This window comes from Pseudomonas sp. 86_A, assembly GCF_017491705.1.
In the GTDB taxonomy this organism is placed as follows: Bacteria; Pseudomonadota; Gammaproteobacteria; order Pseudomonadales; family Pseudomonadaceae; genus Aquipseudomonas; species Aquipseudomonas koreensis.
Genome location: NZ_JAFGYS010000003.1, coordinates 285,779 through 340,411 on the forward strand (window position 1 = coordinate 285,779; position 54,633 = coordinate 340,411).

Below are 54,633 nucleotides of genomic sequence, written 5' to 3' on the forward strand. Positions count from 1 at the left end.
AGGTGCAGTTCGTCAATCCCGAAGTCAACTTTGTCGATGGTGGGGCCAACAAGCAGAATTCCCAGACCGGTAAAGGCACCGACTGGCGCGCGCAACTCAGTAAATTGCTGCCGATCACCCTCGACGAGGTGCAGATTCACGACGGCAAGATCAGCTTCCGCAACTTCAGCTCCAGCCCACCGGTGAACATGAATGCCACCAAGGTTGAAGCCAGCCTCTACAACCTGACCAACGTGGTCGACAAACAGGGCAAGCGCGACGCCCGCTTCGAAGGCAAGGCCCTGCTGCTGGGGCATGCCCCCCTGGAAACCACCGCCACCTTCGACCCGCTGAGCAATTTCGAAGACTTCCAGTTCCGCCTGCGCGCCCGCGATATCGAACTCAAGAGCATGAATGACTTCGCCTCGGCCTACGGCAAGTTCGACTTCAATGCAGGCCACGGCGACGTAGTCATCGAAGCCCAGGCGAAAAAGGCCCAGGTCAGCGGCTACATCAAGCCCCTGCTGCGTGACGTCGAAGTGTTCAACTGGCAGCAGGACGTGGAAAACAAGAACAAGAGCATCTTCCGCTCGGTCTGGGAGGCCATCGTCGGCGGCTCGGAAACCGTGCTGAAGAACCAGGCGAAAAACCAGTTCGCCACCAAGGTCGAACTCAGTGGCAACGTGCATCAGCAAAATATCAACGCGTTCGAAGCGTTTTTGCAGATTTTGCGCAATGGTTTCATCCAGGCTTTCAATGCGCGGTATGAACGACCGAAGCCGGATGCGGGTTAGGTTTTTCGGTTGACGATATAGCGACCGGACTCCTCTGCAGCCAGTGTTGAATTTTGTTGCAATGAGTCCCAGCCCAGGCAGGCCAGTGCCAGTGACCGCGGGACTGGCTCGCGACCATTGCTGTAGCGACTGATGCTGCGAGCACTGACACCCAGTGCCTCGGCAGCCTGATTAAGAGACAGCCCGGTTCGTGCTCGCCAGTTAATGAAGATTCGCGTGTTTTCATCGGCTGCGTTTTGAGCCAGCGCATCCATATAAAGTGTGTCTGCACCAATCTGTATATCGGGTTCAAGCCATTCGACAGTCCAGCCGTGGTCGTCCAGAGTCGCGGTCAAAAACACCTCGGGATCGAGCAATGGCTGCAGTCCTGAATAAGCTTTGATATCCCGTCCGAGATCAAGTGTCAGTTCCTGTCCATCAATAAAGGTCAGTGCCAATCGAAAGTCTGACAGTGCCTTCACTGCTGACAGGCGAGGCCTTTTCATGGGTAACACCGTTTCCAGTCCTCCAACAGTTGCACCTGATGAGCCGCAACCCACGCCAGCGCTTCCTTGATAATCAGTGGCGGCGCCCTGCCTGTCATGACCTCAACGGTTTCAAGGCTCAGCATCACTTCCACGCCGCCACCGATAAGGTGGACATGGGGCGGTGGGTGATCTTTCTCGCGCAACTGAATGCGGTATTTGTCGCGAAATCGGTATTTAGTCGTCATGCCCGAGAGGCTATCGCCAAATCGGCGATACCTGAATACTGGCCTTGCGCCGAGACTGAGTCAACATGTGACGCCCCATTCAGAGACTGAATAAGCCGTCTACATTCACAGTCGACCGGGCTGCGCGTTATAGTCAGGGCATCCGATTTTTCGCCCCCGCCCTGCCCGTGCAGGTCGGCGTTACCGTTCGAGGATTAGCAGATGAAGTTCGAAGGCACCCAGGCCTACGTCGCCACCGATGACCTGAAGCTGGCGGTCAACGCCGCCATCACCCTGGAGCGGCCGCTGCTGGTCAAGGGCGAACCGGGCACCGGCAAGACCATGCTCGCCGAGCAACTGGCCGAATCGTTCGGCGCCAAGCTGATCACCTGGCACATCAAGTCCACCACCAAGGCCCATCAGGGGCTGTACGAGTACGATGCAGTCAGCCGTCTGCGTGACTCGCAGCTGGGCAACGAAAAAGTCCACGACGTGCGCAACTACCTGAAGAAGGGCAAGCTCTGGGAGGCTTTCGAGTCCGAAGAGCGGGTGATTCTGCTGATCGACGAAATCGACAAGGCTGACATCGAGTTCCCGAATGACCTGCTGCAAGAACTCGACAAGATGGAGTTCTACGTTTACGAGATCGACGAGACCATCAAGGCCAAGAAGCGCCCGATCATCATCATTACCTCGAACAACGAGAAAGAGCTGCCGGACGCCTTCCTGCGCCGCTGCTTCTTCCACTACATCGCTTTCCCGGACCGCACCACCCTGCAGAAAATCGTCGACGTGCACTACCCGGACATCAAGAAGGATCTGGTCAGCGAAGCGCTGGACGTGTTCTTCGACGTGCGCAAGGTGCCGGGCCTGAAGAAGAAGCCGTCGACCTCCGAACTGGTCGACTGGCTGAAGCTGTTGATGGCCGACAACATCGGCGAAGCGGTGCTGCGCGAACGCGATCCGACCAAAGCCATTCCGCCGCTGGCCGGTGCGCTGGTGAAGAACGAGCAGGACGTGCAGTTGCTTGAGCGTCTGGCGTTCATGAGCCGTCGCGGCTCTCGATAAGGGCATCGCCATGCTGCTCAACCTGTTCAATGAGATGCGTGCAGCCAAGGTGCCGGTGTCGGTGCGCGAGCTGCTCGACCTGATCAACGCGCTGAAACAGCGCGTGACCTTCGCCGACATGGACGAGTTCTACTACTTGTCGCGGGCGATTCTGGTGAAGGACGAACGGCATTTCGACAAGTTCGACCGGGCGTTCGGCGCCTACTTCAATGGCCTGGAGAAACTCGACGATCACTTGCAGGCGCTGATTCCCGAAGACTGGTTGCGCAAGGAGTTCGAGCGTTCATTGACCGATGAGGAACGCGCGCAGATCCAGTCCCTCGGCGGTCTGGACAAGCTGATCGAAGAATTCAAGAAGCGTCTGGAAGAACAGAAGGAACGCCACGCCGGCGGTAACAAATGGATCGGCACCGGCGGCACCAGCCCATTCGGTTCCGGCGGCTTCAATCCGGAAGGCATCCGGGTCGGCGACGCCGGCAAGCGTCAAGGCAAAGCGGTGAAAGTCTGGGATCAGCGCGAGTACAAGAACCTCGACGATTCGGTGGAACTGGGCACGCGCAACATTAAGGTCGCCCTGCGCCGTCTGCGCAAATTCGCCCGCCAGGGTGCGGCGGAAGAGCTGGACATCGACGGCACCATCGACCACACCGCCAAGGACGCCGGCCTGCTGAACATCCAGATGCGCCCGGAACGGCGCAACACGGTAAAGCTGTTGCTGCTGTTCGACATCGGCGGCTCGATGGACGCGCACGTGAAGATCTGCGAAGAGCTGTTCTCCGCCTGCAAGACCGAGTTCAAGCATCTCGAATACTTCTACTTCCACAATTTCATTTATGAATCGGTGTGGAAGAACAACATGCGCCGTACTTCCGAGCGTTTCTCGACTCAGGATTTGCTGCACAAGTACGGTGCCGACTACAAAGTGATCTTCATCGGCGACGCCGCGATGGCACCCTATGAAATCACCCAGGCCGGCGGCAGCGTCGAGCACTGGAACGAAGAGCCGGGTTACGTGTGGATGCAGCGCTTCATGGAGAAGTACAAGAAGCTCATCTGGATCAATCCATATCCGAAGGACACGTGGGGCTATACGTCATCGACCAATATCGTGCGCGATTTGATCGAGGATCAGATGTATCCGTTGACGTTGCGTGGGCTTGAGGAAGGGATGCGGTTTCTGTCCAAATAATCTGCTGGGTCTGTACTGACGTTATCGCGAGCAGGCTCACTCCTACATTTGGAATGCGTTCCCCCTGTAGGAGTGAGCCTGCTCGCGATGCTTCTAGCTATCTTTGAAGCGCTGCAAATACCCGATGTGCTCCCGGTGCGCGACGTCCTGCACCACCGGCCTCAACCGCACCTGCGCGCCCGGCAGACACTGCGCCAGCCGCGCCAGCGCCAACGGCGTCAACGCCCCCAACCGCGGATAGCCACCAATGGTCTGCCGATCATTGAGCAGCACGATCGGCTGCCCGTCCGGCGGCACCTGCACCGCGCCAAGCGGAATACCCTCGGAAATCATCGGCCTGCCCTGATACTGCAGCGCTTTGCCCAGCAACCGAATACCCATGCGGTCGGCGCGACTGTCCAGCGTCCAGGCACTGTTGAACACATCAAACAGGCTCTGCCCGCTGAACTGGCCGATCTGTGCGCCGAGCACCAGATCCAAAGGCGTATTCAGGCGAAAATCAGGTCGATGCTTCAGCGGCACTTCACGCACCTGCAGAACCTCACCGCGATAACTCAGCGTCGCGCCCTTGGCCAGCGGCAAACCCATGCCATCAAGACCACCAAGCTCTTCGCGCACCACCGTAGCGCTACTGCCCAGCACCTGCTGCGCGTCAAAACCGCCGGGGGCCGCCAGATATGCGCGGGCGCCGAGCAACGGTTGGGTGAACCTCAATGTTTGCCCTTTGCCCAGTTTGAAACTGCGCCACGGCGCCAGCGCCTGCCCATCGATCTGCGCGCCAAGATCGGCGCCGGCCAGCGCCAGCACGCAATCCTCCTGCGCAACCACGGCAAACCCGCCAAGGGTGATTTCGATCACCGTCACGTCCAGGTCATTGCCCAGCAGCCAGTTGGCCCAGCTCATCGAACACCAGTCCGCCGCGCCGCCCTGGGTCACGCCCAAATGGCGCACGCCGAAGCGTCCGGCGTCCTGCAACAAGCACAGCGGCGTGCTCGCCTCTATCATCAGTCGGCTCATGCCTGCGCCTCCAGCGGGGTGTCGTCGCCGCCCAGGTTGATGAACTCAGCGTGGCTCACCGCTTCGAAGCGCACGGTGTCGCCAGGCTGCATCAGGCTGTAGCCGTCGCGATGGCGGTCGAACAGTTTGGCCGGGGTGCGGCCAATCAGGTTCCAGCCACCGGGGGATACCACCGGGTAAGCGGCGGTCTGCCGTTCGGCGATGCCGACGCTACCGGCCGCGACTTTCTTGCGCGGGGTGTCCAGCCGTGGCGCTGCCAGCACTTCTTCGACCAGCCCCATGAAGGCGAACCCCGGGGCAAAGCCGAGGGCGAACACCTGATATTCACGGGCGCTGTGACGGCGGATCACCTCGTCCACCGCCAGACCGCTGCGCTGCGCCAACAGGCTCAGCTCCGGCCCGACGCTCAAGTCGTACCAGACCGGCAACACATGGCACTGACCGCCGGTGCGCGCATTCGGTGACAGGTCGATCAGCGCTTCAGCGATCAATTCCCGCGCCTGGCCCGGATTCAATAACGTCAGATCGTAATGCACCATCAACGTGGTGTAGGACGGCACCAGATCGATCAACTGTGTTCCAAACACTGCGCGCAGGCGCTCGCTGGCGGCGAGCATCCACGGCATGTTGGTTTCGGCGATTTCATCGAACAGGCGCAGCATCAGGCAGTCCAGGGCCACCATTTCAATCCGTGGATTCATGGCGCACTCTGCTGATTCAGGGCCTCGCGAATGCGCTGCACGGCGGCCACCGAACTGGCGTTGTCACCATGCACGCAGAGGGTGTTGGCCTGCAGATGCAAGGCGCTGCCGTCGCTGGCCACGAGCTCAGCGCCACGGGCGATGGTCAGGGCCTGCTCGATGATTTTTTCCGGATCGTGATGCACCGCCCCCGGCAGTTGCCGCGACACGAGTTTGCCAGCGCTGTCGTAGGCACGGTCGGCGAAGGCTTCGAACCACAGGGTGACGCCGTATTCATCACCGAGTTGCTGCGCCGCCGAGTTATCGCGGGTGGCCATCAACATCAGCGGCAAACTGCGATCGTAGGCCGCCACGGCCTGAATCACTGCGCGCAATTGCGCCGGGTTGGCCATCATGTCGTTGTACATCGCGCCGTGGGGTTTGACGTAGCTGACCCGCCCGCCCTGCGCCCGACAAATGCCGTCCAGCGCACCGATCTGATAATGCAGGATGTCTTGCAGCTCTTGCGCGGAATACGCCATGGAGCGGCGGCCGAAACCGACCAGATCCTGATAGGCCGGATGCGCGCCGATCTGCACGCCGTGGCTCAAGGCGAGGCTGACGGTCTTGCGCATGATGCCCGGGTCGCCGGCATGGAAACCGCAGGCCACATTGGCGCAATCGATGAAGGGCATGACTTCGGCGTCAAGACCCATGGTCCAGCTGCCGAAACTCTCGCCAATGTCGCAATTCAATAACAGGCGGCTCACGGTAAACACTCCTGTAGCTTCTTGTCTTTCTATCCGTAGGACAAATGCCCCGTTGGGCACTGCCCCCGCAGGTTATCAGTTACTGCGCATCCAGTTGCTTGCCACGGGTTTCCGGCAGGCTCAGCGCGGCGAGAATCACCACCCCGTAGGACACCGCCGCAAACGCGCCGATACCCACGCTCAACGGTACTTTCTGACTGAGCAAACCAATCAACAGGGGAAACAGCGCCGCCAGCGCCCGGCCGATGTTGTAGCAGAAGCCTTGGCCCGAGCCGCGAATCCGCGTCGGAAACAACTCGGTGAGAAACGCGCCCATGCCGCTGAAAATCCCCGAGGCGAAAAAGCCCAGCGGAAAGCCCAGCCACAGCATCACGCCATTACTGACCGGCAGCTGCGTATACAGCAGAACAATGGTGAACGAACCGACCGCGAACAGGATGAAGTTCTTTTTACGTCCCAGCAGGTCGGTCAGATAAGCGCTGATCACATAGCCGACGTAGGAACCGACGATCACCATCGCCAGATACCCGCCGGTGCCAAGCACACTCAAGCCGCGTTCGTTCTTGAGGAACGTCGGCAGCCACGAAGTGATTGCGTAATACCCGCCCAGCGCCCCGGTGGTCAGCAACGACGCGCGGAACGTGGTGAACAGCATGCCGGGGGCGAAGATCTCGTAGAACTTTGCCGGGTTCTGCGGGGTTTGCGCAGCCTTGGCTTCGCGATAGATCTCCGGGTCTTTCACCAGCCGACGGACAAAGATCACGAAGATCGCCGGCACGATACCGAGGATGAACAGCGCCCACCAGGCGTCTTCCGGCGGCAATGCCGAGAACAACAGCGCATACAGAATCGCCGTCAGCCCCCACCCCAGGGCCCAGCCGGATTGCACCATGCCCACCGCTTTGCCGCGGTCCTTGGCGCGAATCACTTCACCGATCAACACCGCGCCGGCGGTCCATTCGCCGCCGAAGCCGAAGCCCATCAGGGTGCGGGCGATCAACAGCTGTTCGTAGTTCTGGGCGAAGCCGCAGAGGAAAGTGAAGAAGGCGAACCACAGCACCGTCAGTTGCAGGGTGCGCACGCGGCCGATGCGGTCGGAAAGAATTCCCGCCACCCAGCCGCCAATGGCCGAAGCAATCAGGGTGCTGGTGTGAATCAGCCCGGCCTGCCCGGTCGTGATGCCCCACATGGCAATCAGGGTCGGCACCACGAAGCTGAGCATCTGCGTGTCCATGCCGTCCAGGCCATAGCCGATCTTGCAGCTCCAGAAGGTGCGACGCTCTTGCTGATTGATGTTGCGATACCAGTCGAACGGCCCCGGACGCGCCGTTGCCGTGGATGCTTCTAGGGTGTCGGGAGCACTCATGGCTTATCTCCGCAGGTTTTTTATTGGTCTTGTTCGTAGCCCCGACGACGCCTATCGTGGGAACCGGATGCGCCGATTTTTGGGCGCACCGCCCTGCTGCGTCCAACGAATAAAAACCCGCCTTAGGCATAAGAAAAACTTGTCACCCGAGCCGTTGCCATGAACCTGAAGTTTCTCGAGACCTTTGTCTGGGTCGCCCGGCTGAAGAGTTTTCGCCTGACCGCCGACAAGCTGTTCACCACCCAGGCGTCGATTTCCAGCCGCATCGCGGTGCTCGAAGGCGAGCTGGGGGTGAAGCTGTTTCTGCGTGATTCACGCGGCGTCAGCCTGACGCCCGAAGGCTTGAAAGTGCTGGATTACGCCGAGCAGATGCTCGAGACCATGTCCGCGCTCAAGCAATCGATCGAGACCCGCTCGAGCAAGGTCGGCCGGGTGCGCATCGGGGTGATGGACACGGTGATTCATACCTGGCTCAGCCCGTTGGTGGCAAAGATGACCGACCTGTATCCGCGGGTGGAAATCGAACTGGTGGCGGATACCTCGCTGAACCTCTGCGATCAGCTGCAAAAAGGCTTTCTCGATCTGATTCTGCAAACCGATCTGGTGCGCCACGAAAGCGTGCGCAGCCTGGAACTGGCCAGCCACCCGCTGGGCTGGATCGTCGCCAGCCAATCCATCTACAACCGCGACTATGCCGATCTGGGCGAACTGGCGCAGGAACGGATCATCACCTACTCGAAAAACTCTCGACCGCACCAGGACCTGCTGGCACTGATGCAGGCCAACGGCGTGCCGGCGCCACGCCTGAACTGCGTGAACTCGGTATCGGCAATTACGCGGTTGTTGCGTGATGGATTTGGTATTGGCGTGTTACCGCCCGTGCTGGTGGCCGAGGAACTGGCCCGGGGCGAACTGACCTTGCTCGCCATCGACCAGCGGCCACCGAACTTGCAGGTGGTGGTGTCGTGGCGGGTCGGTGTGGAATGGGTCGAGGAGATGGTGACGCTGTGTCAGCAGGTGCTGGCGGGGTATGCGCACAAAGTGGGTGAAAACTACATCACCCTCACTGACTGACTACACCTTGTGGCGAGGGAGCTTGCTCCCGCTCGGCTGCGCAGCAGTCGTAAAACCGGTGAACGCATTTATCCAGGCACAGCAAGGTGACTGGATTCAGGTCTGCTTCGCAGCCCAGCGGGAGCAAGCTCCCTCGCCACAGATAGCTTTGCAAGCTTTAGAGGCCACGCACATCCCGGTCTTCAATCGGCCGGCTCTGGCGCAAACGCCGGCCGCCCAGCACCACCCAGTCAATCAGACGAATCAGGCACTCAATGCCGAACGACAGCAGCAGCGCGCCACTCATGCCCCAGATCATCGCTTCCGGGGTCAGCAGGATCTGGTAGCTGTAACCGTTCCAGGTTTCCTTGCGGATATCCGGATCAGCGGCCAGTACCACTTGCAGGAAGCGGATGTACCACGGGCCCTGCATGGCCTGGAACTGTTTATCCAGCGCAATCTGCCGGTTGAGCAAGGTGCTCAGGCTGTCGGCATCGCTGCGAAACACCGGGTCGTCGCTGGCGCGGTAATGCGTGACCAGCGCCTGCAGGTCGCCCTTGAAGAACTGCTCGGCCGTGCCCTGGAAGCCACGCAAACCGGTTTGCGCTTCGATCAGGTGGGCTTCGACGCGTTTGGCGTAATCGTTGATGAAACCCGGCACCTGGACACCGATCAACAGGCCCGCCGCAAACAACACCAGCCGTAGATAACTGAGCAACATCGAGGAGAGATCCTTTATTCGGTCGTGCCCTGGCTGACGCATTCGCCGCGTCGCCACAGGCTCCATTGGCCCGGTTCGTAACGGGTCCAGGTTTCGTTTTCGGTCAAAGGCTCGGTGGCGATCACCGTGACCACGTCGTTGGGCGTGGTTTCCGCCTGGAAATCGACGATCACATCGACATCCTTGAGCCGCGCCGGGCCGAACGGTGCGCGCCGGGTGATCTGTGCCAGTTTGGTCGAGCAATAGCAGAACAGCCAGTCGCCGTCGCTGAGCAGGCAGTTGAACACCCCTTTGCTGCGGTATTCGGCGCACGCGGCAACCAGGTCCGGCAGCAGCTCTTCTATATCGACCGGTTCTGGAAAGGCTGCACGCACGCGGTTGAGCAAATCGCAGAACGCCGCTTCGCTGTCGGTGTCGCCCACCGGGCGGTAGAAACTCTTGATCGGGGTGAAATCGGCGAGCTGGCCGTTGTGCGCGAAACACCAGTTGCGCCCCCAGAGTTCGCGGACGAACGGATGGGTGTTGGACAGGCAGACCTTGCCGACGTTGGCCTGACGAATGTGGCCGATGACCACTTCGCTCTTGATCGGATAACGCTGCACCAGGTTGGCCACTTCCGATTCACAGCTCGCCGCCGGGTCCTGGAACAGGCGCAGGCCGCGACCTTCATAGAAGGCGATGCCCCAGCCGTCGCGGTGCGGGCCGGTACGCCCGCCGCGCTGCATCAGGCCGGTGAAGCTGAACACGATATCGGTCGGCACGTTGGCACTCATGCCCAGTAATTCACACATGTGCGGACTCTCGTGATTACAGACGCGGCTCGACGCGCATGCGCTGCGGATTGTTCGGCACCGGCGGACGACCGTAGCGGTCATCGCCGGCAGCGCCGAACGGTTGATCGTCGTCGCGATCATCGGCACGGGCCGCGGCCCTGGCGGCTTCGGCCTGTTCACGACGCGCGCGGGAGGCGCGTTCGATCGGGAAGCGGATCAACACGAAAATCAGGTAGATGCCGAAAGCGATCATGCCGTACATGAACAGATCGGAAATCGCCCGCCAGGCGTTGTTGCCGACCTTGAACGCCAGATCCAGCGCAGTAATGGCGATGGACGGGGCAACCTTGGCTTTCACCGGGTCAATGATGGTCGGGCTGAACAGCAACACCGCCATCAGCACACGCAGCGGCTCGCGCAGCCAGCGCCACATCCAGCGGGTCAGGCGCATCCATACCAACAGGCAGCCCACAGCGGCAAAGGCGTAGAGGCCCCAGGCGATCAGATAGTCGTTCTCGGTCATGGTGTCCATGGCAAGGCAGGCAAAGAGGCGCTTATAGTAACGACTTTTCGCCCGCCAGGCTTGTCCCAATAGACACACGACCTGTGGGAGCGAGCCTGCTCGCGAATACGGACGGTCAGTTAAAACAGGGTTGTCTGACCCACCGCTTTCGCGAGCAGGCTCGCGCCCACAGGTGCTGCGGCAGTTTCACGATCCGCGAAAACCCTTATTCCGAACATTGTACGAGAGCCTTCCATGCCCCAATCCGCCCCCGTCATCCGCGCCCCAATCGCCCACAAGGCTGCCGGTGCCGACCCGTATGCCTGGCTGCAGGAGCGCGACACCGACGCGGTGCTCGACTACCTCAAGGCTGAAAACGCCTATCAGGAAGCACAGACCGCCGATCAGGCCGGCCTGCGCGAAAGCCTGTTCGAGGAGATCAAGGGCCGGATCCTCGAAACCGACCTGTCCCTGCCCTCGCCATGGGGCCCGTACCTGTATTACACGCGCACCACGGCGGGTGACGAATACGCCCGCCATTACCGCTGCCCGCGTCCGGCAGACGACAGCCTGACCCTCGACGAAAGCCGCGAACAACTGCTGCTCGACCCGAACGTGCTGGCCAACGGCGGGTTTTTCTCCCTCGGCGCGTTCAGCATCAGCCCCGACCACCAGCGTCTGGCCTACAGCGTCGATGCCTCGGGCGATGAGATCTACACGCTGTTCGTCAAGGAACTGGCCAATGACAAGGTCAGCGAACTGGAATTCGAGGATTGCGACGGCAGCATGACCTGGGCCAACGACAGCCTGACCCTGTTTTTTGCCGTACTCGACGACACCCATCGTCCGCACAAACTGTTTCGCTACCGCCTCGACGGCACCGCTGCCGAAGAAGTGTTCCATGAGCCGGACGGGCGTTTCTTCCTGCATTGCTACCGCTCCAGTTCCGAGCAGCAATTGCTGCTGACCCTGGGCAGCAAGACCACCACTGAAGTCTGGGCGCTGGATGCTCATCAGCCGCACCAGCCCTTCACCTGCCTGGCGCCACGGGTCGAGGATCATGAATACGATGTCGACCACGGCATGCTCGACGGCGCGTGGACATGGTTCATTCGCACCAACCGCGACGGCATCAACTTCGCCCTGTATCAGGCGCCGGACACCGGTATCGCGCCGAGCGAAGCCGACTGGCAGAACCTGATCCCGCACAGCGACACGGTGATGCTCGACGGCGTGACCCTCAACGCCGAAGCCATGACCCTGAGCCTGCGCGAAGGCGGTTTGCCGGTCATCGAAGTTCACCCGCAGGGGCTGACGCCGTATCGCGTGCAGTTGCCGGACGCGGCCTACAGCCTCTATGTGCAGAACAGCCTGGAGTTTGAAAGCGATCGCATTCGTCTGCGCTACGAAGCACTGAATCGCCCGGCCCAAGTGCGTCAACTGATCCTCGCCAGCGGCGAGCAAACCGTCCTGAAAGAAACCCCGGTGCTCGGCCCGTTCGACGCCGACGCCTACGTCAGCCAACGCCTGTGGGCCACCGCGCCGGACGGCACGCAGGTGCCGATCAGTCTGGTGATGAAACGCGAAATGCTCGGCAAGCCAGTGCCGCTGTACCTGTATGGCTACGGCGCTTACGGCTCGAGCCTCGATCCGTGGTTCTCCCACGCACGCCTGAGTCTGCTGGATCGCGGCATGGCCTTCGCCATCGCTCACGTACGCGGTGGCGGTGAGTTGGGTGAAGCCTGGTATCGCGCCGGCAAGCAGGAACACAAGCACAACACCTTCAGCGACTTCATTGCCTGCGCCGAATTCCTGATCCTCAACGGCATCACCACCGCCGAGAAACTGGCGATCAGCGGCGGCAGCGCGGGGGGCTTGTTGATTGGCGCGGTGCTGAACCAGCGCCCGGACCTGTTTGGCGTGGCGATTGCCGAAGTGCCATTCGTCGACGTGCTCAACACCATGCTCGACCCGGAGCTGCCGCTGACTGTCACCGAATACGACGAATGGGGCAATCCCGAAGAGCCGGACGTCTACGAGCGGATCAAGGCTTACGCGCCGTACGAAAACGTCAGCGCGCAGGATTATCCGGCCACCCTGGTGATCGCCGGCTACAACGACAGCCGCGTGCAGTACTGGGAAGCGGCCAAGTGGGTGGCAAAACTGCGCGCGACCAAGACCGACGACCATCTGCTGCTGCTCAAGACCGAACTCGGCGCCGGGCATGGCGGGATGAGCGGGCGTTATCAGGGATTACGTGACGTAGCGCTCGAATATGCATTCGTGTTCAAGGTTTTGGGCCTGGCCTGAGGAACTCCGTCGGTCACTTGGGTCTTAACTCCAGACCCAAGAGGCCGATATCACCCAGACCCCCTGTAGGAGCTGCCGAAGGCTGCGATCTTTTGATCTTGTCTTTCAAAAAATCAAAATCAAAAGATCGCAGCCTGCGGCAACTCCTACAGTGGAATGGTGTAAGCCTGGAATCAGTGAAAACAAAAAGACCGCAATGACATGTCAGAACCAACCCTACTGAACAACGAAATCCGCGACTGGCTGATGGATTGTGGCCTGTTCGATCAATTGCAGCTGGCGGACTTCGCGGCGGCCTCGGGCTATTTCAGCATCAGCACCGTGGCAGAGGGCGAAGCGATTTTCCGCGAGGGCGATGCCGGCAGCTTCATGTGCATCATCCACACCGGCCAGGTCGCCGTGCAGAAGACCGGGGCCGACGGCCAGGTCATCACCATGGCGACCCTGCGCAGCGGGCGGGCGTTCGGGGAAATGGCCGTGCTCGATGGCGAACGGCGTTCAGCCACCTGCATCGCGTCGAGCAGCTGTCAGTTGCTGAACCTGGGCAAGGACTCGCTGGAAAAAATGCTCAATGACGCGCCGAAGATCGCCGCCAAAATCATCCGCGCCCTCGCCGTGTCCCTGTCCAAACGCCTGCGCATGGCCGACGGCCAACTGGCGGCGCAGCAGATCTAGCCGCCGGGGGACTTGACCTTGGTGCCGCTCGGTTCGATACCCGGCACGGGTTGATCCTTGCTCGGCGGGCTGGGCATTTCGATCGGCACCAGCGGCGGACTGCCGCTGCCCGCGCCGGCCTTCGGCACACTGATCGGGGTGATTTGCGGATACGGCGTTGGCGTGGCGGTACCGGGCGACCCGGGTTGCGGCGTCGGGCTGACCGGAATGGTCTGTTGCGCCTGCACTGCAGTAATCGAGAGCGCGGCCAGGGCAATGACCGTTAGAATGGTGCGCTTCATCAAGGGCTCCGTTTGGCCTCTAGTCTGCGCTCAGGCTACTCCCAACGGGCCTGCTTGCCTTCCCCCTTGTAGAGATTTCCATGAAACGTTTCGTTCTGCTCGACACCACGCCGATCCCTGACAGCGGTGGCGCCCTGTGCCTGTTCGAGTATGGCGAGGATTTCGTCATCAAGATCCAGGGCGGCGACGGCGGGCAATTGATGAACACGCGCATGCACGGTTCCGAAGATGCGCTGGCCGAGATTCCCTGCCGCAAGGTCGCCGGCCGGCCAAATTCGCGGGTGCTGATCGGCGGCCTGGGCATGGGTTTCACCCTCGCCTCGGCGCTCAAGCATCTGGGCAAAAGCGCCGAAGTGGTGGTCGCCGAACTGGTGCCGGGCGTCGTCGAATGGAACCGTGGACCGCTGGGTGAAAAGTCCGGGCGACCCTTGCTCGACCCGCGCACGGTGATCCGTCAGGACGACGTGGCCAAGGTCCTGCAAAGCGAGCCGAACGGCTTCGACGCAATCATGCTCGACGTCGACAACGGCCCCGAAGGCCTGACCCAGAAGGCCAACAGCTGGCTGTATTCCGCCGCCGGGCTCAATGCCTGCGCCAAGGCCCTACGCCCTAAAGGCGTGCTCGCCGTATGGTCGGCCAGCGCTGACCGGCAGTTTTCCGACAAATTGAAGAAGGCCGGTTTCAAGGCCGAAGAAGTCCAGGTCTTCGCCCACGGCAACAAGGGCACTCGCCACACGATCTGGATTGCCGAGAAGCTCAAGGGCTGAGCTAAACTGGCGTCATAACCGTCATTAGTCTTTTTTACAAAGGTGAACCCATGAGTTCGTCCACCCCGACCAACACGTCGAAGCTCGATCGCATCCTTGCCGACAACCAGCGCGACAAGGAGATGGGCTACCGCGACAAGGCCCTGAAGATGTACCCGCACGTGTGTGGCCGCTGCGCCCGTGAGTTCTCCGGCAAGCGCCTGAGCGAACTGACCGTGCACCACCGCGACCACAACCACGACAACAACCCGCAGGACGGCTCGAACTGGGAGCTGTTGTGCCTGTACTGCCACGACAACGAACACTCGCGCTACACCGACCAGCAATATTTCGACGACGGCTCGCTGAGCACGCCGAAGATTGCCAAGGCGACGCATAACCCGTTTGCCGCCCTGGCCGGGTTGATGAAGAAAGAAGATTAAAAGCAAAAGATCGCAGCCTTCGGCAGCTCCTGCAGGGTGTACGCCATTCAACTGCAGGAGCTGCCGAAGGCTGCGATCTTTTGATCTTATCCCCGTATAATCGCCCTCTTTTTCCCGAAGGCACCCCGCTCGTGGCAGACAAACGTTACAGCTGCATTGGTTTGTACAACCCCAAGTCACCGGAGAACGTCGGTTCGGTGATGCGCGCCGCAGGCTGTTACGGCGTGGCGTCGGTGTTTTACACCGGCAAGCGTTATGAACGCGCCGCCGATTTCGTCACGGACACCAAGCGCGTGCACTACGACATCCCGCTGATCGGCATCGACGACCTGAAAAAGATCCTCCCGCTCAACTGCGTACCGGTCGCCGTGGAACTGGTCGAAGGCGCCCGCCCGCTGCCTGAATACACCCACCCGGACCGCGCGCTGTACATCTTCGGCCCGGAAGACGGTTCGCTGGACAAAGAGATCCGCGACTGGTGCGAAGACGTCGTGTACATCCCGACCACCGGCTGCATGAACCTCGCCGCCACGGTCAACGTCGTGCTCTACGACCGCATGGCCAAGGGCCTGAACACCCGTTCCGGGCCGAAATTCCGCTGAAACGTCGCACATCCGATGGAACGAGCTGGCCGCTGCGGCAGTCAGCTTATCTATCTATTGCACAATGCCTGGGAGACAGATCATGACCGAACTCAAACGTGTCCAACGTATCGAATCCACCCCGTTTCAGACCCACCCCGAGCAGAACGTCGAAGGCTGGGAGCGCATCGGCTCGCTGGCCGGTGGCGTGATCATGGTCGGCAAGGGCCTGCGCCGTGGCGGTGTGTTCGGTCTGATTCAGGTGGCGATCGGCGGCGTGGCGATGGCTCGTGGCATCACCGGGCACAGCTCGGTGAAAAGCCTGCTGGAGAAAAGCCGTCAGGACATGAACAACGTGCGGGCCAAGATCGAACGTGCCGGTGAAGAGCTGAGCCAGCTGAAAGCCAATGCCGAGGCGGCGACCCGCACCGCGACGGTGACCGGCAATGATTCGGTAAAGTCGCCGAAAGCTGGGGTTTGATGGTTTAAAAGCAAAAGATCGCAGCCTTCGGCAGCTCCTACAGGGAAAACGCATTCCACATGCAGGAGCTGCCGAAGGCTGCGATCTTTTGATCTTTACTGTAGTAACGCGCTATCAAGGACTTTGGAGGACTCGCCGAGAACACTCTCGGCCAGTTGCACAAACTCCTTGGTACTCACCGTCCCCAAATGCATCGCCCCGCGCAACACATCATCCAGCGAGCGCTTGTTGCGCGTCTTCAGGCGAATCTCGCGATCCAGCTCCTGCAGCACCATCACCGCTTTTGACAACTGCGCCGAGCTGATCTGCTCGCCGCGCAACGTCGTCACCTTCTGACTGTCCTTGGTCAACTTCGCCTGCAACGCCTGATACCGCTCATCGCTCATGCCGCCGGCGCGGCGCACCAGTTCGATTGCGTAGTACTCGGCAAACCCTTCGCTGATCCAGTCGCTGCGCTGCGCGTCATTGATGCGCCCGAACACCTGCGCCAGTTCGCGTACCAGCGCACTGCTGCCGCTCTCGCTGACCAGTGGTAGGCGCGTGTTGAGATAGATCGACTCGTGCGCACCGAGGCTGCCGCGCCACATCGGGTCGTTGGCGCCGACGATCAGCAGTTTTTTCGGATGCCGGGGATAGACCGCTTGCACCTGCGGCCAGACGAACGTCAGCAAGGTCAGCACATCCATGCGGCGCATGCCCTGCCCTTGCGGCGAAGCCACGGTGACTTCGGTTTCGCCCAGACGCGTGCGGCGGCTACCAAGGTGACCGGCGAGCATCCAGCCGGTCGGGCGATCGAACAGGCGTGAAGGGTTGTCGATGCGGAATGTGTTCTTGCCGATACGCGGCCAGGCGGTTTCGACGCTTTTCCAGCCGTTGGGCAACTCGAATTGCAGGCGTGACACCAGCTCGACGCCATCCTGCTGATCAAGCTTGGCCGGCGGCACCAGATCATCGCCGCGCAGCAGTGCCCAGCTCGGGGTCATGCGCGTGTCGAAACTGCCGTTCTTGCGCCCGTGGCTGATACGCACGCGGTAAGTCAGGCTGGCCTTGTCACTGGTCGGGCGCCAGACGCCCCGTGCGTTTTTGCCCGGGGTCAGCAGCCATTGGCCGTCGGCCTTGAAGTCGCTGTAATGGCTGCCGTCACCGAGGTCAAAATCGAGACTGCGCACCACCTCGCCTTTGGCCAGGGTCAGGCGCACTTCGGCCTGATCGCTTTGCGGCAACAGACGCACGTGGTAATCCAGATCGACCTTCTTCGCCGCCCACACCGGGGCGCTCAGCGTCAGCAGCGCCATCATCAACGCTCGCTGCAATCCGACAGCCATACACACTCCTTGGTAAAGCTTGAATCAGCAGGTATTCAGCCTGCGCGGAAAATCAGGTGATCTTCCCAGTCGTCCTCCGGCACGCTGCCTTCGGCAAGCATGCGCCCGGACTGGGAAATCCGTTCGTGGTGCACGGCGTCACGGTCGCCGCACACCAGGTGGTGCCACAACGGCAGATCCTTGCCTTCGCTGACCAGTCGGTAACCGCAGGTCGGCGGCAGCCATTTGAATTCTTCGGCCTGGCCCGGGGTGAGCTGGATGCAGTCCGGGACAAACTGGATGCGGTTCGGGTAGTCGCTGCACTGACAGGTTTTCAGGTCCAGCAGTTTGCAGGCGATGCGCGTGTAATAAACGCTATTGTCTTCTTCATCTTCGAGTTTCTGCAGGCAGCACAAACCGCAGCCGTCGCACAGCGATTCCCATTCCTCGTGATCCAGTTGATCGAGGGTTTTGCGTTTCCAGAACGGTTCGACTTTGGCGGCCATGGCTCAAGCATCAACATCAGGTGGTGAAAAGGCCGCCAGTCTAGTGCCCAAGGCCTTGTGGGCCAAGCGTTGGCGACTGTCGGTAAATCCCGCTTGTCAGGCGAATCGCCGCCCAGTAGGGTTTTGCCACGAAATCATGCCTCAAACACAGCCAGGAATCTTTCGATGAGTGCCAACCCTCGCGTTGCCGATTACGCCATTCACCCGCAATTCACCGATCGCTGGTCGCCCCGCGCCTTCACCGGCGAAGCGATCCCGGAAGAAACCCTGCTGAGCTTCTTCGAAGCCGCACGTTGGGCACCGTCGGCCTACAACTCGCAGCCGTGGCGTTTTCTCTATGCGCGTCGCGACACGCCAAACTGGGAGCGTTTTCTCGGCCTGCTGAATGAATTCAACCGCAGCTGGGCGCAGCACGCCTCGGCGCTGGTGATCGTGATTTCGAAAACCACCTTCACCGCCCCCGGCGCCAGCGAAGAAACCCCGGCGCTGTGGCACACCTTCGACACCGGTTCGGCCTGGGGCCATCTGGCGCTGCAGGCGAGCATCAGCGGCTGGCACACCCACGGCATGGCCGGTTTCGATCAGGAGCTGACCCGCAAAGAGCTGAACATTCCTGAAGGTTATGCGCTGCACGCGGCAGTCGCGGTCGGCAAGCTGGGTGACAAAGCCACTCTGGCCGAGTACCTGCAGGCCCGTGAAGCGCCAAGCCCGCGTCGTCCGCTGAGCGAGCTGGCGGCTGAAGGCGATTTCACCCTTTAAAAGCAAAAGATCGCAGCCTGCGGCAGCTCCTACATTGATCTCTGTAGGAGCTGCCGCAGGCTGCGATCTTTTGGTGACATCTCAATACCCGCGTGCGAAATCCACTTCCCCGCGCAACGCCTCTCCCGCCTGATACGCCTTAAGGTTCTCGACGAACAACCGCACCATCAACGCCGGCGACGTCGGTGCCGAACTGTGCCCGGTCAGCAGCAAGCCCCAGGCGGTCCAGAATGGATGGCGTTGTGGCAACGGCTCCTGACGGCAGACGTCGATCACCGCACCGGCCAGATGGCCTTCCTTCAAGGCTTCCACCAGATCCGCATCGACCACCGCCACGCCGCGCCCAACGTTGATGAACAACCCGGTCGGTTTGAATTGCTTGAACAGCGCCGCGTCGTAGATATCGTGGGTGTGCGCGGTGTTCGGCAGCAGGTTGACCACGTAATCGACCTCGCCTACCAGCCGTGGCAGATCGGCCATCGCACCGACTTCGACGAACGGTGCCTGCTCGCGCGCGCTGCTGGCGATGCCGTACAGCTCGACGCCGAACGGCAGCAGGAACTGCGCCACGCTCTGGCCGATATCGCCGGTGCCGACGATCAGCACCTTGCGCCCGACCAGACTCTGACCGGTGCGGTTATCCCACTTGCGCTCGACCTGGCTGACCAGCCGCGCCAGCACTTCACGTTCGTGGCCGAGCATGTAGGTCAGCACGTATTCGGCCATCACCTGACCGAAAATGCCCACCGCGCGGGTCAGGCGATAATCGCGGCGCAAACCGTCGGCGAGCAACGGCGTGATGCCGGCCCAGGTCGATTGCAGCCATTGCGGTTGATGGCCCTGACGCAACAGGGTCGCCAGCAGGTCCGGCTGCCCCAGCCACACCGGGCAATCGGCCGCCTGACGGGCCAGTTCGGCAGAGTCGCCACTGGTCAATACTTCAAGTTCGGGGGCCGCCTGACGCAGCAGCCGGGCGTACACCGCGTGGTCGTGTTCAGCAATCAGAACGCGCATCTTCAAACCTTTCGCAAACCGTGCAGGCAACCGCCGAAAGAGTCGCGCTCCTTCGTGGCGGTCGTCGCCGTAAAATCAGTTCCAGGGTGGCAAGAGGCCCAGAACAGGGCCTCGCAGATCAGACCGGGTCGTTGCGTCGCAGCAACTCTTCGGGCAAGTGTTCGATGTACTCGTCCTCGGCCGGCGGCATCTGCAGGTGATAGCCCTGCTTGTCGAGGTTTTCCAAGACCACAACGATGTCCTCGCTGGCCAGCTTGCGCTCGGGCGAGAGGACCAGATCGAAGGAGTGTTTCGGCTTGCCGAACGCCAGCATCAGTGGTTCGGGCACGCGCTCCAGAGCATCGCTCTTGAGCACATAAAGGTACATCCCGCTTCGCTTGGAGCTTTGGTAAATGGAGCAAATACGTTTCAAGGCTGTTCTCCGGCGGTGGCCAGGCTGTCGAGCAGCTTCTGGCCCATGAGTTCGCGGCGCCAGCCACGCAGCGACTCAGGCAATTGATAAGGACCCTCGGGGAAGCCGCTTTTGACCAGGGCTTCGAGGGTTTTCTTGCGCAGCATCAGTTCCGGGGCGATGCCCAGGCGTTCGGCCTCGACCTGGCCGAGGGCGCGCAGTTGTTTGATCAGCGCGGCGGCTTCGACCGGCAGAGGCTCCGGCACCGCCGGCGGCCATTGATCAGGCCCCACACTGCCAGAGCGCTTGATCAGATCAAGCAGAAATTGGCCGTCCTGACGCACGGTACGCGGGTGCATGTCTTCGATCTTGCCCAGCGCGGCGAGGTTGTCCGGTTGGGTGCGGGCCAGCGGCCACAGTGAATGCTCACGGACGATGCGGTTGCGCGGCAGATTGCGTGCGCGGGCTTCTCGCTCGCGCCAGGCGCACAGCTCACGTAATACCGCGAGTTGCGCGCGGGACAGTTTCCACGCCAGTTTGGCCTCGCGATAGACCTCGTACGGGTCGGTCTCGCGGCGCAGGTTAGCGACCAGTTCGGCGCCGTCCTCCAGCACCCAGGCGAACTTATCGTCGGACAGTTTCGGCCGCAGCTGGACGAAAACCTCCGCCAGATGCACCGCATCTTCAGCGGCGTAGCTGATCTGCGTGTCGGACAGCGGGCGCTGCAACCAGTCGGAACGGGTTTCGCCCTTGGGCAGTTCAATGCCCAGCACTTCCTGCACCAGCCGCGAATAGCCCATCGAGAACCCAAGGTTCAGGTAGGCCGCCGCCAGTTGCGTGTCGAACAGTGGCGCCGGCAGGCTGCCGGTCAGGCGCAGCAGCACTTCGAGGTCTTCGCTGCAGGCGTGCAGGACTTTGAGCACCGCCGGGTCTTCCAGCAACGCTGCCAGCGGTTGCCAGGCGTCGATGGTCAGCGGGTCGATCAGGTAGGCGCGCTTGCCGTCGCCAACCTGCAACAGGCCGGCAATCGGGTAGAAGGTGTCGACCCGCATGAATTCGGTGTCGAGGGCAACGAACGGCAGCTGCTGCCACTCGGCGCAAAACTGCGCGAGGCTTTCGTTGTCGCGAATCCAGTGAATATCGATGGCCACACGGCTCTCCCTTGAAGAATGGCGCGCAGTATATATCGCCGCCGGCGTTTTACGCGCCTGCGCTGGGCCAGAGCTGTAACGAAATGTCCTGCCTGAGAGAAAGAATAGTCTTACAGCGAGATTGGCAAGATTAATCCGGGTGTCCTGTGTGGGACCTGCCGAAGGCTGCGATCTTTTGACGTTGGTTTTTAAAAACAAGATCAAAAGATCGCAGCCTGCGGCAGCTCCTACACAGGGGAGAGTGTTATTTAGTTTTTAAATAGCACTGGGGAAATCTGATTTGCCGATACTTGCGCTGCGCCGCCTAATCGGCAGCCTCCGCAATCCAGAGTCTGCTGATGGAAAACGTTCGCGCCCCCGCTCGCCCCGCTGTCTGGCTGATGCTCGGCATCATGCTCGTCGCGCTCAATCTGCGCCCGGCCATGGCCGCCGTCGGCCCCTTGCTGTCGGCCATACGCGCTGACATTCCGTTGAGTTTCAGCCTGGCTTCGCTGCTGACCATGCTGCCGGTGATGGCCATGGGGCTGGCGATGTTTTTCGGCCTTGGCATCAGTCGGCGGCTGGGCGAGCAGCGCACGGTGATCCTGTCGCTGTTGATTATCGGGTTGGCCACGCTGTCGCGGCTGTGGCTCGATTCGGCGGCGCAATTGATTGGCAGCGCGGTGTTGGCCGGGATGGGCATCGCCCTGATTCAGGCGTTGATGCCGGTGCTGATCAAGTCACGCTTCCCCGACAACGTGGCGCTGTGCATGGGTTTGTATGTGACCTCGATCATGGGTGGCGCCGCGCTGGCCGCCTCGTTTGCGCCATTGGTGGGGGTGCAGACCGGTAGCTGGCGCATCGGGCTGGCAATCTGGGCGGGGCTGGCCGTGCTCGCGTTGCTGGTCTGGTGGACACAACCGGCCGCGTCATCCAAACCGAACACGCCGGCAGGAAAACCATCATTCTTCGGCAATTCCCGCGCCTGGCTGCTCGCCATCTTCTTCGGCTTGGGCACGGCGTCCTACACCTGTGTACTCGCCTGGCTGGCGCCGTACTACGTGGAACAAGGCTGGAGCGAACAGCACGCCGGCCTGCTGTTGGGTTTTCTGACGGCCATGGAGGTGATTTCCGGGTTGCTGACGCCGGCCATCGCCAACCGCAGCCGTGATCGTCGGGTGATTCTGGCAACGTTGCTGTTGATGATCATTGGCGGTTTCTGCGGACTGATCCTCAGCCCACAACACCTGAGCCTGCTGTGGCCATGCCTGCTGGGGCTGGGCATTGGCGGGCTGTTCCCGATGAGCCTGATCGTCTCGCTCGATCACCTCGACAACCCACAGCGTGCCGGAAGCCTGACCGCCTTCGTGCAAGGCATCGGCTATTTGATCGCCGGGCTTTCGCCGCTGCTGGCGGGCATCCTCCGCGACCGCCTCGGCAGCTTCGAATGGGCCTGGTGGTCGCTGATGGCAGTAATGGTCGTGATGTTGTTGATGGTGTTGCGCTTCGACCCACGGCAGTACGCCCGCTACATTCGCTGAACCCAAATGTCATCGCCGGGCTAGAGGCCTCTTGCCATCTTTGTCCGGTTTATTTCGCGACGTCGTGTTGCTAAAAGTTTCTGTCCCACAACCGACATTGAATCGTCCTACAGGGCTTTGTCCTGGCACCATCGTTCCGCTACGATCATGCGCACACGTTTGCGCGGATTCAGCGCAAGGAGCACAGCGAGACGGAACGGATGCTGAACAGTAACTTGCTTCGAAAGCTCGACATGCAGGACCTCATGGTATTTATCGCCGTGTATGAGCAAAGCAGCGTCACGGACGTCTCCGAGACGTTGTGCGTCAGCCAGTCCACCGTCAGTTACTGCCTGAAAAAATTGCGCACCAGCTTCGAAGACGAACTGTTCATCAACACCCGCACAGGCATGCGCCCCACCTACAAGGCCGGCACCATGTACGGCCACGTGCAGAAAATCCTCGAAAGCATCAACCTGTGCCACGCCGGCGCCCCGACGTTCGATCCGACCCAACAAGCCGTGACCTTCAATATCTGCGCCCCGGAATATTTCGAGCAACTGGTGTTGCCGCGTCTGTTGAAGCGGTTTGACTTCGACGATTTGCCGGTGATGGTCAACATGCACAAGTTCGAGACCGACGTCCCCGCCGACGAACTGCGCGACGGCAGCCTCGACCTGGTGATCTGTTTCGGCCCCAACTTCCACCGCAGCCACACCGACCTCAAGTCGCGGATGCTGCTGGAGGACGACCTGGTCTGTGTCTTCGACAAGCGCGCCACGCCGCTGGAACCGCGCCTGAGTCTGCAGGCCTTCACCGAACGGCGGCACGTGTTCCCGACCCCGTGGACCTCCACCACCAACATGGTCGACGGCTGGCTGGCGCGTCAGGCGCAGAAACGGCAGATCGTCGCGCGCTCCAACAGCTACAGCGCGGCGCTGAAAATGATCACTGGCACCGACTTCATCCTCACCCTGCCCCGGCGCATCCAGCGTCTGCTGACCAACGATGCGGTGTTCAACCACTGTGAAGCGCCGAACGGCTTGCCGGGGTTCACCCTCGATATGCAGTGGAGCCAGGCCGCCGATCAGGACAGCGCCAACCTCTGGCTGCGCGAACAGGTGATCAAGGTGTGCAGTGAGCTGGCAGCCGCCTGAATCCTACACGCCGATGGCGGTCTTGGTGTAGGAGTCGCGGTCGATATCGAGCAACTCCACGCACAACTGCACTTCAACCCCGGCCGGCCACTCGCACAGATCCTGCAATACCGTCAGCAGGCTCTCCGAGAGCTGCTTCTTGATCTGTGGCGAACGACCGCTGAGCAGCGCCAGCTTCACGTGGACAAAGCCGCGCTCGCCCATCCCGGTACCGACCTTGAAGGTCTCGACCTTCACCGCCCGGCTCTTGATGTCGAACTCCGCCGCGAACTGACCGGAACCCACCAGGGTATTGTTGAGCCGGATCAACGCCACGTCGGCGTTCAACTGCGGCAGGTTGGCGGTGTATTCCATGTGCAGGTGTGGCATGGGGTGCTCCAGTCAGTCGGCAGAAAAGTCGTACGTATACCACAGCATCGGCCTACTCTCCTGCGGGTTTTTCTGACGCTGTCGAGGTTAACGTCTGACGCACAGACAAGGTTTCCCAGAGCGCCACCAGCACCACGATCGCCGTGGTCAGCGCCCCGAGCATCAGCGCCGAAAACCAGTGATTCAACGCCAATGGCAGCGCCAGTGTGAGCAACACCAGCCCCGCCACATGCGACAGCGGCGGCAGCGGTCGGTCGGACATGACCCACTTGAACAGCGCATTGCCCAACAGGAACAGCCAGGGTCCGCCCACGATCACCAGAATGCCGGCATCGGTGGCGTGATCCGGGTGCACCAGCACCAGTTCGTCGGCTACTGCGCTGACAATCACCCCGGCGACGATCAGCACGTGCAGGTAGGTGTAGGCAATCCGCGCCTGCCGCCCGGGATCGCTCGAATGCGCAATGCGGTGATGCGCACGCTCGGCACCGCTGTCGAAATACACCCACCACATACCGATGCTGCCCAGCACCGCCACCAGAAAGGCGATGACCGCGGTCACGCTCAGTGTCAGCTCGGCGAACGTCGCCCCGGTGACCAACAACGATTCCCCGAGGGCGATGATCACGAACAATGCGCAGCGCTCGGCCATGTGATTGCCTTCGACGTTCCAGTCGCTCAACGACGAACGCCCCAGCCCCGGCACCCAGAAATACAGCGAAGGTGACACCAGCTCGATCAACAGCGCCAGCGCCCAACACCACAGTCGCTGCTGCCCGTCGAGAAATGCCCCGGCGATCCAGAACACTCCGGAGAACATCAGCCACGCCAGGATGCGCTGGAAATTGCGGGTCATGCTCAGCGATTCGCCGCGCACCGCCCAGATCGCGAACAGCGTGCGCCCGACCTGCATGAACACGAACGCCGAGGCAAACATCAGCCCGCGCTCGGTGAAAGCCTTGGGGATCGATGACGACAACAACAGGCCGGCGATCATCAACCCGAACAAGCCCAGGCGGATCGGCAGTTTTTCCGGGTCGAGCCAGTTGGTGATCCACGAGGTGAAGATCCACACCCACCACACCGCGACCATCAGCAAAGCCACCTGCACGGCGCCCAGAACCGACAAATGTGCGAGCAGCGAATGCGATAACTGGGTCACGGCGAACACGAACACCAGGTCGAAAAACAGCTCGACCATGCCAACCTTGCCACTGTCGAGACTGCCGCGCCCACGCAGCAACGAACGGGAAATGCTCATCGGACAGGTCTCCGCCGGGGTCATTGCCATTGAGCAAAGCAGGCGGAGCAGACGAACGCAACACCCTTGTAGGAGTGAGCCTGCTCGCGATGGCGTCGTGTCAGACAACATCAATGTCGGCTGACACACCTCATCGCGAGCAGGCTCACTCCTACAGGAGATTGGTGTTGGGCATCAGGGCGCGGTCAGTGGCCGTTCACTCATGAACGCCTCCAGCCGCGAACGCAGCCAGCGCTCGGCCGGATCGCTGTCGACATGGCTGAGCCAGACCATCGACAGATCCAGCATCGGGGTCTTGAACGGGAACGGTTCCTTGAACAGCCGGCCAGAAGCGGCCATGGCTTCGGCGGTGTAGTCCGGCAGGCTGGCGATCAGGTCGGTGCCCGCGAGCAACGCCGGCAATGCGCTGTATTGCGGCACCGACAGCACCACATGACGGGTGCGGCCAATTTCCGCCAGCCATTCATCGGCGTAACCGCTGATGTTGGCGGTATGGGACACCAGCACGTGCGGTCGTGAGCAATATTCGTCGAGGGTCAGCGGTGAATCCGAGGCGTCGGCGCGCAGGATGCTCGGCTGAATATGCCGCAGCAGTTTGCGCTTGGCATTGGCCGGTAAACCTCGGGTCTGGCTGATGCCGACGGTGATGTCGCCGGCGGCCAGCAGATCAGGGATTCGCCAGTAATCGACGTGCTGCACCACGAACACCACGCTCGGAGCCTCTTGGCGCAGCGCCCGTAACAGCGGTGGCAACAGGCCGAATTCGACGTCATCAGACAGGCCTATGCGAAACGTCATGTTGCTCACGGCCGGGTCGAAATCGTGGGTCAGGCTCAGGGCCACCGACAACGAGTCGAGGGCCGGCGACAGGTATTTGAACAGCTCTTCGGCGCGGGCGGTTGGCTCCATGCGATGGCCGACGCGGATGAACAGCGGATCATTGAACATCGCGCGCAAGCGATTGAGCGCCGAGCTGATGGTCGGCTGGCCGAGAAACAGCTTCTCCGCCGCCCGGGTCACGTTGCGTTCGAGCATCAAGGTTTCGAACACCACCATCAGGTTGATGTCGGCCTTGCGTAGTTCATTTCGATTCATCCATTGCCCCCGATCCCCAGACTGCCGGCAGTGTATGAAGTCCTGGGGACTGGCGTCTATCAGACGATTGGCCGTTTGTTCGACAATTTCACTGCACCGTCAGGGTTTTCAAGCCCAGCCCCATGACACGCGCATCGTCATTGAACCCGAGTTGTTTCGGGCTGACGGCATCAGGCAGGTGCAGACGGACATGCAGATACTCTTCGGCGGCCTGCGCCGCACTGAGCGGAATGTCCAGCCGATTGCCCTGCACCTGGGTCAGACGCGACGAATATGCCTCCACGCCATTGATGCTGACGATCACCCGCTGACTGAGGTTCGGCGGCATGGCAAACGCCAGGGCATCGATCACGATCGCACGCGCGCCGGGAGCGACGCGCAGCAACAGTTCCGCGTCCTGCCCTTCACTCCACGTACCCCAGGCTTCCGGCAGGGACCAGCCCTTGACCAATTGTCGAGTGCTGCGATTGAACGTCTGCACCAGCCCCGGCTGGCTCAAAGGAATCGTCGACATCTTCCGGCCCTGGTCGACCATCGTCAGGCATTGATCACAGCGTTTCCAGCCCGGCGCCAAGACGACAAAGTCGTCGACTCGGGTCAACAGATCGGTATCGCTGTGAACGCTCTTCACCGCCTGGTCCAGCGCGTCGTCATCGAGGATGTACAGCGAATCGGTATCGTACTGCCCGCTGGCGAGCTGGTTTTGCGTGGTGCGCAGCAGCTTGTCCAGCGCTTTGGGGCTTGTACGCCCCAGGTAAGCCGCGTCGGTTTTCAGCCCGTGGGTGGCGGCGAAATCGGCGATTGCCTGCCACTGATCCGGCTGATTTTTCGGTGTCACGGCACGGATGCTCTTGTAATGCGCCGCTGCACTGTCCCAGAACGGATCACGCATCGGGCTGACCCAGGCGGCAGCTTCCGGGACCATTTTCGCGGCTTTCAAGCCGGCCCAGGCAATCCGGGTATCGCTGACTTGCACCACCAGCGCCAGCGCCAGCAGGCCTATGGCGATACGCGGCCGATAACCGCGCACCACCAAATAAGTGAGCAAAATCACGATGGCGTAAAACACCGGCCAGAACATGCGTCCTGAAGCACGAAAAATACTCGCCACACGCAGGGCGAATTTTGGCAGCGGATAGCCGAATGTCTGCAGGCCGAAACCGATCTGATTCGACAGGGCGAACAGCGTCAATCCGATGAACGCCAACAACAGGAACGGGCGGCTGCACAACAACGCCTTCAACGAGATACCACTTCTGTACCAGGCGATTGCCGCCAATGGCACCAGCAACAGGACACCCAGCCCCAGGTAGTTGAAGCCTTCGTAATCGCCGGCACCCTTGGGGATGCCCGGCAAGATAAACGACCAGCCGTCTGCATCCACCAGAGACAGCAGGTTCATTCGATAAAAACCGAAACCGCCGCCCGCCGCGCCATCGGTAATACTGAAATAACCCGCCTGCCAGCAACACACGCTCACCAGCGCGAACAAACCGCCCAGCTCGATCAGGACCTGACGGCGACTGAGCTTGCCAGCCCACAATTTGCCGAACAGATCCGCCACCCAGATCAGCGCCACCATGCCCAACAGGTAAGCGTGAACCAGCGCCGTCACGGCGAGCAATGCACCCCACGCCAGACGTCGGCGCTGCAATGCCGGATGCAATGCCAGATACAACGCCGCGAGAATCAGGAAGTGCCCGACCAGCGAAAGATGCCCGCCGGTACGCAGAAACATCGGCGGCGAAAACACCAGGAGCCCGGCGCCGAGCAGGCGCAACACGGGGTTGTCGGTGATCAGGCCGAGCAGCTTCCAGCCAAACCAGGCCTGCAGAACGAAACACAGCAACAACCACATTCCGAAATACTGAAACGGCTCCGGCAGCCACGCGCTGAACGGTTTGAACAGCAGCGCCAGCAGCGGGTTGGAGTCGGAAAAAATGATCGAGCTGCCCAGTTCCATCCCGTAGGACGGGTTCAGCCCGAGGGGAAAGGTCCAGGGTGAATGGCGAAAGAATACCCATCCCAGGTAATGCGTCGCCGGATCACCGTCCTTGAGCCAGGCAATGTTTTGCGGGTCGAGGGCACGCGGGCCAATCACCAGAAAAAACGCCAGCGCGCCCAACAGGATTGGCAACAGCGCCAAGGCCGGATGCTTGTTCGAACCCGTCATCGATACGTCCAGAAGTTATGCAGCACAAAGGTAAACGCCGGAATGATCAGCGCCACGGCGCCGATGCCCAGCAAATAGTGCAGTCCGGCGAGCTGCGCCGCCCACGCGACGAACATCGCCAGCAAAAAACCGCCGAAGGACACCAGCATGAAGCGCGCCAACGTTCTGCCATGCAGCCGGGCGGAAAAACTCCAGGTGGTGTTGATCACGTAGGACACCACCGTCGCCACGGCAAATGCCACACCGTTGGCCAAGGGCGGCTGCGGGGTCACGAAGTTGATGAACAGCACCGCTATCAGCGCATGCAGGGCGGTGACGAACAAACCGGTCACGGCAAAGCGCAAACCGCGCTGAATCAACGCCGATCTGTCGGCTGAGGTCACGGTTTGCGCGCCAGCACAAACACGCTCAGACCGGCCAGGCGATTCATGCCCATCAGCGGCAGTTCAAGGCTGCAGAGAGTCTTGAGCACGCCGTTGACCAGCGGATGATGGCGCTTGAGCTGAGACTGCGGCGCGGCGGCCTGTGGCCCTTTGGGCAGCAGACGCAACGCTGCCGCAATCGGAAACACCGCACCGAAATAGTAGGCACCGCGCTGCACGGTCAAACCGGCATCACGGGCCAGGGTTTCAAACTGCGGCAGGGTGTAGCGGCGCTTGTGTTCGAGGAAATCATCGTGCCCGCTCCAGAGGAACTGGAACGCCGGCACCGTCATCAGAAAACGACTGCCGGACGGCACTTTATCGACGTAAGCCTTGAGCAGGCCGAGGTCGTCGTCGACATGCTCCAGCACGTCCATGAGCAGCACCAGATCCGCATCGATGGCCTCGATATCACGGCGGTAATGCACCGGTTTGCCGGCGGTAGTGGCGTCCGAATCGGCGGGGTAGCTGATGTCGACGCACCACGCTTCCTGCGCAGCGGTCTGGGTCAGTAGATGGTGGGAAAAAAATCCCGAGCCGGCGCCCACGTCGAGAATCCGTGTGATCGGTGCATCACCGAGCAGACGACGAGTCGCAGCGGCCTTGGAGCAGTAATACCAATGCTCGCCGATGCTGTCGCCGAGAATGTCGGTTTCCTTGAGATCCATGTTTCAGTCCTTGGGGTCGTAGACGCGACGCACCAGAAAAACCGGTCGGCGTTTGGATTCGATATACGTGCGGCCTAGGTACTCGCCGAGCACGCCGATGCCGATCAACTGCAGGCCGCCGAGAAACGTCACGGCCACCATCAGCGAGGCATAACCGGGCATGTCGACACCGTGGATCAGCGTGCGCACGACGATAAAAATGGCAAAGGCAAAAGAGACCAGCGAGACCATCGCCCCGATGTAAGTCCAGATGCGCAGTGGTTCGGTGCTGAAACTGGTGATGCCTTCCAGGGCGAAATTCCACAGCCGCCAGCCGTTGAACTTGCTCTCCCCGGCCACACGTTCAGGCCGCTCGTAATCAACGTGGGTTGTACGAAACCCGACCCAGGCGAACAGGCCCTTCATGAAGCGCCGGGACTCGGGCAGAGTCAGCAAGGCATCGACTACACAACGGTCCATCAGGCGAAAATCACCGACGTTTTCCGGCAGCGGTTGCTCGGCGATCTTGTTGTGCAGGCGGTAGAACCAGTGGGCCGAAGTCTGCTTGGCCCAGGTGTCGCTGCGACGGCTGATGCGATGGCCGAGCACCACTTCGTAGCCCTCGCGCCAACGCTCGATCATGTGCAGGATGACTTCGGGCGGGTCCTGCAGGTCGGCGTCGATGGGGACGACGATCTGCCCGGTGGCGATCTGCAAACCCGCAGACAGCGCCGCCTCCTTACCGAAGTTGCGACTCAGGTCGACGATGCGCAAACGCGAGTCCTGCCGCTGACGCTCCAGCAACCGCTCAAGCGTGGCATCGGTACTGCCGTCATTGATGAACACCAGCTCCAGAGCAATCGAGGTCTGGTGCTGGAAGACTTCATCGATGCGCAGGATGAACGCATCGAGACTGTCCTCCTCGTTAAAAACCGGGACAACCAGCGATAACGTGACCCGTGTGGCCTGTGCCGTTCCATGCTCAGTCAAGGGAATGCTCTTTTTATAGTGTTTGTCGGTCGTCGAAACATTTTCGACGCCATGAGCCGTCCCGTATTAAGCAGTAGCGTGGAAGGCCTTGCAAGGCGCAAATGGCGACATTTTGGCCAATCCAGACGCCAATGCGTGCGCTCTAGCCCGCACGTCTTGGGAAACATCTGCCAACGATTGGAAACAAATGCCCGATAGCGAAAAAAACTCGCTCCGCTAGGCTTGCGTCGATGCGCCACACAGGTTGTCGCAAACACCATCGCAAGGAGCGAACTGAATGTATTTCGAGATCTACCGCCAATCCCGAGGCACCCCGAGCACCGGCAAAGGCCAATGGCGCTGGAGGCTGAGGGCGGGTAACCATGAAACGATCGCCAGTGGCGAGTCGTATGTGAACAAGGCGGATTGTTTGCATGTGATCGAGTTGATCAAAGCGGTGCAGGGCGAAACGCCAGTGAAGGAAATCTGACCCCGCCAGTCGCTATAGCGCGGTTTCCTACAGCCTCTTCCTTTTTTGCCTGCACCACTGGCGAAGCACTTTTGCGCCCCTACGCTGTTCAGCGTACGGGGCCATTCAGCCCCTGTTGCGCCACATAACATTCCCCCCAAAAAAGGAGCTGCACCATGGCGAGAGACAAAGCGAAAGACGACGAGCACTTCAACTGCACCCAAACGCACGAAGCCGACTACGTCGTCAGCCTCTACCCGCACGCCAAGGATGAAGTGAGAACCTTCCTGACCACGGCTTGCAAGGACAACACGCTGCGCAACTCGACGCACAAGGAAGTGTATGACCTGATCAAACAGAAACTGGGGCACTCGCAGCCGTGAGTGACTGAAGCGGGTGTTCGATAAACCCCGCAGAAACATAAAAGCCCCGCAGCTTCTCAGCTACGGGGCTTTTTGCTCTGATCAAGAACGACGTGCATAAGACGTCGCTGCCCCACTCAAGAATTAAGTTAGGCGTGGGCCTCTCGGTCAAGAACATCCGCAACCCACTGATTAATGCTTTTTTGAGCCAATTGCGCTTTTACGGCGACAGTCGCATGAAGAGCTGGCGCCAAGCGCAGACTGAGATTGCCCGAATAAGGCTTTTGCGGGGCCCGACCCAGTTTGGCGCAGGTCTCCAAATAGTCGGTAACAGCCTCTTCAAAAGCTGATCGAAGCTCTTTTACAGATTCGCCGTGAAAACCTACAACATCCTTGATCCCTGCGATATGGCCAACAAAAAGACCGTCTTCATCGCTATATTCAATTCGGGCGGCATACCCGTTGTAATTCATCACGTTCATGGAGTAACTCCTGCTTGTTCAAGAAAAGCCCGAGCATCACGAACCTGATAGGGCTTTGCTTCTTTATCTGGGTGAGGTCGGTGGAACGTGGCGACCACACCTCTCAATTCAAATCGAACTCGCGAACCATGGCCTTCCACGGTTTTTGCTCCGGCCGCGTTGAAAAGAGACTCGATGCGCGCCCATTCCAATGTAGAGGGTGTGGGTCGTGAAAATATAGCTGCGAGCGTACCGAGCTGTTTGTTGTTCATAGTATTACACCATGATACCGCGCAGGAAAAATTGGCAACTGCGATTCATATCGCTGACCCGTGAAGCGCCCCTTGTGAACAAGCGGAAGGAGCCGCTTTCAGAATTGAAAAGCAGCGTCTTCTTGTCCTGATTCCAGTGTGGATCGGGCGACGCAAGTCAGGATAAGGAGTGATTTGAAACAGAGCTGTAGGCAGACTCCGAGACTTACGTATGAACCGGCATCAATCGACTTATTTTCCAGTTGTCGACTTTTCAACCTCGGGTTCAAGCGAAAGGATTTGCTGATTGCTCAAACACAGCAGAAACAAAAAAGCCCCGCAGCTTCTCAGCTACGGGGCTTTTTCTATGTATGGCGGAGAGATAGGGATTCGAACCCTAGGTACCGGTGAAGGTACAACGGATTTCGAATCCGTCCCATTCGGCCACTCTGGCATCTCTCCAACGGCGCGCATCATAACAACACTTTTACCGAAAGCAAACCCTCTTTCGAAAATTTCTCCGTGCTATCAGATGCTTGCGTCGATTAAAGCGGTACACCCAGACGATTGGCGACTTCTTCGTAGGCTTCGATGACGTCACCGAGGCCCTGGCGGAAGCGGTCCTTGTCCATCTTCTTCTTGGTGTCCTTGTCCCACAGACGGCAGCCGTCCGGGCTGAACTCGTCGCCCAGGACGATGGAGCCGTCGCTGAACACACCGAATTCAAGCTTGAAGTCCACCAGCAGCAGGCCGGCGTCGTCGAACAGTTTGCTCAGGACTTCGTTGACCTTGAGCGACAGTTCTTTCATGCGCGCCAGTTGCTCGGCGGTGCCCCAGCCGAACGCCACGACGTGGGATTCGTTGATGAACGGGTCGCCCTTGGCGTCGTCCTTCAGGAACAGCTCGAAGGTGTACGGGTTGAGCTTCATGCCCTCTTCGACGCCCAGACGCTTGACCAGGCTGCCGGCGGCGTAGTTACGCACGACGCACTCGACCGGGATCATGTCCAGCTTCTTCACCAGGCACTCGTTGTCGCCCAGCAGTTTGTCGAATTGGGTCGGAATGCCGGCCGCTTCGAGTTTCTGCATGATGAAGGCGTTGAACTTGTTGTTCACCATGCCTTTGCGGTCGAGCTGCTCGATGCGCTTGCCGTCGAACGCCGAGGTGTCGTTGCGAAACAGCAGGATCAAGCGGTCAGCGTCGTCGGTCTTGTAAACCGATTTGGCTTTGCCGCGGTAGAGTTCTTCACGTTTTTCCATGATGGGCTCCGCTTGCTAAGTAGATGGGCTAGGCGATATGGCGCCAGTCGAGCCCTGAATCTTGATCGGCCAGTTGCAGCCAGTCCGGGTCGCACCCGAGGGTGTCGACGAAACATTGCCGGGCCAGCTGCGGCAGGTTGTTCTTGCTGCTCAGGTGGGCGAGAACCAGATGCTGCAGGCCCTGCCACCCCAACTCGGCCACCAGGAATGCCGCCTGATGGTTGTTCAAATGTCCCAGCTCGCCGCCCACCCGCTGCTTGAGAAAGTAGGGGTAATGACCACGCGCCAGCATGTCGCGGCAATGGTTGGACTCGATCATCAATGCATCGAGATCCCGATAGCCGTCCAGCACCCGCTCGCAGTAGGAACCCAGGTCGGTCAGCAGGCCGAAGCGCCGCTGCTCGTTATCACTGAATACGTACTGGGTCGGCTCCTGCGCATCATGGGCCACGGCAATGACCCCGATGCTCAGTGCGCCGATCTGCAACTGCTCGCCGCCGGCCAGAAAGCCTGCGGGTTCGATCGGTTTGCGCATCCCGCGCAGTGTGCCGCGACTGAGGTAGACCGGCAGATTGTAGCGCCGAGACAGCAAACCCACGCCATGCACGTGGTCGGCATGTTCGTGGGTTACGAGTATCGCGCTCAGTTGCGCCGGGTGCACACCCAGGCGCAACAGGCGTTTTTCGGTTTCCCGCAGGGAAAAACCACAATCCACCAGCACGTACGTATCAGCGCTGGCGATCAGCGTGCCGTTCCCTTGGCTACCGCTGCCGAGAACGGCAAAGCGCATGTGATCAGCCCAGGTTGTCCTGAATCACGCTCAACACTTTGCGGGCCACATCGGCCGGCGCAACGGTATTGATGTTCTTCTCGACGGTTACCTGAACGTTTTCACCGACCTTGCTCAGGCGAACCTGATAACGCTCGGCGCGGGCTTCAACTTCTTCCTTGGTCGGCGCACTGCCGAACAGGCTGCTGAAGAAACCAGGCTTGTCGTCTTTCTTCTCGGCTTTTTCGGCCAGGTTGATGTAGTACAGGCCCAGGCTGCGGTTGATGTCTTCAACGCGCCACTGACCTTGCTCCAGTGCACGACCGACGCTCGACCAGGCACGATCCAGGTCCGGACCGACGTTCAGTACCGGGTTGCCGCTGCCGTCTTCGCTGAGGCTGACACGGCTTGGGGTATCGAAATCGCGCGAAGCCAGCATCGACACCGAACCGCCCTTCTCGGCGATCCGGCTCATGCTCGCGAGCATGTCGTCGACCAGTGCTGCATCCAGGCCAGTGTTGACCGAGCGGTTGGTGAAATCGACGTCGGCAGTGCTGCCGGCAGGACGCTCGGCGCTGACCACGTAGATTTCACTGGTGTTGCGCTGCACGCCTGGCTCGATGCGCACCCGCACGCGGGTTTCGCTGTCGGCGCCGACGCCGGCTGCGCTCAGGCGCTTGGCCATGGCCGCGGACAGTTCGTCGGAGTGCTGCCAGGTGGTGGTGAACTCGCCGGTTTGCGGGCGCTGTTCATCCAGACGGAAACCGTTGTCCTGGAAGAACTGCACCGCCACTGGCCAGACTTCGGCCGGTGGGTGCTGGGCCACGACCCAACGCGAGTCACCGCTCTTCTGCAGCGAGTAGTCGCTGGCATCGGCAACCGCCGTCAGCGGTTGCGGACGCGGCACCACGTATTCGCCCTTGGCTGTGTCATCGGCCACGTTGCGCGGGATCGGCAACAGCGGATCCAGACGCTTGGAGGTGCTGACGTTCGGTGGCAGTTGCATCGGTGCAGTCTGTTGCGCTTCCAGGTAATCGCTACCACGGTCACGGAAATAACCTTCCGGGCCCCAGACCCATCCGCAGCCACTGGTGCTGGAGATAATCAAGGCAAGTGCGGAAAGTCCGGCCATTCGCTTCATGCGTTGTACTTCCTCAATTAAACCAGGACGCTGCACTGGCGCAGGGCCGTGCGAAGCGTTTCATGACAAGGAGCGCTCAGCCAGGTCAACGGCAGGCGGATGCCTTCGTGCATCAGGCCCATTTCGACCAAAGCCCATTTCACCGGAATCGGGTTGGCTTCGATGAACAGATCCTTGTGCAACGGCATCAGTTTTTCGTTGATCGCCCGTGCGATCTCGGCGTCGCCCTTCAGCGCCGCCTCGCACAGGTCAGCCATTTCGCGCGGGGCGACGTTGGCGGTCACGGAAATGTTGCCTTTGCCACCCAGCAGGATCAGTTCGACGGCGGTCGGATCATCGCCGGACAGCACGATGAAGTCCTTGCTCACGCCGTCGATGATGGCTTTGGCGCGTTTCAGGTCGCCGGTGGCTTCCTTGATGCCGATGATGTTCGGCACGGTGGACAGGCGAATCACGGTCTCGGCCTGCATGTCGCAGGAGGTGCGGCCGGGAACGTTGTAGAGAATCTGTGGAATGTCGACCGCTTCGGCAATGTGCTTGAAGTGCTGGTACAGGCCTTCCTGGGTCGGCTTGTTGTAGTACGGCACGACCAGCAGGCAGGCGTCGGCGCCGGCTTCCTTGGCGTTGCGGGTCAGTTCGACGGCTTCGCGGGTCGAATTGGCGCCAGTACCGGCGATTACCGGGATGCGCCCGGCAACCTGCTTGACCACGGCTTTGATGACGGCGATGTGTTCTTCTACATCAAGCGTCGCCGATTCGCCGGTGGTACCGACCGCGACAATGGCATGGGTGCCGTTTTCAAGGTGGAAGTCCACGAGTTTTCGGAGGCTGTCCCAGTCAAGACGCCCTTGTGCATCCATGGGTGTGACCAGTGCCACCATACTGCCCCGAATCATGAAAACGCTCCTGCCGGAAAAAGAGAGCGGTAATGGTACTGGCGCCAAGATGCTTGCACAAGCGAAGTACTGCGCCGCCATTCCCCTTGGCGTCGGTTTTCGCTACCCTTCAGACTTTGATCGGTACCGATCAGCTTGTACGCCGGGTTCCAGTCTCCCTTTTCGGCCTCCCAGGTCCCGTTCCAGCGTCGCTGCGGCACGCTCCACTATTATTGGAGCGAATTGCGAGCCGTGGCCCGGGGCTTTGTGAATCGGCACACGCAGACGCATCCCGACGTTCAACGCCCATCGACCTACCGACCGCTCATCGCTTTAGGAATGCTGCATGTCCACCCCCACAGTTCGCGAACAATTCCTTGTCATCAGTGCCCTCGGCGCCAACCCCATGGAGCTGACTAACGTCCTGTGCCGCGCCAGCCATGAAAATCGCTGCGCCGTCGTCACCTCCCGCCTGACCCGCCACGGCGAGTGCAGTGCCCTGGTGCTGGAGATCTCCGGTAGCTGGGATGCCCTGGCCCGCCTCGAAGGCAGCCTGCCGACTCTGGCCAAGCGTCACGCCTTTACCGTCAATGTGGTGCGCAGTGCGGCGCTGGAAAATCGCCCGCAGGCGCTGCCGTACGTGGCTTACGTCAGCTCGGCGTATCGCCCGGACATCATCAATGAGCTGTGCCAGTTCTTCATGGACCACAACGTCGAGCTGGAAAACCTGACCTGCGATACCTATCAGGCCCCGCAGACCGGCGGCACCATGCTCAACGCCACATTCACCGTGACGCTGCCGGCCGGCACCCAGATCAGTTGGCTGCGCGACCAGTTCCTGGATTTCGCCGACGCGATGAACCTGGATGCCCTCATCGAGCCTTGGCGCCCACAAAACCCAATGTAAGGAAGCTCTCATGGCCGTTGTCATCGACCAACCCGTTGCGGATTTCGAAGCACCTGCCACCAGCGGGCAAACCGTCAGCCTGTCTGCCCTGAAGGGTCAGCAAGTGGTGATCTACTTCTACCCGAAGGACAGCACCCCGGGCTGCACCACCGAAGGCCAGGGCTTTCGTGACCAGTACGCGGCGTTCAAGGCTGCCAACACGGAAATCTTCGGCATCTCCCGCGACAGCCTGAAGTCCCACGAGAACTTCAAGTGCAAGCAGGAGTTTCCGTTCGAGCTGATCAGCGACAAGGACGAAGCCGTCTGCCAGCTGTTCGACGTGATCAAGCTGAAGAAGCTCTACGGCAAGGAATATCTTGGCGTTGATCGCAGCACGTTCCTGATTGACAAGGACGGCGTGCTACGTCAGGAATGGCGCGGCGTGAAAGTGCCGGGGCATGTGGATGCCGTTTTGGCTGCAGCTCAGGCCCTGAATAAAGCCTGAAGATCGAAAGATCGCAGCTTGCGGCGACTCCTGCATTGGGAATGCATCGCCTGTAGGAGCTGCCGAAGGCTGCGATCTTTTTGCTTTTATAGCAATGGAGCTACAACAGGTTCCTTGCGCGGCCACGCATCCAGCACGGCCTTGAACAGCGTCGCCAATGGAATCGCAAAGAACACCCCCCAGAAGCCCCACAGCCCGCCAAACAACAGCACCGCGCAGATGATTGCCACCGGGTGCAGGTTGACCGCTTCGGAAAACAGCAACGGCACCAGCACGTTGCCATCCAGCGTCTGAATGATCCCGTAGACCGCCATCAGGTAGATGAACTGATCGCTCCAGCCCCACTGGAACAGCGCGATCAGGAGCACCGGCACGGTCACCACCACCGCGCCGACGTACGGCACGACCACCGACACACCTACCAGCAACGCCAGCAGCGCCGCGTAGTTGAGGCCGAGGGCGACGAACGCGATATAAGTCACGCCGCCACAGATCACGATCTCGATGACCTTGCCGCGAATGTAGTTGGCGATCTGTCGGTTCATTTCTTGCGCAACCCGGGTGATCAGCGCCCGCTCACGGGGCAGATAGCCACGTACCCACTCGCCGATCATGGCCCGATCCTTGAGGAAGAAGAACACCAGGATCGGCACCAGCACCAGATAGATCATGATGTTAACCAGCAGCGGCAGACTCGACAGGGAAAAGGTCAGCGCCCATTGCCCGAACTTGCCGATTTCTCCACGCGCCACTTCGATCGCCTGCAGCACCTGCTCGTCGGAGACCAGGTGCGGATAGCGTTCGGGCAGCAACAGCAGCAACGACTGCCACTTGGCGAGCATTCCCGGCAGCTCGTTGAACAGCGTGATCAACTGATGCCAGAGCAACGGCACGACCACCACGATGAACACCAGCAACACGCCCATGAACAGCGCAAACACCAGGCCCACCGCCGCCGCACCCGGCATTCGCAGGCGCTCAAGGGCGACGACCAGGCCTTGCATCAGATACGCCAGCACCATCCCGGCCAATACCGGCGCGAGCATGCCGCCGAGGGTGAGCACCGCGGTGAAGGCAAGGAACAGCAGCACCGCCAGCACCACCGCCTCTTCATCGGAGAAGTAGCGCTGAATCCAGTCGCGTAACACTTTGAACATCAATAATCCTTAGGTCTTTTACGCGGTGGGTTTCAGGCTTTTTTCAACCAGTAACGGTAAACGCCCGCTTCGTCTTCTTCGCGCAGCAGCGTATGACCGGCCAGACGGGCAAAGGTGCGGAAGTCGCGCTGCGAGCCCGCATCCGTGGCGATCACCTTGAGCACGGCGCCGCTGGGCAGCTTGTTGAGCTCCAGTTTGGCCTTGAGCAACGGCAACGGGCAATTCAGGCCACTGGCGTCCAATTCACAGTCATGGGCTACAGCGTCAGTCATTGCGTCACTCCGGTTCAGGTGGTTGAGGCGCCTAGAATATCTGGTCGCAGGCCCGGTGTCCGGCTACAGTAAGGTCTTTGTCTTCTAAGGCTTTGTGCATGACTTTTCTGCGCCCTACCCTGCTGACGCTCGCTTGCCTGCTCGCCTCACCGGGCTTTGCCGACGATCTGCCGTCACTTGGCGACGCCAGTTCTGCCATTGTCTCGCCGCAACAGGAATACCAGCTCGGCCGCGCCTGGCTGGCAATGCTGCGTAGCCAGGTTGCACAGCTCAATGATCCGCAGCTCAAGGATTATGTCGAGTCCAGCGTCTACAAACTGGTGGAAACCAGTCAGGTCACCGACCGGCGCCTGGAATTCATCCTGATCAACAGCCCGCAACTCAACGCCTTCGCCGCGCCTGGTGGGGTGGTCGGGGTCAACGGCGGGCTGTTCCTCAATGCGCAGACTGAAGGTGAATACGCCTCGGTACTGGCGCACGAACTGGCTCACTTGTCGCAGCGTCACTTTGCCCGTGGCGTCGAGGCCTCGCAAAGGATGCAGGTGCCGATGATGGCTGCGCTGCTGGCCGGCATCGTGATTGCAGCCGCCGGTGGCGGTGATGCCGGGATCGCGACCATCGCCGGCACACAGGCCGCGGCGATTCAGTCGCAACGCACCTTCTCGCGGCAGAACGAACAGGAAGCTGACCGTATCGGCATCCTCAACCTGGAAAAGGCCGGGTACGACCCGCGGTCGATGCCGACCATGTTCGAGCGTTTGATGCGCCAGTACCGCTTCGACGCCAAGCCACCGGAATTCCTGCTGACTCACCCGGTCACCGAATCGCGTATCGCCGACACCCGCAACCGCGCAGAGCAGGCACCGGCCGGTGGCATCGAAGACAGCATGCGCTATCAGCTGATTCGCGCCCGCGTACAACTGATCTACGAAGAAACCCCGGGGCTGGGCGCCAAGCGTTTCCGCGCGCAACTGGACGAGAATCCGAAAAACGACGTGGCGCGCTATGGCCTGGCAATCGCCCAGATCAAGGGCGGCCAGCTCAATGAAGCCCGGGAGAACCTCAAACAGCTGCTGGCCAAGTCGCCTAACGAGATCATCTATAACCTCGCGCAGATCGATCTGGACATCACCAACAACCGCCTGCCGGATGCGCAAACGCGGGTCGACAGGATGCTCACGCAGTACCCGGGCAATTACCCGCTGAACCAGGTTCGGGTCGATCTGTTGCTGAAACAGAATCGCACCGCCGACGCGGAGAAAGCCCTCGACAGCTTGCTCAAGTCGCGTCCGAACGATCCGGACGTGTGGTATCAGGTCGCCGAAACTCGCGGCCTGTCCGGCAATATCATTGGTCTGCACCAGGCTCGCGCCGAGTACTTCGCGCTGGTAGGTGATTATCGTCAGGCGATCCAGCAACTCGACTTTGCCAAGCGCAAGGCCGGGAGCAACTTCCCGCTGTCTTCACGCATCGATGCCCGCCAGCGCGAGCTGATGGAACAGGAGCGCATGATCAAGGACATGATGGGCTGAGTTCTCCTCAGCGTTGCAAATGTTTCAGGCACAAAAAAACCGCCTCTTTCGAGGCGGTTTTTTATTTCACCGCAACCGGATTATTCAGCCAGTTTGAAGGTGATGAAGCTGGCCCGGCCTTGGCGCAGAACGCGCATCGACACCGAACGGTTCTTCGGCAACGCCTTGGCAATGTCGGCGAACTCCTTGGTAGAGCCGATCGCCTGATTGTTCAGGTGAGTGATCACATCACCCGGCTGCAGACCGATCAAGGCCGCAGGACCGTCCTGAACTTCCTTGATGACCACACCGCCTTTGAGGTCGTAGGTTTTCTTCTGCTCAGCGGTCAGTTCAACCACCGAAACGCCGAGGCGGTTGCTGCTACTTTCCGCGCCGGACTTCGGCAGTGCTGCCAGCTCTTTGTCCTCATCCGGAATCGCACCAACAGTCAGCTCGACATTCTTGCGCTTGCCGTCACGAATCACTTCAAGACTGGCCTTGGCACCCGCCTTCAGTGCACCCACCAGATGTGGCAGGTCGGCAGACATGACGATCGGCTGGCCGTTCATGCTCAGGATCACGTCGCCCACTTGCAGGCCGCCCTTGGCCGCCGGACCGTCATCCTGGATCTGCGCAACCAGGGCACCGGCCGGTTTATCCAGACCGAACGACTCGGCCAGATCCTTGTTCACTTCCTGAATGACGACACCCAACCAGCCACGGCTGACCTTGCCACCGCTCTTCAGCTGATTGGAAACGTCCATGGCCACATCGATAGGGATAGCGAACGACACGCCCATGAAGCCACCGGAGCGGGTGTAGATCTGCGAGTTGATGCCGACCACTTCACCATTGAGGTTGAACAGCGGGCCACCGGAGTTACCCGGGTTGATCGGCACGTCGGTCTGGATGAACGGCACGTAGTTTTCGTTCGGCAAGCTCCGGCCTACGGCGCTGACAATGCCTTGGGTCACGGTGTGGTCAAAGCCGAACGGCGAACCGATCGCCACGACCCACTGACCGGCCTTCAAGTCCTGGGACTTGCCGAGCTTGAGCACCGGCAGATCCTTGCCATCGATTTTCAGCAGGGCCACGTCGGAACGTGGATCGGTGCCGATCAACTTGGCTTTCATTTCACTGCGATCAGCCAGGCGCACGAGGATTTCGTCGGCGTCGGCAATCACATGGTTGTTGGTCAGGATGTAGCCATCGGCAGAGATGATGAAGCCCGAACCCAGCGATTGCGCTTCACGTTGATGATCACCGCGCGGCGAACGCTGCTGAGGCGGCATGCCGCGCTCGAAGAACTCGCGCAACATCGGCGGCAAGCCTTCCAGGTCAGGCATCTGCTGGTTCACTTTGCGATCCGGCAGTTTCTGCGTGGTACTGATGTTCACCACTGCCGGCGAGGCCTGTTCGACCAGTTGGGTGAAATCCGGCAAGTCGGCCGCCTGGGCAGCAGGGACAGCCTGACCAAGCACCAGCACGGTGGCAAAGATGGAGAGATAAGACTTCAAGCTAAGTATCGACATACAGCTCCCGTTACGACGAGCAGGGTTAAGCGATATGGAGCAAGGAACACCGGGAACCGCAGGCCGGTATTTTTGTTCCGGGAACAACAGACAAGGCCAGAGCCGTGAGGCTCTGACCTATAAAAAACTTTCGGGTGATTTGCAAATGAAAATGCTGAGCAAACATTTCATCTACGACTCGACGAAGAGGTGGAAGTGACTGAAATCAGCTCACTGCTTGCTGGTTGCAGCGCCATCGTTACGCATCGACAAAGCAATCCGTTCGGCAGTGCCGATTGGAATTTCGCCGACCACCGTCACCATCATCTCGCCCTCAGGCGTCGTCAGGCGGCGGGACACAGCGACCGTTGGGCCCAACTGCGTGCGGGTATCGGTCACTGTTGCACCGTTGAGTGGTTCGAGGAACACCGAGAATCGCGCCAGCCCGTCGTCATACATCAGGCTGTTGACTTGGGTTTTGGTTTCCGGGTCTTTGTGCGAGGTGCTGCTGGTCAGTTCGAAGCCTGGCGGTAGCCAGTCGGAATGCCAGAGCTGAGCAGTTTTCACCGCTGAAGCCTTATCGCTGTCGAGCTTGATTGCCTTGCACTCGGCGCCGGCTTGCAGGTCCCTGTCCGATGGGACGTCGGCGGTATCAAGGCTGGTGAACTGGAAACGTTCGAGCAACTGCCCCTTGTCATTGAGCAGCAATGACTTGAGCGGCAGGCCCGTCTGTTTGTCCAGATGCAGTTCGAAACCATAGCGATGCTGGTCTCGCGGCGTCAGCGATACGATAACCGCATCACGCCCGGCCACGCGCGACTTGCCGATGACAGCAAGGTCATACCAGTTTTTCAGCTTTTGAGGATCAAGCGCACGAGCGGTCGAGTTGGGAGAGTCTCCCAAACCCGCAATCAGAGTGCCGCTGACGCATTGAGTATGCCCATCAATGCGCACGACTTCCTGTGCAGAGCCGTCGAGCTGAACCAGCCGCTCGCGGACCTGACCATTCTGGACACGATGCCAGATGTTATGGGTAGAAAAACTACCGTTACGCTCGTAGACGAAGGTGCCCTGGAAGCTTTGCTGCTGCTCGGCCTGGCCCAGACGGGTCAGCCAGTCCTGGGCCTCGTCGGCGTGCGCTGGAACAACAAACCAGCCACTGAGCAGAAGCGAAAGTAGAGGTATGGCGCGCATGATCCTCCTTAACGGTTTTCCATGCTTGCTGCACGCGCATAAGGCAGAGCGCTTTCAGTACCTTTCAACGCAGCCTGTTGGGCATGCTGGCGCAGGTAGCCTGGCAGACGCTGATCATGCCAGCCTGGCTGACCTTGCAGAACGCCATTGGCCATTGGGCCTGTGGTTTCCGAGCTTTCCTTATAGCCTGCCAGCACTGCCGGGCCTTTGGCTTGCGGAGCTACCAGCGAAGGCTGATTGGACTGCTGAGCCAGCTCGACACCCGCGATTTCGTCCTGGTTGTACAGGCGAACACCGGCCAATACGGCAACGGTCACCGAAGCGGCGACGGCCAGACGACCGAGGCTGCGCCATGGGCCACGGGATACTTTGGCCGGGGCCGTTTCGTCTTCCAGCGCAGCAGAGACTGCCGCAGCGATGTCCAGACGCGGAAGCAGCAGATCCTTGTGCATGGCTGCCCGAGCGATCTGATAACGAGCCCAGGTCTCACGGGTTTCAACATCGTCCAGTGCATTGATCACTCGACGCAATTCCAGTTCGTCCGCTTCGTTATCCATCACTGCGGACAGCGATTCCTGCAGGGCTTCACGACTCATGGCGTTCCTCTCTTGGCTGTCGCCGCTGTCTCAGTTTTCCTGCAACAACGGCTGCAGGGCTTTATCGATGGCCTCCCGGGCGCGGAAAATCCGAGAGCGCACGGTACCCACCGGACACTGCATGACGCTCGCAATGTCCTCGTAACTCAGACCATCGAATTCACGTAAAGTTAACGCCGTACGCAAATCCTCTGGCAGTTGCTGAATGGTTCGATGGACGGTGCCTTCGATCTCATCCCGCAGCAATGCGCGTTCCGGTGATTCGAGATCCTTGAGGCCATGATCGCCGTCGTAGAACTCTGCATCTTCAGAACTTACATCACTATCCGGCGGCCGGCGGCCGCGTGAAACCAGATAGTTTTTTGCCGTGTTGATGGCAATGCGGTAAAGCCACGTATAGAACGCGCTGTCTCCGCGAAAGTTTCCTAATGCTCTGTAGGCCTTGATAAAGGCTTCCTGAGCCACATCCTGGGCTTCATGGGTGTCGTGCACGAAACGCACGATCAACCCGAGAATTTTGTGCTGATATTTCAGCACCAGCAGATCGAAAGCTCGCTTGTCGCCACGCTGAACGCGCTCGACCAGCTGCTGATCCTCTTCCTGGGTTAGCATGAACACTCCTCGATAAGCATGGAGGAGGCTTGCATAACTAAACGACCAGACTTGCAAACATAGACTCGGGCTTTTCGCAAAAGTTCTCCCCCTCCAGGCAAGTTTCCTGCGGGCTCTGATTTGGCACGCACGAAAAACGCAGCGCGGGATAAACCGGCTGCGCGAATAATCTTGTCATCGGTTCGCCGGCAAAAACCCAACCGCAGGTTCTGCATTGAAGCCGACACTGTCCCGTGTTTCTGGCAACTGTCTATTGATCTTGGGCCTCTGGCAAAAGTTCCAATTATATAGTCATGCTGAAGCGACATTGAGCGACCATGCGTTGAAAAAGCCTGTTTCATCCTCGATACAGTCGCCTTTTCCCAAAACGACAGAAAAAAACGTCCGACGAAGCGTCAAGCAATTGTCGTCACAGTAGTTTCACAATGCCATACGGGCCCGGCTATTGTGCCGCTCCCCCCCTCTATATACTAGTGGGCTGTGTGGCTGTCTTGACTCGCCGATCCAGCGGTCATGCGCCACCCCCGATCCGGGTCGCTTTGAGCGGAATCCTGAAATGAGCCAACAGTTTCAACACGATGTTCTGGTCATTGGCAGCGGCGCTGCCGGTTTGAGTCTTGCGTTGACCCTGCCGGGTCATCTGCGCATTGCCGTATTGAGCAAAGGTGATCTGGCCAACGGCTCGACCTATTGGGCCCAGGGCGGCGTCGCTGCCGTGCTGGACGATACCGATACTGTCGAATCCCACGTCGATGACACCCTGAATGCCGGCGGCGGCCTGTGCCATGAAGACGCGGTGCGCTTCACCGTCGAGCACAGTCGCGAGGCTATTCAGTGGCTGATCGATCAAGGCGTCCCGTTCACCCGCGACGAACAGTCCGGCACCGAAGACGGTGGTTTCGAATTTCACCTCACCCGCGAAGGCGGTCACAGCCATCGGCGCATCATCCACGCCGCCGATGCCACCGGCGCGGCGATTTTCACCACCCTGCTCGCCCAGGCCAGACAACGCACCAATATAGAGTTGCTCGAACAGCGGGTCGCCGTTGATCTGATCACCGAACGGCGCCTGGGCATGGACGGCGAGCGCTGCCTGGGTGCCTACGTGCTGAATCGCGCCACCGGCGAAGTCGACACCTACGGCGCACGCTTCGTGATCCTCGCCTCGGGCGGCGCGGCCAAGGTCTACCTTTATACCAGCAACCCTGACGGCGCCTGCGGTGACGGCATCGCCATGGCCTGGCGTTCGGGCTGCCGGGTGGCGAACCTGGAATTCAACCAGTTCCACCCCACCTGCCTGTATCACCCGCAGGCCAAGAGCTTCCTGATCACCGAAGCCCTGCGCGGCGAAGGTGCGCATCTGAAGCTGCCTAACGGCGAACGCTTCATGCCACGTTTCGACAAACGCGCGGAACTGGCGCCGCGCGATATCGTAGCCCGGGCCATCGACCATGAAATGAAGCGTCTGGGCGTCGACTGCGTCTATCTCGACATCAGCCACAAGCCTGAAGCGTTCATCAAAAGCCACTTCCCGACCGTTTATGAGCGCTGCCTGGGCTTCGGCATCGACATCACCAAACAGCCGATCCCGGTTGTGCCAGCGGCGCACTACACCTGTGGTGGGGTGATGGTCGACCAGCACGGTCGCACCGATGTGCCGGGGCTGTACGCGATTGGCGAAACCAGCTTCACCGGCTTGCACGGCGCCAACCGCATGGCCAGCAACTCGCTGCTCGAATGCTTTGTCTATGCGCGTTCGGCGGCGGCGGACATTCTTGCGCAACTGGACGACATCAGTGCCCCGAAAGCCCTGCCGGAGTGGGATGCCAGTCAGGTGACCGATTCCGACGAAGACGTGATCATCGCGCACAACTGGGATGAACTGCGGCGCTTCATGTGGGACTACGTGGGCATCGTGCGCACCAATAAGCGCCTGCAACGGGCGCAGCACCGGGTGCGCCTGTTGCTGGACGAGATCGACGAGTTCTACAGCAACTATAAAGTCAGCCGCGACCTGATCGAGTTACGCAATCTGGCGCAGGTCGCTGAACTGATGATCTGCTCGGCAATGGAACGCAAGGAGAGTCGCGGCCTGCATTACACCCTCGACTACCCGAACCTGCTGCCCGAGGCACTCGACACTATTCTGGTGCCGCCCACCTACGCCGGCTGAACTTGAGCCGCACCCGCAGGCGTCGGTGCACATCCGCCGCCTGCGCGTCGCGTGGTACGCAGATCGATCTGACGCGCCACTCCCCACGCAAACGAAACCGCAGCACCACGATCAGCGGCAGGGCCAGGCTGTCGGGGCGCAGTTGCGCCGCTTGCCAGCCGCCGGCCTGATTCCACAACTGCCAGCCATCGGCATCACGCCGCAAACCGCAAAATGCCTCGGGATGCGTCAACAGCACCTGCCGTGGCAACACCCAAACCCCGTGTGCCAGACAGGCAAGAGCCCCAAGCAGACTGGCCCAGAGTGGAATCGAAAGCAGAGTCAAAGCACCCAGAGCGAACGCCTGGGCCAACAGGTACGCCGCCAGCAACTGCCGTGAGGCATGCCAGCGGCATTCGAACGTGTTACTTGGGCTGAACACGGTCCAGAATCATCCGGACCATGCGCTGCAGCTCAGGGTCTTCGGATTCGCTGCGCTCCATGAACCAGCCGAACATGTCCTGATCCTCGCACGTCAGCAGACGGACATACAGATCGCGATCCACCTGGTTCAACGTCGCGTAAACCTCCTGCACGAACGGCACCAGCAACACGTCAAGCTCAAGCATGCCGCGACGGCTGTGCCAAAAGAGGCGATTCAGTTCAACTTGTTCGACCATGGAGCCCTCCTCAAATAGGCGCGCAGTATACAGCCCCGGCGCGGGTCGCACAGTCGGCTTTGGTCGGGCACCTCCGATCCTTTATCAACTACCCATTTCAACAACGCGCCCTTATGATGTGCCCCAGACTTTTTACCCTGCGATGACCCATGGCCGATTCTGCTTTTTTCTGCACCCTGTCTCATGAAGGCGTACTCGCGGTTCGCGGCGTGGATGCCGGCAAGTTCCTGCAAGGCCAATTGACCTGCAACCTCAATTACCTCAGCGACAGTCAGGCCAGCCTTGGCGCGCGCTGCACGCAAAAAGGCCGGATGCAGTCCAGCTTTCGCATTTTGCTCGACGGCGATGGCGTGCTGCTGGCGATGGCCAGCGAGTTGCTGGAGCCGCAACTGGCGGACCTGAAAAAGTACGCCGTGTTCTCCAAATCCAAATTGACCGACGAAAGCGCCGCCTGGGTGCGTTTTGGTCTGGAAAACGGCGACGCAGCACTGAGCAGCCTCGGTCTGGCGTTACCCGCGCAAACCGACAGCGTGGTGCGCAGCGCCGGTCTGATCGCCATTCGTGTCTCGCCCAATCGTGCCGAACTCTGGGGGCCGGCCGATCAGGCCGATACCCTCAAGACCCAACTGGCCGCTGCCCTGCCTGAAGGCGAGCTGAACCAATGGTTGCTGGGGCAGATCCGTGCCGGCATCGGTCAGGTCATGCCGACCACCCGCGAGCTGTTCATCCCGCAGATGCTCAACCTGCAAGCCGTCGGCGGCGTGAGTTTCAAGAAAGGCTGCTACACCGGCCAGGAAATCGTCGCGCGCATGCAGTACCTGGGCAAGCTCAAGCGGCGCCTGTATCGCGCACAACTGGACGCAACCGAACTGCCGGAGCCGGGCAGCCCGCTGTTCGCCCCAAGCCACGGCAGTGCCATCGGCGAAGTGGTGCTGGCCGCTCGCGGCGAAGAAAAAATTGAACTGCTGGCGGTGTTGCAGGCCGAAGCTGCCGAAGCGGGTGATTTGCACCTGGGCGCCCTCGAAGGGCCGGCCCTGCATTTGCTCGACTTGCCCTATGAACTGGATCGCGACCGCGAAATCCAGCGCTGACCGCAGCCTTATGCAACACCCTAGAGAATCTACATGAGCGAGCTGGCGGATAAAGTCCAACAGGATTTGGTTGAGGCCATCGATAACGATGACCTGGTTCTGCCAACGTTACCGGAAGTGGCCCTGCAAATTCGCAAGGCCGCCGAAGACCCGGAAATCAGCGTCAGCACCCTGAGCAAAGTCATCGGCCGGGACACGGCGTTATCGGCGCGCCTGATCAAAGTGGTCAACAGCCCGCTGCTGCGCGCCACTCAGGAAGTCACCGACCTGCACACCGCCATCACCCGGCTGGGCGTGAACTACAGCAGCAACCTGGCCATCGGCCTGGTGATGGAACAGATCTTCCACGCCCGCTCCGACGTGGTCGAACAGAAAATGCGTGACGTCTGGCGCAAGAGCCTGGAAATCGCCGGCGTCAGCTACGCGTTGTGCCGGCGCTACACCCAGCTCAAACCTGATCAGGCGGCTCTCGGCGGACTGGTGCATCAGATTGGCGTGCTGCCGATCCTGACCTACGCCGAAGATCATTACGAGCTGCTGTCGGACCCGGTCAGCCTCAACCATGTGATCGACCACATTCATCCGTTACTGGGCGACAAGTTGTTGCGGGTCTGGGAATTTCCCGAGCAACTGGTGGCGTTGCCGGGGCTGTATCAGGACTTCAAGCGCGATTCACTGAAGATCGATTACGTCGACCTGGTGCAAGTGGCGAGCCTGTATTGCCACAAGGACAGCGATCATCCGTTTGCCCGGATCGATCCGTTGAGTGTCCCGGCGTTTCGCAAACTGGGGATCGATCCAGAGAACACTGCACTGTGCGCGGATCTGGAAGAATCGCGAACGATGTTTTACTGATCGTGGCGAGGGAGCTCGCTCCCGCTGGGCTGCGAAGCGGCCCCAAAACCAGGCGGCCTCCCTTCATCAGACAAACCGTGCACGCAGGATCACGACTGCTGCGCAGCCGAGCGGGAGCAAGCTCCCTCACCACAAAAGCCATCTCGGCTGCTATCCGGCAATAAAACTCACCCGAACCTTCAAACCGGCCTGCTCACCATCATGCAAGGTGATCTGCGCCAGATGCGCCCGGCAAATCTCTCCGACAATCGCCAGCCCCAGCCCGGAACCCGCGACCTGCTGGTTGCGCCGGTAGAAGCGTTCAAACACGCGGTCTCGTTCTTCCAGCGGAATCCCCGGGCCGTCATCTTCGACCTCCAGCACCGCCGGTGCCGACACCCGCAAAATCACGTTGCCGCCCGGTGGGGTATGCGCCAGGGCGTTGTCCACCAGATTGCTCAGCAGTTCGTTGAGCAAGGTCGGCTCGCCGCGCAACCACACCGGCTCATCCGCCTCCAGCGCCAGCGCGACACCGCGCGCATGGGCCAGCGGCGCCATGGCCATGCCCAGCTCACGGGCCAGTTGACTCAGATCGAGCAGTTGCGCGCCGCCCTCGGCAATCGCTCGTGCACCGTTTTCCACCCGCGCCAGCGACAGCAATTGATTGGCAAGGTGGGTCAGGCGATCGGTGCTTTGCGCCGATGATTCCAGGGTTGTGCGCCAGGTTTCCGGCTCGCTGGAACGCAACCCCAGCTCCAGCCGCGCCTTCAGCGCCGCCAACGGTGTGCGCAACTCATGCGCGGCATCGGCGATGAACTGCGCCTGTCGCTCGAACTGCCCGCGCAGCCGTTCGGTGAAATGATTGAGCGCCCGCACCAGCGGCCACAATTCCCGTTGCACCTCGACCAGCGGCAGCGGCCGCAAATCATCGGGCTGACGCTCTTCCACCGCCGTGCGCAAGCGCTCCAGCGGACGCAACGCGGCACTCACCGCAAACCACACCAGCAACAGGGCGCCGATCGCCAGCATGCCAAGGCGCAACAGGGTGTCGGCCGCCAGACTGCGGGCCATGGCGACCCGCGCCTCGTCGGTTTCTGCGACACGGATTTCCGCCATGCCGTTCATGTTCGGCTCGGTCACCGCTTTGAGCAGACTGACCACGCGCACATTCTGCCCGCGATACGTCGCGTTGTAGAAGCGCGCCAACGCCGGATAGTCGTCGGTGCGTGGCGTGCCGGGTGGCGGCCCGGGCAGGTTTTCATAGCCGGAAATCAGCTTCTGATGGATGTCGTTGACCTGGTAATAAATCCGCCCGGCACTGTCGTAGGCGAAGGTGTCGAGGGCCACGTAAGGCACATCGGCGCTGAGTGTGCCGTCGCGCTGCGACAGGCCGGCGGCGATGGTCCGCGCCGAGGCCAACAGGGTGCGGTCGTAGGCGGTATCGGCGGCTTCGCGCCCGTTCCAGTAAGCGCTCAAGCCACTGGCGAGCATCAACACCACCAGCAGCAACGCGAGGTTCCACAGCAGCCGCCAGCGCAGGCTGCTGGGCTTATGCATCGCGGCTTTCCAGCAAATAACCGAGGCCGCGGAAGGTCACGATCGCCACCGGTTGGCCGTCGAGTTTCTTGCGCAGACGATGCACGTAGATTTCGATGGCGTCGGGGCTGGCTTCTTCGTCAAGACCGAACACCTGAGCAGCCAGTTGCTCCTTGCTCATCACCCGTCCCGGGCGAGCGATCAATGCTTCGAGCACCGCCTGCTCGCGCGAGGTCAAGGTGAGCAATTCTTCGCCGAGGCTGAAACGCCGGGTGTCCAGATCATAGGCCAGCACGCCGCAACGCTGCTGACGTTCGCCGCCGAGCACACTGCGCCGCAGCAGGGCTTTGACCCGGGCTTCGAGTTCGGTCAGCTCGAACGGCTTGGCCAGGTAATCGTCGGCGCCGAGATTGAGCCCGTGGACCCGATCTTTTACATCGCTGCGCGCTGTCAGCATCAGCACCGGCAGGTTTTTCCCCCGCGCGCGCAAACGCGCCAACACCTCGAAACCGTCCATGCGCGGCAGGCCGACATCGAGGATCGCCATCGCGTATTCCTCACTGCCCAAGGCCAGGTCGGCAGCCACGCCATCGTGCAACACGTCCACGGTCAGACCGGTGCTCTTGAGCGCCTGGGCGACACTTTCGGCCAGTTGCAGATGGTCTTCGACGAGCAGAACACGCATGGATCTCTACCTCATTCAGGGATGGCCGACGCCACTCTTTGCCGCGGAGTTTACAGCCGCAACCGTCGCTGTGAAGCCCGAAAACCGCGAAATCCAGCTGAAAGGTTAGCGAAAGGTTGGGTCGTTAGAGTCCAGTCACGGACAGTTTCGACTGCCGTCGCTGCTGCCACACAGCGATACGAAAAACGCCTCGAAGCGTTTTCGACCAATAAGAACAATAAACGGAGTACACCCGCATGCCGTCCTTGCAGACCAAGGCTCCTACGCCTGTTCGTCCTTCTCGTTTGCGCCACGCCACCCTCGCCAGCACTGCGGCCCTCGCCGGCTTTTCGCCGTTGAGCCATGCCGACTTCATCGAAGACAGTTCCGCCACCTTCGAAACCCGCAACATGTACTTCAACCGCGACTTTCGCGACGGCACCAGTGCCCAGCAAAGCAAGCGCGATGAATGGGCGCAGGGTTTCATGCTCAACCTGCAGTCGGGTTACACCGATGGCACCGTGGGCTTTGGTGTCGATGCGCTGGGCATGCTCGGGGTCAAACTGGATTCGAGCCCGGACCGTACCGGCACCGGCCTGTTACCGACCCACGATGATGGGCGCGCCGCCAACGAATATTCCAAGGTCGGCCTGGCCGGGAAAGTGAAAATCTCCGCCACCGAACTGAAAATCGGCAGCCTGATCCCGGAACTGCCAATCCTCAAACCGAACGACGGGCGCATCCTGCCGCAGACGTTCGAAGGCGGCTTGCTGACCTCCAAAGAGATCAAGAACCTGACCTTCACCGGTGGCCGCCTGGAGAAGGCCAAGGACCGCGACAGCACCGACTTCGAGGACATTGCCCTCAACAACAAGAACAGCCGTTTTGCCGGTACCGTCGCCGGCAAGCATTTCGACTTCGCCGGCGTGGACTACAAGTTCACCGACAAGATCACCGGCAGCTACCACTTCGCCCAACTCGATGAAGTCTACAACCAGCACTTCTTCGGCCTCGTTGCCTCGCGGCCGATGGGTCCGGGCACGTTCGCCACTGACCTGCGCTTTGCCGTCAGTGACGATCAGGGCGCAGCCCGGGGCGGCGAGATCGACAACCGCTCGCTCAACGGCCTGGTCAGCTACGCCTTGAGCGGCCACAAGTTCACGGCCGGTTACCAGCACATGTCCGGCGACAGCGCCTTCCCGTATGTCGATGGCAGCGACCCGTACCTGGTCAACTTCGTGCAGATCAACGACTTCGCCGGCGCCGAAGAACGCTCGTGGCAAGCCCGTTACGACTTTGACTTTGCGCGCCTCGGCATCCCCGGCCTGTCGTTCATGAGCCGCTACCTGAGCGGTGACAATATCAAGCTCAAGAACGGCGAAGAAGGCAAAGAGTGGGAGCGCAACACCGAGATCAAATATGTAGTACAAAGCGGCGCCTTGAAGGATGTCGCCGTGCGTTTGCGTAATGCCACTTACCGTTCCAACTACTCGGCTCGCGATGCCGATGAAGTGCGTCTGCTGGTGAGCTATAGCGTTGCCCTTTGGTAATTGATTGAAACGCCGGGGCGCTGTGATCAAAAGATCAAAAGATCGCAGCCTTTGGCAGCTCCTACATAAAACCCTTACAACAAAAAGACTGTGGAGACTTGAATGAACTTATCACTGCGTAAAGTTGCTCTGGCCGCTGGCGTCATGTTGTTCGCCGGCCAACTGATGGCCGAACCGAAACGCCCGGAATGCATCGCCCCCGCCTCCCCCGGCGGTGGTTTCGACCTGACCTGCAAACTGGCGCAGAGCGCGCTGGTCAACGAAAAACTGCTGACCAAACCGATGCGCGTGACCTACATGCCCGGCGGTGTCGGCGCGGTGGCGTACAACGCGGTGGTGGCCCAGCGCCCGGCCGATGCCGGCACGCTGGTGGCGTGGTCCAGCGGTTCGCTGCTGAACCTGGCGCAAGGCAAGTTCGGCCGCTTCGATGAAACCAACGTGCGCTGGCTGGCGGCCGTCGGCACCAGCTACGGCGCGATCGCGGTGAAAAGCGATTCGCCCTACAAGACCCTCGACGATCTCGTCAAAGCCTTGAAGAAAGATCCGAGTTCCGTGGTGATCGGTTCCGGCGGCACTGTCGGCAGCCAGGACTGGATGCAGACCGCACTGATCGCCAAGGCTGCCGGGATCAACCCGCGTGACCTGCGCTACGTTGCCCTCGAAGGCGGCGGCGAAATCGCCACTGCTCTGCTCGGCGGTCACATCCAGGTCGGCAGCACCGACATCTCCGACTCCATGCCGCACATCCAGAGCGGTGACATGCGTCTGCTGGCAGTGTTCGCCGACAAGCGCATCGACGAGCCGGAAATGAAGGACATCCCGACCGCCCGCGAGCAAGGCTACGACATCGTCTGGCCGGTGGTGCGCGGTTTCTACCTCGGGCCAAAAGTCAGCGACGAGGACTACGCCTGGTGGAAAGACGCGTTCGACAAACTGCTGGCCTCGGACGACTTCGCCAAGCTGCGCGATCAGCGTGAACTGTTCCCGTTCGCCATGACCGGTCCGGAGCTGGACACCTATGTGAAGAAACAGGTTGCGGATTACAAAGTGCTGGCCAAAGAGTTCGGCCTGATTCAGTGATCGTCTCTGTCTAGCTAGCGGTCGTGGCCTCGCGCATCGAGGCCATGGCACAGGAGTTTCCCATGCTCTTACAACGCATTTTCGCTTCGGTGCTGTTGCTGGCCTGCGTCGGCCTGGCGCTGATGGCGTGGCCGTATCAAGCGGCTTTTTCTTACGAACCGGTGGGCCCACGCGCCTTTCCCCTGCTGATGCTCGGCCTGATGGGCCTGGCGCTGCTGTACATGGTGTTTCGTCCGGCGCCGATCAAGCACAGCGAAGACGAGCCACCGCTGGACCGCGAAACCCTGACCAAGATCAGCATCTGCGTGCTGTTGCTGCTGGTCTTCGCCGGCCTGTTCGAACCACTGGGCTTCATTCTCAGCAGCATCCTGATCGGCA

At 60.5% G+C, this 54,633-nt stretch carries 62 protein-coding genes and 1 tRNA gene (2 of these 63 only partly in view); 24 read left to right on the forward strand and 39 right to left on the reverse strand.

The genetic code is table 11. From position 1 onward, the window contains the following. On the forward strand, positions 1-773 hold the 3' portion of the coding sequence (locus tag J5M57_RS06870; RefSeq protein ID WP_207848268.1) for a DUF748 domain-containing protein. It extends 304 nt beyond the left edge of the window; only the last 773 of its 1,077 coding nucleotides appear in the window; its start codon lies beyond the left edge, outside the window; the stop codon is at positions 771-773. Here J5M57_RS06870 and J5M57_RS06875 read toward each other — a convergent pair. Continuing rightward, the gene (locus tag J5M57_RS06875; RefSeq protein WP_169841045.1) at positions 770-1,267 is read right to left on the reverse strand and encodes a helix-turn-helix domain-containing protein; all 498 of its coding nucleotides are present in this window, start codon (positions 1,265-1,267) and stop codon (positions 770-772) included. The genes J5M57_RS06870 and J5M57_RS06875 overlap by 4 nt on opposite strands. After that, positions 1,255-1,485 (reverse strand): DUF4160 domain-containing protein, encoded by a 231-nt coding sequence (locus tag J5M57_RS06880; RefSeq protein WP_169841046.1) that lies wholly within the window; start codon positions 1,483-1,485, stop codon positions 1,255-1,257. Before J5M57_RS06880 ends, J5M57_RS06875 begins: the two co-directional genes overlap by 13 nt. A 201-nt stretch (positions 1,486-1,686) precedes the next feature. On the opposite strand from J5M57_RS06880, the gene J5M57_RS06885 reads away from it, so the two are divergent. Together J5M57_RS06885 and J5M57_RS06890 are read left to right on the forward strand one after the other, a co-directional pair. Then, positions 1,687-2,532, forward strand: coding sequence for a MoxR family ATPase (locus tag J5M57_RS06885; protein WP_025110627.1), 846 nt, complete (start codon positions 1,687-1,689; stop codon positions 2,530-2,532). Positions 2,533-2,542: 10 nt separating this feature from the next. Further along, complete coding sequence (locus tag J5M57_RS06890; protein ID WP_047292337.1) at positions 2,543-3,721, forward strand: VWA domain-containing protein; 1,179 nt, start codon at positions 2,543-2,545, stop codon at positions 3,719-3,721. 93 nt (positions 3,722-3,814) lie between these two features. Here the strand turns inward: J5M57_RS06890 and J5M57_RS06895 are convergent, their stop codons facing one another. From J5M57_RS06895 to J5M57_RS06910, 4 genes are all read right to left on the reverse strand, one after another. After that, positions 3,815-4,738 (reverse strand): biotin-dependent carboxyltransferase family protein, encoded by a 924-nt coding sequence (locus J5M57_RS06895; protein WP_169841048.1) that lies wholly within the window; start codon positions 4,736-4,738, stop codon positions 3,815-3,817. After that, positions 4,735-5,439 carry an allophanate hydrolase subunit 1 gene (locus tag J5M57_RS06900; protein WP_207848269.1) on the reverse strand — a complete coding sequence of 235 codons (705 nt, stop codon included), beginning with the start codon at positions 5,437-5,439 and terminating at the stop codon, positions 4,735-4,737. The genes J5M57_RS06895 and J5M57_RS06900 overlap by 4 nt, the downstream gene beginning before the upstream one ends. Further along, positions 5,436-6,188 carry a 5-oxoprolinase subunit PxpA gene (locus J5M57_RS06905; RefSeq protein ID WP_083366685.1) on the reverse strand — a complete coding sequence of 251 codons (753 nt, stop codon included), beginning with the start codon at positions 6,186-6,188 and terminating at the stop codon, positions 5,436-5,438. The genes J5M57_RS06900 and J5M57_RS06905 overlap by 4 nt, the downstream gene beginning before the upstream one ends. Before the next feature lie 79 nt (positions 6,189-6,267). Then, positions 6,268-7,554 (reverse strand): MFS transporter, encoded by a 1,287-nt coding sequence (locus J5M57_RS06910; protein ID WP_207848270.1) that lies wholly within the window; start codon positions 7,552-7,554, stop codon positions 6,268-6,270. Positions 7,555-7,713: 159 nt separating this feature from the next. On the opposite strand from J5M57_RS06910, the gene J5M57_RS06915 reads away from it, so the two are divergent. Then, complete coding sequence (locus J5M57_RS06915) at positions 7,714-8,628, forward strand: LysR family transcriptional regulator (RefSeq protein ID WP_207848271.1); 915 nt, start codon at positions 7,714-7,716, stop codon at positions 8,626-8,628. 157 nt (positions 8,629-8,785) lie between these two features. On the opposite strand, the gene J5M57_RS06920 is transcribed toward J5M57_RS06915, so the two are convergent. The 3 genes from J5M57_RS06920 to J5M57_RS06930 are packed head-to-tail and all read right to left on the reverse strand — an operon-like array spanning position 8,786 to position 10,633. Next, positions 8,786-9,328: a DUF2937 family protein gene (locus tag J5M57_RS06920; protein ID WP_207848272.1), complete on the reverse strand. Its 543-nt coding sequence runs from the start codon at positions 9,326-9,328 to the stop codon at positions 8,786-8,788. Between the two features lie 14 nt (positions 9,329-9,342). After that, the gene (locus tag J5M57_RS06925) at positions 9,343-10,119 is read right to left on the reverse strand and encodes a class II glutamine amidotransferase (RefSeq protein ID WP_064586451.1); all 777 of its coding nucleotides are present in this window, start codon (positions 10,117-10,119) and stop codon (positions 9,343-9,345) included. A 16-nt stretch (positions 10,120-10,135) separates the two neighbouring features. Next, complete coding sequence (locus J5M57_RS06930; RefSeq protein WP_083366688.1) at positions 10,136-10,633, reverse strand: MFS transporter; 498 nt, start codon at positions 10,631-10,633, stop codon at positions 10,136-10,138. A gap of 225 nt (positions 10,634-10,858) precedes the next feature. On the opposite strand from J5M57_RS06930, the gene J5M57_RS06935 reads away from it, so the two are divergent. Then, positions 10,859-12,913 (forward strand): S9 family peptidase, encoded by a 2,055-nt coding sequence (locus J5M57_RS06935; RefSeq protein ID WP_207848273.1) that lies wholly within the window; start codon positions 10,859-10,861, stop codon positions 12,911-12,913. A 201-nt stretch (positions 12,914-13,114) separates the two neighbouring features. Continuing rightward, a complete protein-coding gene (locus J5M57_RS06940) occupies positions 13,115-13,588 on the forward strand; it encodes a cyclic nucleotide-binding domain-containing protein (protein WP_169841053.1) in 474 nt (157 codons plus the stop codon). On the opposite strand, the gene J5M57_RS06945 is transcribed toward J5M57_RS06940, so the two are convergent. Next, entirely contained in the window at positions 13,585-13,869 is a 285-nt protein-coding gene (locus J5M57_RS06945) for a hypothetical protein (RefSeq protein ID WP_083366691.1), read from the reverse strand. The genes J5M57_RS06940 and J5M57_RS06945 overlap by 4 nt on opposite strands. 80 nt (positions 13,870-13,949) lie before the next feature. Between J5M57_RS06945 and J5M57_RS06950 the strand changes: the two genes are divergently transcribed. From J5M57_RS06950 to J5M57_RS06965, 4 genes are all read left to right on the forward strand, one after another. After that, entirely contained in the window at positions 13,950-14,636 is a 687-nt protein-coding gene (locus J5M57_RS06950; RefSeq protein WP_041070327.1) for a hypothetical protein, read from the forward strand. A 50-nt stretch (positions 14,637-14,686) separates the two neighbouring features. Next, a complete protein-coding gene (locus J5M57_RS06955; RefSeq protein ID WP_064586446.1) occupies positions 14,687-15,058 on the forward strand; it encodes a YajD family HNH nuclease in 372 nt (123 codons plus the stop codon). Between the two features lie 131 nt (positions 15,059-15,189). Further along, on the forward strand, positions 15,190-15,660 hold the full coding sequence (locus J5M57_RS06960; RefSeq protein ID WP_007911337.1) for an RNA methyltransferase: 471 nt from the start codon (positions 15,190-15,192) through the stop codon (positions 15,658-15,660). Between the two features lie 82 nt (positions 15,661-15,742). Beyond that, positions 15,743-16,120, forward strand: coding sequence for a DUF2892 domain-containing protein (locus J5M57_RS06965; protein ID WP_207848274.1), 378 nt, complete (start codon positions 15,743-15,745; stop codon positions 16,118-16,120). A gap of 95 nt (positions 16,121-16,215) precedes the next feature. On the opposite strand, the gene J5M57_RS06970 is transcribed toward J5M57_RS06965, so the two are convergent. Together J5M57_RS06970 and J5M57_RS06975 are read right to left on the reverse strand one after the other, a co-directional pair. Beyond that, positions 16,216-17,445, reverse strand: a complete 1,230-nt coding sequence (locus tag J5M57_RS06970; protein ID WP_207848275.1) for a hypothetical protein — start codon at positions 17,443-17,445, stop codon at positions 16,216-16,218. A gap of 35 nt (positions 17,446-17,480) precedes the next feature. After that, positions 17,481-17,930 carry a YcgN family cysteine cluster protein gene (locus J5M57_RS06975; protein WP_064586443.1) on the reverse strand — a complete coding sequence of 150 codons (450 nt, stop codon included), beginning with the start codon at positions 17,928-17,930 and terminating at the stop codon, positions 17,481-17,483. Positions 17,931-18,095: 165 nt separating this feature from the next. Here J5M57_RS06975 and J5M57_RS06980 point away from each other — a divergent pair, with 165 nt between their 5' ends. Then, on the forward strand, positions 18,096-18,689 hold the full coding sequence (locus J5M57_RS06980) for a nitroreductase family protein (RefSeq protein WP_207848276.1): 594 nt from the start codon (positions 18,096-18,098) through the stop codon (positions 18,687-18,689). Between the two features lie 81 nt (positions 18,690-18,770). On the opposite strand, the gene J5M57_RS06985 is transcribed toward J5M57_RS06980, so the two are convergent. From J5M57_RS06985 to rnd, 3 genes are all read right to left on the reverse strand, one after another. Next, positions 18,771-19,703, reverse strand: a complete 933-nt coding sequence (locus J5M57_RS06985) for a D-2-hydroxyacid dehydrogenase (RefSeq protein ID WP_207848277.1) — start codon at positions 19,701-19,703, stop codon at positions 18,771-18,773. A gap of 118 nt (positions 19,704-19,821) precedes the next feature. Continuing rightward, complete coding sequence (locus tag J5M57_RS06990; protein WP_047598109.1) at positions 19,822-20,115, reverse strand: YcgL domain-containing protein; 294 nt, start codon at positions 20,113-20,115, stop codon at positions 19,822-19,824. Further along, positions 20,112-21,245 (reverse strand): ribonuclease D, encoded by a 1,134-nt coding sequence (gene rnd / locus J5M57_RS06995; protein WP_169841058.1) that lies wholly within the window; start codon positions 21,243-21,245, stop codon positions 20,112-20,114. Before rnd ends, J5M57_RS06990 begins: the two co-directional genes overlap by 4 nt. Before the next feature lie 338 nt (positions 21,246-21,583). On the opposite strand from rnd, the gene J5M57_RS07000 reads away from it, so the two are divergent. Both J5M57_RS07000 and J5M57_RS07005 read left to right on the forward strand, forming a co-directional pair. Further along, positions 21,584-22,765: a cyanate transporter gene (locus J5M57_RS07000; protein ID WP_207848278.1), complete on the forward strand. Its 1,182-nt coding sequence runs from the start codon at positions 21,584-21,586 to the stop codon at positions 22,763-22,765. Between the two features lie 200 nt (positions 22,766-22,965). Beyond that, entirely contained in the window at positions 22,966-23,901 is a 936-nt protein-coding gene (locus J5M57_RS07005; RefSeq protein ID WP_064586438.1) for a LysR family transcriptional regulator, read from the forward strand. Positions 23,902-23,904: 3 nt separating this feature from the next. Here the strand turns inward: J5M57_RS07005 and J5M57_RS07010 are convergent, their stop codons facing one another. The 7 genes from J5M57_RS07010 to J5M57_RS07040 form a co-directional block, all read right to left on the reverse strand. Beyond that, positions 23,905-24,270: a 5-carboxymethyl-2-hydroxymuconate Delta-isomerase gene (locus J5M57_RS07010; RefSeq protein WP_207848279.1), complete on the reverse strand. Its 366-nt coding sequence runs from the start codon at positions 24,268-24,270 to the stop codon at positions 23,905-23,907. Positions 24,271-24,322: 52 nt separating this feature from the next. Then, on the reverse strand, positions 24,323-25,531 hold the full coding sequence (locus J5M57_RS07015) for a low temperature requirement protein A (RefSeq protein WP_169841061.1): 1,209 nt from the start codon (positions 25,529-25,531) through the stop codon (positions 24,323-24,325). Between the two features lie 174 nt (positions 25,532-25,705). Next, positions 25,706-26,626, reverse strand: a complete 921-nt coding sequence (locus J5M57_RS07020) for a LysR substrate-binding domain-containing protein (protein WP_007963299.1) — start codon at positions 26,624-26,626, stop codon at positions 25,706-25,708. An 88-nt stretch (positions 26,627-26,714) separates the two neighbouring features. Then, complete coding sequence (locus J5M57_RS07025; RefSeq protein ID WP_207848280.1) at positions 26,715-28,799, reverse strand: DUF6311 domain-containing protein; 2,085 nt, start codon at positions 28,797-28,799, stop codon at positions 26,715-26,717. Further along, positions 28,796-29,182: a GtrA family protein gene (locus J5M57_RS07030; protein ID WP_064586434.1), complete on the reverse strand. Its 387-nt coding sequence runs from the start codon at positions 29,180-29,182 to the stop codon at positions 28,796-28,798. Before J5M57_RS07030 ends, J5M57_RS07025 begins: the two co-directional genes overlap by 4 nt. Then, positions 29,179-29,889 (reverse strand): class I SAM-dependent methyltransferase, encoded by a 711-nt coding sequence (locus J5M57_RS07035; protein ID WP_169841063.1) that lies wholly within the window; start codon positions 29,887-29,889, stop codon positions 29,179-29,181. Before J5M57_RS07035 ends, J5M57_RS07030 begins: the two co-directional genes overlap by 4 nt. Positions 29,890-29,892: 3 nt before the next feature. Then, positions 29,893-30,858, reverse strand: a complete 966-nt coding sequence (locus J5M57_RS07040) for a glycosyltransferase family 2 protein (RefSeq protein ID WP_169841064.1) — start codon at positions 30,856-30,858, stop codon at positions 29,893-29,895. Between the two features lie 277 nt (positions 30,859-31,135). Between J5M57_RS07040 and J5M57_RS07045 the strand changes: the two genes are divergently transcribed. Together J5M57_RS07045 and J5M57_RS07050 are read left to right on the forward strand one after the other, a co-directional pair. After that, a complete protein-coding gene (locus J5M57_RS07045) occupies positions 31,136-31,327 on the forward strand; it encodes a DUF1508 domain-containing protein (RefSeq protein ID WP_064119674.1) in 192 nt (63 codons plus the stop codon). A 155-nt stretch (positions 31,328-31,482) separates the two neighbouring features. Next, positions 31,483-31,689, forward strand: coding sequence for a hypothetical protein (locus J5M57_RS07050; RefSeq protein WP_207848281.1), 207 nt, complete (start codon positions 31,483-31,485; stop codon positions 31,687-31,689). A 128-nt stretch (positions 31,690-31,817) separates the two neighbouring features. On the opposite strand, the gene J5M57_RS07055 is transcribed toward J5M57_RS07050, so the two are convergent. The 7 genes from J5M57_RS07055 to dapA all read right to left on the reverse strand — a co-directional run bounded on the left by J5M57_RS07055 (position 31,818) and on the right by dapA (position 36,445). After that, positions 31,818-32,150 (reverse strand): type II toxin-antitoxin system HicB family antitoxin, encoded by a 333-nt coding sequence (locus J5M57_RS07055; RefSeq protein ID WP_047598089.1) that lies wholly within the window; start codon positions 32,148-32,150, stop codon positions 31,818-31,820. Beyond that, positions 32,147-32,401, reverse strand: a complete 255-nt coding sequence (locus J5M57_RS07060) for a type II toxin-antitoxin system HicA family toxin (protein WP_207848282.1) — start codon at positions 32,399-32,401, stop codon at positions 32,147-32,149. The genes J5M57_RS07055 and J5M57_RS07060 overlap by 4 nt, the downstream gene beginning before the upstream one ends. Before the next feature lie 351 nt (positions 32,402-32,752). After that, positions 32,753-32,842: transfer RNA gene (locus tag J5M57_RS07065), tRNA-Ser, on the reverse strand. Between the two features lie 83 nt (positions 32,843-32,925). Continuing rightward, positions 32,926-33,639, reverse strand: a complete 714-nt coding sequence (gene purC / locus J5M57_RS07070; RefSeq protein WP_007963288.1) for a phosphoribosylaminoimidazolesuccinocarboxamide synthase — start codon at positions 33,637-33,639, stop codon at positions 32,926-32,928. Between the two features lie 28 nt (positions 33,640-33,667). Further along, positions 33,668-34,429: an MBL fold metallo-hydrolase gene (locus tag J5M57_RS07075; RefSeq protein WP_169841072.1), complete on the reverse strand. Its 762-nt coding sequence runs from the start codon at positions 34,427-34,429 to the stop codon at positions 33,668-33,670. A 4-nt stretch (positions 34,430-34,433) separates the two neighbouring features. After that, positions 34,434-35,549: an outer membrane protein assembly factor BamC gene (gene bamC, locus J5M57_RS07080; RefSeq protein WP_064586429.1), complete on the reverse strand. Its 1,116-nt coding sequence runs from the start codon at positions 35,547-35,549 to the stop codon at positions 34,434-34,436. 17 nt (positions 35,550-35,566) lie between these two features. Further along, positions 35,567-36,445, reverse strand: coding sequence for a 4-hydroxy-tetrahydrodipicolinate synthase (gene dapA, locus J5M57_RS07085; RefSeq protein ID WP_207848283.1), 879 nt, complete (start codon positions 36,443-36,445; stop codon positions 35,567-35,569). Positions 36,446-36,770: 325 nt separating this feature from the next. On the opposite strand from dapA, the gene J5M57_RS07090 reads away from it, so the two are divergent. Beyond that, positions 36,771-37,331, forward strand: coding sequence for a glycine cleavage system protein R (locus tag J5M57_RS07090; RefSeq protein WP_007963284.1), 561 nt, complete (start codon positions 36,771-36,773; stop codon positions 37,329-37,331). 10 nt (positions 37,332-37,341) lie between these two features. Then, positions 37,342-37,815 carry a peroxiredoxin gene (locus tag J5M57_RS07095; protein ID WP_064586427.1) on the forward strand — a complete coding sequence of 158 codons (474 nt, stop codon included), beginning with the start codon at positions 37,342-37,344 and terminating at the stop codon, positions 37,813-37,815. Between the two features lie 86 nt (positions 37,816-37,901). Here the strand turns inward: J5M57_RS07095 and J5M57_RS07100 are convergent, their stop codons facing one another. Next, positions 37,902-38,972 carry an AI-2E family transporter gene (locus J5M57_RS07100; RefSeq protein WP_064586426.1) on the reverse strand — a complete coding sequence of 357 codons (1,071 nt, stop codon included), beginning with the start codon at positions 38,970-38,972 and terminating at the stop codon, positions 37,902-37,904. 32 nt (positions 38,973-39,004) lie between these two features. Then, a complete protein-coding gene (locus J5M57_RS07105; protein WP_064586425.1) occupies positions 39,005-39,244 on the reverse strand; it encodes a sulfurtransferase TusA family protein in 240 nt (79 codons plus the stop codon). Between the two features lie 98 nt (positions 39,245-39,342). On the opposite strand from J5M57_RS07105, the gene J5M57_RS07110 reads away from it, so the two are divergent. Then, entirely contained in the window at positions 39,343-40,776 is a 1,434-nt protein-coding gene (locus J5M57_RS07110; protein ID WP_007963277.1) for a M48 family metalloprotease, read from the forward strand. A gap of 80 nt (positions 40,777-40,856) precedes the next feature. Here J5M57_RS07110 and J5M57_RS07115 read toward each other — a convergent pair whose 3' ends face one another. The 4 genes from J5M57_RS07115 to rpoE all read right to left on the reverse strand — a co-directional run bounded on the left by J5M57_RS07115 (position 40,857) and on the right by rpoE (position 44,668). Then, positions 40,857-42,287 (reverse strand): DegQ family serine endoprotease, encoded by a 1,431-nt coding sequence (locus J5M57_RS07115; protein WP_207848284.1) that lies wholly within the window; start codon positions 42,285-42,287, stop codon positions 40,857-40,859. Positions 42,288-42,497: 210 nt separating this feature from the next. Next, positions 42,498-43,460, reverse strand: coding sequence for a MucB/RseB C-terminal domain-containing protein (locus J5M57_RS07120; protein WP_207848285.1), 963 nt, complete (start codon positions 43,458-43,460; stop codon positions 42,498-42,500). 8 nt (positions 43,461-43,468) lie between these two features. Beyond that, positions 43,469-44,056: an RseA family anti-sigma factor gene (locus tag J5M57_RS07125; RefSeq protein WP_064586422.1), complete on the reverse strand. Its 588-nt coding sequence runs from the start codon at positions 44,054-44,056 to the stop codon at positions 43,469-43,471. Positions 44,057-44,086: 30 nt separating this feature from the next. After that, the gene (rpoE, locus tag J5M57_RS07130; RefSeq protein ID WP_003172477.1) at positions 44,087-44,668 is read right to left on the reverse strand and encodes an RNA polymerase sigma factor RpoE; all 582 of its coding nucleotides are present in this window, start codon (positions 44,666-44,668) and stop codon (positions 44,087-44,089) included. A 556-nt stretch (positions 44,669-45,224) separates the two neighbouring features. Between rpoE and nadB the strand changes: the two genes are divergently transcribed. Continuing rightward, the gene (nadB, locus tag J5M57_RS07135) at positions 45,225-46,841 is read left to right on the forward strand and encodes an L-aspartate oxidase (protein WP_064586421.1); all 1,617 of its coding nucleotides are present in this window, start codon (positions 45,225-45,227) and stop codon (positions 46,839-46,841) included. On the opposite strand, the gene J5M57_RS07140 is transcribed toward nadB, so the two are convergent. Both J5M57_RS07140 and J5M57_RS07145 read right to left on the reverse strand, forming a co-directional pair. Further along, positions 46,810-47,262 (reverse strand): protein YgfX, encoded by a 453-nt coding sequence (locus J5M57_RS07140; RefSeq protein ID WP_207848286.1) that lies wholly within the window; start codon positions 47,260-47,262, stop codon positions 46,810-46,812. The two genes, nadB and J5M57_RS07140, sit on opposite strands and share 32 nt — an antisense overlap. Beyond that, complete coding sequence (locus J5M57_RS07145) at positions 47,246-47,500, reverse strand: succinate dehydrogenase assembly factor 2 (protein ID WP_007911418.1); 255 nt, start codon at positions 47,498-47,500, stop codon at positions 47,246-47,248. Before J5M57_RS07145 ends, J5M57_RS07140 begins: the two co-directional genes overlap by 17 nt. A gap of 149 nt (positions 47,501-47,649) precedes the next feature. Here J5M57_RS07145 and J5M57_RS07150 point away from each other — a divergent pair, with 149 nt between their 5' ends. Next, on the forward strand, positions 47,650-48,591 hold the full coding sequence (locus tag J5M57_RS07150; protein ID WP_207848287.1) for a folate-binding protein YgfZ: 942 nt from the start codon (positions 47,650-47,652) through the stop codon (positions 48,589-48,591). Between the two features lie 33 nt (positions 48,592-48,624). After that, positions 48,625-49,446 (forward strand): HDOD domain-containing protein, encoded by an 822-nt coding sequence (locus tag J5M57_RS07155; RefSeq protein WP_064586418.1) that lies wholly within the window; start codon positions 48,625-48,627, stop codon positions 49,444-49,446. A 150-nt stretch (positions 49,447-49,596) separates the two neighbouring features. Here the strand turns inward: J5M57_RS07155 and J5M57_RS07160 are convergent, their stop codons facing one another. Both J5M57_RS07160 and J5M57_RS07165 read right to left on the reverse strand, forming a co-directional pair. After that, positions 49,597-50,982, reverse strand: a complete 1,386-nt coding sequence (locus J5M57_RS07160) for a sensor histidine kinase (protein ID WP_083366749.1) — start codon at positions 50,980-50,982, stop codon at positions 49,597-49,599. Continuing rightward, complete coding sequence (locus J5M57_RS07165) at positions 50,975-51,646, reverse strand: response regulator (RefSeq protein ID WP_003222545.1); 672 nt, start codon at positions 51,644-51,646, stop codon at positions 50,975-50,977. The genes J5M57_RS07160 and J5M57_RS07165 overlap by 8 nt, the downstream gene beginning before the upstream one ends. Before the next feature lie 236 nt (positions 51,647-51,882). On the opposite strand from J5M57_RS07165, the gene J5M57_RS07170 reads away from it, so the two are divergent. The 3 genes from J5M57_RS07170 to J5M57_RS07180 form a co-directional block, all read left to right on the forward strand. Continuing rightward, entirely contained in the window at positions 51,883-53,175 is a 1,293-nt protein-coding gene (locus J5M57_RS07170) for an OprD family porin (protein WP_207848288.1), read from the forward strand. A 102-nt stretch (positions 53,176-53,277) separates the two neighbouring features. After that, positions 53,278-54,255 carry a tripartite tricarboxylate transporter substrate binding protein gene (locus J5M57_RS07175; RefSeq protein WP_007963261.1) on the forward strand — a complete coding sequence of 326 codons (978 nt, stop codon included), beginning with the start codon at positions 53,278-53,280 and terminating at the stop codon, positions 54,253-54,255. Positions 54,256-54,317: 62 nt separating this feature from the next. Beyond that, on the forward strand, positions 54,318-54,633 hold the 5' portion of the coding sequence (locus J5M57_RS07180; RefSeq protein WP_064586414.1) for a tripartite tricarboxylate transporter TctB family protein. Its footprint extends 143 nt past the window's final position; only the first 316 of its 459 coding nucleotides appear in the window; the start codon lies at positions 54,318-54,320; its stop codon lies off the right edge, out of view.

Bases quoted from the DNA above. Each gene is read 5' to 3' on its own strand.
- J5M57_RS06950 (WP_041070327.1), top strand. From the start codon at position 13,950: ATGAAACGTTTCGTTCTGCTCGACACCACGCCGATCCCTGACAGCGGT.
- J5M57_RS07105 (WP_064586425.1), bottom strand. From the start codon at position 39,244: ATGACTGACGCTGTAGCCCATGACTGTGAATTGGACGCCAGTGGCCTG.
- J5M57_RS06895 (WP_169841048.1), bottom strand. From the start codon at position 4,738: ATGAGCCGACTGATGATAGAGGCGAGCACGCCGCTGTGCTTGTTGCAG.
- J5M57_RS06880 (WP_169841046.1), bottom strand. From the start codon at position 1,485: ATGACGACTAAATACCGATTTCGCGACAAATACCGCATTCAGTTGCGC.
- J5M57_RS06920 (WP_207848272.1), bottom strand. From the start codon at position 9,328: ATGTTGCTCAGTTATCTACGGCTGGTGTTGTTTGCGGCGGGCCTGTTG.
- J5M57_RS07015 (WP_169841061.1), bottom strand. From the start codon at position 25,531: ATGAGCATTTCCCGTTCGTTGCTGCGTGGGCGCGGCAGTCTCGACAGT.
- J5M57_RS06970 (WP_207848275.1), bottom strand. From the start codon at position 17,445: ATGGCTGTCGGATTGCAGCGAGCGTTGATGATGGCGCTGCTGACGCTG.
- J5M57_RS06985 (WP_207848277.1), bottom strand. From the start codon at position 19,703: ATGCGCGTTCTGATTGCTGAACACGACCACGCGGTGTACGCCCGGCTG.
- nadB (WP_064586421.1), top strand. From the start codon at position 45,225: ATGAGCCAACAGTTTCAACACGATGTTCTGGTCATTGGCAGCGGCGCT.
- J5M57_RS07145 (WP_007911418.1), bottom strand. From the start codon at position 47,500: ATGGTCGAACAAGTTGAACTGAATCGCCTCTTTTGGCACAGCCGTCGC.
- J5M57_RS07100 (WP_064586426.1), bottom strand. From the start codon at position 38,972: ATGTTCAAAGTGTTACGCGACTGGATTCAGCGCTACTTCTCCGATGAA.
- J5M57_RS07115 (WP_207848284.1), bottom strand. From the start codon at position 42,287: ATGTCGATACTTAGCTTGAAGTCTTATCTCTCCATCTTTGCCACCGTG.
- J5M57_RS07165 (WP_003222545.1), bottom strand. From the start codon at position 51,646: ATGCGTGTTCTGCTCGTCGAAGACCATCTGCAACTGGCCGAAAGTGTC.
- J5M57_RS07120 (WP_207848285.1), bottom strand. From the start codon at position 43,460: ATGCGCGCCATACCTCTACTTTCGCTTCTGCTCAGTGGCTGGTTTGTT.
- J5M57_RS07125 (WP_064586422.1), bottom strand. From the start codon at position 44,056: ATGAGTCGTGAAGCCCTGCAGGAATCGCTGTCCGCAGTGATGGATAAC.
- J5M57_RS07170 (WP_207848288.1), top strand. From the start codon at position 51,883: ATGCCGTCCTTGCAGACCAAGGCTCCTACGCCTGTTCGTCCTTCTCGT.
- J5M57_RS07050 (WP_207848281.1), top strand. From the start codon at position 31,483: ATGGCGAGAGACAAAGCGAAAGACGACGAGCACTTCAACTGCACCCAA.
- bamC (WP_064586429.1), bottom strand. From the start codon at position 35,549: ATGAAGCGAATGGCCGGACTTTCCGCACTTGCCTTGATTATCTCCAGC.
- J5M57_RS06955 (WP_064586446.1), top strand. From the start codon at position 14,687: ATGAGTTCGTCCACCCCGACCAACACGTCGAAGCTCGATCGCATCCTT.
- J5M57_RS06975 (WP_064586443.1), bottom strand. From the start codon at position 17,930: ATGGCCGCCAAAGTCGAACCGTTCTGGAAACGCAAAACCCTCGATCAA.
- J5M57_RS06885 (WP_025110627.1), top strand. From the start codon at position 1,687: ATGAAGTTCGAAGGCACCCAGGCCTACGTCGCCACCGATGACCTGAAG.
- J5M57_RS07090 (WP_007963284.1), top strand. From the start codon at position 36,771: ATGTCCACCCCCACAGTTCGCGAACAATTCCTTGTCATCAGTGCCCTC.
- purC (WP_007963288.1), bottom strand. From the start codon at position 33,639: ATGGAAAAACGTGAAGAACTCTACCGCGGCAAAGCCAAATCGGTTTAC.
- J5M57_RS07110 (WP_007963277.1), top strand. From the start codon at position 39,343: ATGACTTTTCTGCGCCCTACCCTGCTGACGCTCGCTTGCCTGCTCGCC.
- J5M57_RS07150 (WP_207848287.1), top strand. From the start codon at position 47,650: ATGGCCGATTCTGCTTTTTTCTGCACCCTGTCTCATGAAGGCGTACTC.
- J5M57_RS06965 (WP_207848274.1), top strand. From the start codon at position 15,743: ATGACCGAACTCAAACGTGTCCAACGTATCGAATCCACCCCGTTTCAG.
- J5M57_RS06925 (WP_064586451.1), bottom strand. From the start codon at position 10,119: ATGTGTGAATTACTGGGCATGAGTGCCAACGTGCCGACCGATATCGTG.
- J5M57_RS07160 (WP_083366749.1), bottom strand. From the start codon at position 50,982: ATGCATAAGCCCAGCAGCCTGCGCTGGCGGCTGCTGTGGAACCTCGCG.
- J5M57_RS07005 (WP_064586438.1), top strand. From the start codon at position 22,966: ATGCTGAACAGTAACTTGCTTCGAAAGCTCGACATGCAGGACCTCATG.
- J5M57_RS06930 (WP_083366688.1), bottom strand. From the start codon at position 10,633: ATGGACACCATGACCGAGAACGACTATCTGATCGCCTGGGGCCTCTAC.
- J5M57_RS06910 (WP_207848270.1), bottom strand. From the start codon at position 7,554: ATGAGTGCTCCCGACACCCTAGAAGCATCCACGGCAACGGCGCGTCCG.
- J5M57_RS06900 (WP_207848269.1), bottom strand. From the start codon at position 5,439: ATGAATCCACGGATTGAAATGGTGGCCCTGGACTGCCTGATGCTGCGC.
- J5M57_RS07075 (WP_169841072.1), bottom strand. From the start codon at position 34,429: ATGCGCTTTGCCGTTCTCGGCAGCGGTAGCCAAGGGAACGGCACGCTG.
- J5M57_RS06935 (WP_207848273.1), top strand. From the start codon at position 10,859: ATGCCCCAATCCGCCCCCGTCATCCGCGCCCCAATCGCCCACAAGGCT.
- J5M57_RS06945 (WP_083366691.1), bottom strand. From the start codon at position 13,869: ATGAAGCGCACCATTCTAACGGTCATTGCCCTGGCCGCGCTCTCGATT.
- J5M57_RS07010 (WP_207848279.1), bottom strand. From the start codon at position 24,270: ATGCCACACCTGCACATGGAATACACCGCCAACCTGCCGCAGTTGAAC.
- J5M57_RS07035 (WP_169841063.1), bottom strand. From the start codon at position 29,889: ATGGATCTCAAGGAAACCGACATTCTCGGCGACAGCATCGGCGAGCAT.
- J5M57_RS07020 (WP_007963299.1), bottom strand. From the start codon at position 26,626: ATGAATCGAAATGAACTACGCAAGGCCGACATCAACCTGATGGTGGTG.
- J5M57_RS07055 (WP_047598089.1), bottom strand. From the start codon at position 32,150: ATGAACGTGATGAATTACAACGGGTATGCCGCCCGAATTGAATATAGC.
- J5M57_RS07155 (WP_064586418.1), top strand. From the start codon at position 48,625: ATGAGCGAGCTGGCGGATAAAGTCCAACAGGATTTGGTTGAGGCCATC.
- J5M57_RS07045 (WP_064119674.1), top strand. From the start codon at position 31,136: ATGTATTTCGAGATCTACCGCCAATCCCGAGGCACCCCGAGCACCGGC.
- J5M57_RS07000 (WP_207848278.1), top strand. From the start codon at position 21,584: ATGGAAAACGTTCGCGCCCCCGCTCGCCCCGCTGTCTGGCTGATGCTC.
- J5M57_RS07095 (WP_064586427.1), top strand. From the start codon at position 37,342: ATGGCCGTTGTCATCGACCAACCCGTTGCGGATTTCGAAGCACCTGCC.
- rpoE (WP_003172477.1), bottom strand. From the start codon at position 44,668: ATGCTAACCCAGGAAGAGGATCAGCAGCTGGTCGAGCGCGTTCAGCGT.
- J5M57_RS06890 (WP_047292337.1), top strand. From the start codon at position 2,543: ATGCTGCTCAACCTGTTCAATGAGATGCGTGCAGCCAAGGTGCCGGTG.
- J5M57_RS06915 (WP_207848271.1), top strand. From the start codon at position 7,714: ATGAACCTGAAGTTTCTCGAGACCTTTGTCTGGGTCGCCCGGCTGAAG.
- J5M57_RS06980 (WP_207848276.1), top strand. From the start codon at position 18,096: ATGAGTGCCAACCCTCGCGTTGCCGATTACGCCATTCACCCGCAATTC.
- J5M57_RS07175 (WP_007963261.1), top strand. From the start codon at position 53,278: ATGAACTTATCACTGCGTAAAGTTGCTCTGGCCGCTGGCGTCATGTTG.
- J5M57_RS06940 (WP_169841053.1), top strand. From the start codon at position 13,115: ATGTCAGAACCAACCCTACTGAACAACGAAATCCGCGACTGGCTGATG.
- J5M57_RS07025 (WP_207848280.1), bottom strand. From the start codon at position 28,799: ATGACGGGTTCGAACAAGCATCCGGCCTTGGCGCTGTTGCCAATCCTG.
- J5M57_RS07060 (WP_207848282.1), bottom strand. From the start codon at position 32,401: ATGAACAACAAACAGCTCGGTACGCTCGCAGCTATATTTTCACGACCC.
- dapA (WP_207848283.1), bottom strand. From the start codon at position 36,445: ATGATTCGGGGCAGTATGGTGGCACTGGTCACACCCATGGATGCACAA.